General features: G+C 66.9%; 54 protein-coding genes (2 of these 54 running past the window's edge). 30 read left to right on the forward strand and 24 right to left on the reverse strand.

The features are described 5' to 3' along the window. Positions 1 to 572 carry the start of a carboxylesterase/lipase family protein gene (locus tag ABD017_RS04835; RefSeq protein WP_343880754.1) on the reverse strand. The gene continues 1033 nt to the left of window position 1, outside the view, so 572 of the gene's 1605 nt are visible here — the first part of the coding sequence; its start codon is at positions 570 to 572; its stop codon lies off the left edge, out of view. Continuing rightward, a complete protein-coding gene (locus tag ABD017_RS04840) occupies positions 569 to 1567 on the reverse strand; it encodes an alpha/beta hydrolase (protein WP_343880756.1) in 999 nt (332 codons plus the stop codon). Before ABD017_RS04840 ends, ABD017_RS04835 begins: the two co-directional genes overlap by 4 nt. 128 nt (positions 1568 to 1695) lie before the next feature. Between ABD017_RS04840 and ABD017_RS04845 the strand changes: the two genes are divergently transcribed. The 9 genes from ABD017_RS04845 (at position 1696) to ABD017_RS04885 (ending at position 11245) form a co-directional block, all read left to right on the forward strand. Then, the gene (locus ABD017_RS04845; protein WP_343880758.1) at positions 1696 to 2526 is read left to right on the forward strand and encodes a 2-keto-4-pentenoate hydratase; all 831 of its coding nucleotides are present in this window, start codon (positions 1696 to 1698) and stop codon (positions 2524 to 2526) included. Positions 2527 to 2554: 28 nt separating this feature from the next. Then, positions 2555 to 3574 carry a TRAP transporter substrate-binding protein gene (locus tag ABD017_RS04850; RefSeq protein WP_343880760.1) on the forward strand — a complete coding sequence of 340 codons (1020 nt, stop codon included), beginning with the start codon at positions 2555 to 2557 and terminating at the stop codon, positions 3572 to 3574. Positions 3575 to 3587: 13 nt separating this feature from the next. After that, positions 3588 to 4106, forward strand: coding sequence for a TRAP transporter small permease (locus tag ABD017_RS04855; protein ID WP_343880762.1), 519 nt, complete (start codon positions 3588 to 3590; stop codon positions 4104 to 4106). Positions 4107 to 4109: 3 nt separating this feature from the next. Beyond that, a complete protein-coding gene (locus ABD017_RS04860; protein WP_343880764.1) occupies positions 4110 to 5393 on the forward strand; it encodes a TRAP transporter large permease in 1284 nt (427 codons plus the stop codon). A 111-nt stretch (positions 5394 to 5504) separates the two neighbouring features. Then, positions 5505 to 7034, forward strand: coding sequence for a family 43 glycosylhydrolase (locus tag ABD017_RS04865; protein WP_425543692.1), 1530 nt, complete (start codon positions 5505 to 5507; stop codon positions 7032 to 7034). A gap of 47 nt (positions 7035 to 7081) precedes the next feature. Continuing rightward, positions 7082 to 8110 (forward strand): LacI family DNA-binding transcriptional regulator, encoded by a 1029-nt coding sequence (locus tag ABD017_RS04870; RefSeq protein WP_343880766.1) that lies wholly within the window; start codon positions 7082 to 7084, stop codon positions 8108 to 8110. A 412-nt stretch (positions 8111 to 8522) separates the two neighbouring features. Further along, positions 8523 to 9278, forward strand: coding sequence for a 2-dehydro-3-deoxy-D-gluconate 5-dehydrogenase KduD (gene kduD, locus ABD017_RS04875; protein WP_343880768.1), 756 nt, complete (start codon positions 8523 to 8525; stop codon positions 9276 to 9278). A gap of 199 nt (positions 9279 to 9477) precedes the next feature. Continuing rightward, positions 9478 to 10116: an RpiB/LacA/LacB family sugar-phosphate isomerase gene (locus tag ABD017_RS04880; RefSeq protein WP_343880769.1), complete on the forward strand. Its 639-nt coding sequence runs from the start codon at positions 9478 to 9480 to the stop codon at positions 10114 to 10116. A 109-nt stretch (positions 10117 to 10225) separates the two neighbouring features. Continuing rightward, a complete protein-coding gene (locus ABD017_RS04885; RefSeq protein ID WP_425543665.1) occupies positions 10226 to 11245 on the forward strand; it encodes a D-hexose-6-phosphate mutarotase in 1020 nt (339 codons plus the stop codon). 176 nt (positions 11246 to 11421) lie between these two features. Here the strand turns inward: ABD017_RS04885 and ABD017_RS04890 are convergent, their stop codons facing one another. Together ABD017_RS04890 and ABD017_RS04895 are read right to left on the reverse strand one after the other, a co-directional pair. Continuing rightward, positions 11422 to 15225 carry a LamG-like jellyroll fold domain-containing protein gene (locus tag ABD017_RS04890; protein WP_425543666.1) on the reverse strand — a complete coding sequence of 1268 codons (3804 nt, stop codon included), beginning with the start codon at positions 15223 to 15225 and terminating at the stop codon, positions 11422 to 11424. 128 nt (positions 15226 to 15353) lie between these two features. Beyond that, complete coding sequence (locus tag ABD017_RS04895; protein ID WP_343880770.1) at positions 15354 to 18164, reverse strand: TonB-dependent receptor; 2811 nt, start codon at positions 18162 to 18164, stop codon at positions 15354 to 15356. Between the two features lie 282 nt (positions 18165 to 18446). On the opposite strand from ABD017_RS04895, the gene ABD017_RS04900 reads away from it, so the two are divergent. Next, positions 18447 to 19466 carry a sugar kinase gene (locus ABD017_RS04900; RefSeq protein WP_343880771.1) on the forward strand — a complete coding sequence of 340 codons (1020 nt, stop codon included), beginning with the start codon at positions 18447 to 18449 and terminating at the stop codon, positions 19464 to 19466. A 22-nt stretch (positions 19467 to 19488) separates the two neighbouring features. Here ABD017_RS04900 and ABD017_RS04905 read toward each other — a convergent pair whose 3' ends face one another. Further along, positions 19489 to 19980, reverse strand: coding sequence for a GNAT family N-acetyltransferase (locus ABD017_RS04905; protein ID WP_343880773.1), 492 nt, complete (start codon positions 19978 to 19980; stop codon positions 19489 to 19491). 282 nt (positions 19981 to 20262) lie between these two features. On the opposite strand from ABD017_RS04905, the gene ABD017_RS04910 reads away from it, so the two are divergent. Continuing rightward, a complete protein-coding gene (locus tag ABD017_RS04910) occupies positions 20263 to 21747 on the forward strand; it encodes a RimK family protein (RefSeq protein WP_343880775.1) in 1485 nt (494 codons plus the stop codon). Here the strand turns inward: ABD017_RS04910 and ABD017_RS04915 are convergent, their stop codons facing one another. After that, positions 21748 to 21993 (reverse strand): hypothetical protein, encoded by a 246-nt coding sequence (locus ABD017_RS04915; protein ID WP_343880777.1) that lies wholly within the window; start codon positions 21991 to 21993, stop codon positions 21748 to 21750. Positions 21994 to 22240: 247 nt separating this feature from the next. Here ABD017_RS04915 and aroE point away from each other — a divergent pair, with 247 nt between their 5' ends. Then, positions 22241 to 23071, forward strand: a complete 831-nt coding sequence (gene aroE / locus ABD017_RS04920; protein ID WP_343880779.1) for a shikimate dehydrogenase — start codon at positions 22241 to 22243, stop codon at positions 23069 to 23071. Further along, the gene (locus ABD017_RS04925) at positions 23071 to 23349 is read left to right on the forward strand and encodes a YkgJ family cysteine cluster protein (RefSeq protein WP_425543667.1); all 279 of its coding nucleotides are present in this window, start codon (positions 23071 to 23073) and stop codon (positions 23347 to 23349) included. Before aroE ends, ABD017_RS04925 begins: the two co-directional genes overlap by 1 nt. Positions 23350 to 23455: 106 nt before the next feature. Here the strand turns inward: ABD017_RS04925 and ABD017_RS04930 are convergent, their stop codons facing one another. After that, the gene (locus ABD017_RS04930) at positions 23456 to 23989 is read right to left on the reverse strand and encodes a gamma carbonic anhydrase family protein (protein WP_343880781.1); all 534 of its coding nucleotides are present in this window, start codon (positions 23987 to 23989) and stop codon (positions 23456 to 23458) included. Positions 23990 to 24078: 89 nt separating this feature from the next. Here ABD017_RS04930 and ABD017_RS04935 point away from each other — a divergent pair, with 89 nt between their 5' ends. Continuing rightward, entirely contained in the window at positions 24079 to 26136 is a 2058-nt protein-coding gene (locus tag ABD017_RS04935) for a M3 family metallopeptidase (RefSeq protein ID WP_343880783.1), read from the forward strand. 47 nt (positions 26137 to 26183) lie between these two features. Here ABD017_RS04935 and ABD017_RS04940 read toward each other — a convergent pair whose 3' ends face one another. Beyond that, positions 26184 to 26807: an NAD(P)-dependent oxidoreductase gene (locus tag ABD017_RS04940; RefSeq protein WP_343880785.1), complete on the reverse strand. Its 624-nt coding sequence runs from the start codon at positions 26805 to 26807 to the stop codon at positions 26184 to 26186. 104 nt (positions 26808 to 26911) lie between these two features. On the opposite strand from ABD017_RS04940, the gene ABD017_RS04945 reads away from it, so the two are divergent. Then, positions 26912 to 27295 carry a winged helix-turn-helix transcriptional regulator gene (locus ABD017_RS04945; RefSeq protein WP_343880788.1) on the forward strand — a complete coding sequence of 128 codons (384 nt, stop codon included), beginning with the start codon at positions 26912 to 26914 and terminating at the stop codon, positions 27293 to 27295. 60 nt (positions 27296 to 27355) lie between these two features. On the opposite strand, the gene ABD017_RS04950 is transcribed toward ABD017_RS04945, so the two are convergent. Next, a complete protein-coding gene (locus ABD017_RS04950) occupies positions 27356 to 27565 on the reverse strand; it encodes a cold-shock protein (protein ID WP_007082376.1) in 210 nt (69 codons plus the stop codon). A 414-nt stretch (positions 27566 to 27979) separates the two neighbouring features. Here ABD017_RS04950 and xth point away from each other — a divergent pair, with 414 nt between their 5' ends. The 4 genes from xth (at position 27980) to ABD017_RS04970 (ending at position 31329) form a co-directional block, all read left to right on the forward strand. After that, positions 27980 to 28759 (forward strand): exodeoxyribonuclease III, encoded by a 780-nt coding sequence (gene xth, locus ABD017_RS04955; RefSeq protein WP_343880792.1) that lies wholly within the window; start codon positions 27980 to 27982, stop codon positions 28757 to 28759. Positions 28760 to 28870: 111 nt separating this feature from the next. Further along, positions 28871 to 29551: a YecA/YgfB family protein gene (locus ABD017_RS04960; protein ID WP_343880794.1), complete on the forward strand. Its 681-nt coding sequence runs from the start codon at positions 28871 to 28873 to the stop codon at positions 29549 to 29551. Positions 29552 to 29588: 37 nt separating this feature from the next. Beyond that, positions 29589 to 30335 carry a DUF4336 domain-containing protein gene (locus ABD017_RS04965; RefSeq protein WP_343880796.1) on the forward strand — a complete coding sequence of 249 codons (747 nt, stop codon included), beginning with the start codon at positions 29589 to 29591 and terminating at the stop codon, positions 30333 to 30335. Positions 30336 to 30495: 160 nt separating this feature from the next. Next, the gene (locus tag ABD017_RS04970; RefSeq protein ID WP_343880798.1) at positions 30496 to 31329 is read left to right on the forward strand and encodes a pirin family protein; all 834 of its coding nucleotides are present in this window, start codon (positions 30496 to 30498) and stop codon (positions 31327 to 31329) included. 35 nt (positions 31330 to 31364) lie between these two features. Here ABD017_RS04970 and ABD017_RS04975 read toward each other — a convergent pair whose 3' ends face one another. Further along, on the reverse strand, positions 31365 to 31919 hold the full coding sequence (locus tag ABD017_RS04975) for a gluconokinase (RefSeq protein ID WP_343880800.1): 555 nt from the start codon (positions 31917 to 31919) through the stop codon (positions 31365 to 31367). Positions 31920 to 32332: 413 nt separating this feature from the next. Between ABD017_RS04975 and ABD017_RS04980 the strand changes: the two genes are divergently transcribed. From ABD017_RS04980 to ABD017_RS04995, 4 genes are all read left to right on the forward strand, one after another. Further along, positions 32333 to 32779 carry an SPFH domain-containing protein gene (locus ABD017_RS04980; protein WP_343880802.1) on the forward strand — a complete coding sequence of 149 codons (447 nt, stop codon included), beginning with the start codon at positions 32333 to 32335 and terminating at the stop codon, positions 32777 to 32779. Positions 32780 to 32941: 162 nt separating this feature from the next. Continuing rightward, positions 32942 to 33616, forward strand: a complete 675-nt coding sequence (gene rsmG, locus ABD017_RS04985; RefSeq protein WP_343880804.1) for a 16S rRNA (guanine(527)-N(7))-methyltransferase RsmG — start codon at positions 32942 to 32944, stop codon at positions 33614 to 33616. A 28-nt stretch (positions 33617 to 33644) separates the two neighbouring features. Continuing rightward, complete coding sequence (locus ABD017_RS04990; protein ID WP_343880806.1) at positions 33645 to 34478, forward strand: ParA family protein; 834 nt, start codon at positions 33645 to 33647, stop codon at positions 34476 to 34478. A gap of 2 nt (positions 34479 to 34480) precedes the next feature. Next, positions 34481 to 35350, forward strand: coding sequence for a ParB/RepB/Spo0J family partition protein (locus tag ABD017_RS04995; protein ID WP_343880807.1), 870 nt, complete (start codon positions 34481 to 34483; stop codon positions 35348 to 35350). Between the two features lie 110 nt (positions 35351 to 35460). On the opposite strand, the gene ABD017_RS05000 is transcribed toward ABD017_RS04995, so the two are convergent. From ABD017_RS05000 to ABD017_RS05060, 13 genes are all read right to left on the reverse strand, one after another. After that, complete coding sequence (locus ABD017_RS05000) at positions 35461 to 36006, reverse strand: hypothetical protein (protein WP_343880808.1); 546 nt, start codon at positions 36004 to 36006, stop codon at positions 35461 to 35463. Positions 36007 to 36099: 93 nt separating this feature from the next. Beyond that, on the reverse strand, positions 36100 to 36525 hold the full coding sequence (locus ABD017_RS05005; protein WP_343880810.1) for a F0F1 ATP synthase subunit epsilon: 426 nt from the start codon (positions 36523 to 36525) through the stop codon (positions 36100 to 36102). A 122-nt stretch (positions 36526 to 36647) separates the two neighbouring features. Continuing rightward, positions 36648 to 38081: a F0F1 ATP synthase subunit beta gene (gene atpD / locus ABD017_RS05010; protein WP_343880812.1), complete on the reverse strand. Its 1434-nt coding sequence runs from the start codon at positions 38079 to 38081 to the stop codon at positions 36648 to 36650. A 78-nt stretch (positions 38082 to 38159) separates the two neighbouring features. Then, positions 38160 to 39077, reverse strand: a complete 918-nt coding sequence (gene atpG / locus ABD017_RS05015; protein WP_343880814.1) for a F0F1 ATP synthase subunit gamma — start codon at positions 39075 to 39077, stop codon at positions 38160 to 38162. Positions 39078 to 39194: 117 nt separating this feature from the next. Beyond that, the gene (gene atpA / locus ABD017_RS05020) at positions 39195 to 40745 is read right to left on the reverse strand and encodes a F0F1 ATP synthase subunit alpha (protein WP_343880816.1); all 1551 of its coding nucleotides are present in this window, start codon (positions 40743 to 40745) and stop codon (positions 39195 to 39197) included. Positions 40746 to 40895: 150 nt separating this feature from the next. Further along, positions 40896 to 41426: a F0F1 ATP synthase subunit delta gene (locus tag ABD017_RS05025; protein WP_343880818.1), complete on the reverse strand. Its 531-nt coding sequence runs from the start codon at positions 41424 to 41426 to the stop codon at positions 40896 to 40898. A gap of 2 nt (positions 41427 to 41428) precedes the next feature. After that, a complete protein-coding gene (locus tag ABD017_RS05030; RefSeq protein ID WP_343880820.1) occupies positions 41429 to 41899 on the reverse strand; it encodes a F0F1 ATP synthase subunit B in 471 nt (156 codons plus the stop codon). Positions 41900 to 42000: 101 nt separating this feature from the next. Then, the gene (atpE, locus tag ABD017_RS05035; RefSeq protein WP_007082359.1) at positions 42001 to 42294 is read right to left on the reverse strand and encodes a F0F1 ATP synthase subunit C; all 294 of its coding nucleotides are present in this window, start codon (positions 42292 to 42294) and stop codon (positions 42001 to 42003) included. Between the two features lie 66 nt (positions 42295 to 42360). After that, positions 42361 to 43176, reverse strand: coding sequence for a F0F1 ATP synthase subunit A (atpB, locus tag ABD017_RS05040; protein WP_343880823.1), 816 nt, complete (start codon positions 43174 to 43176; stop codon positions 42361 to 42363). A gap of 3 nt (positions 43177 to 43179) precedes the next feature. Further along, entirely contained in the window at positions 43180 to 43545 is a 366-nt protein-coding gene (locus tag ABD017_RS05045) for a hypothetical protein (protein WP_343880825.1), read from the reverse strand. Between the two features lie 243 nt (positions 43546 to 43788). Beyond that, positions 43789 to 44166, reverse strand: coding sequence for a phasin family protein (locus ABD017_RS05050; RefSeq protein WP_343880828.1), 378 nt, complete (start codon positions 44164 to 44166; stop codon positions 43789 to 43791). Between the two features lie 338 nt (positions 44167 to 44504). Continuing rightward, positions 44505 to 44873 (reverse strand): 6-carboxytetrahydropterin synthase QueD, encoded by a 369-nt coding sequence (gene queD, locus ABD017_RS05055; RefSeq protein ID WP_343880830.1) that lies wholly within the window; start codon positions 44871 to 44873, stop codon positions 44505 to 44507. Between the two features lie 237 nt (positions 44874 to 45110). Then, positions 45111 to 47960: a TonB-dependent receptor gene (locus ABD017_RS05060; protein ID WP_343880832.1), complete on the reverse strand. Its 2850-nt coding sequence runs from the start codon at positions 47958 to 47960 to the stop codon at positions 45111 to 45113. A 137-nt stretch (positions 47961 to 48097) separates the two neighbouring features. Between ABD017_RS05060 and ABD017_RS05065 the strand changes: the two genes are divergently transcribed. Next, complete coding sequence (locus ABD017_RS05065; RefSeq protein ID WP_343880834.1) at positions 48098 to 48877, forward strand: DeoR/GlpR family DNA-binding transcription regulator; 780 nt, start codon at positions 48098 to 48100, stop codon at positions 48875 to 48877. A 16-nt stretch (positions 48878 to 48893) separates the two neighbouring features. Here the strand turns inward: ABD017_RS05065 and ABD017_RS05070 are convergent, their stop codons facing one another. Beyond that, entirely contained in the window at positions 48894 to 50015 is a 1122-nt protein-coding gene (locus ABD017_RS05070; RefSeq protein WP_343880836.1) for an amidohydrolase family protein, read from the reverse strand. Positions 50016 to 50127: 112 nt separating this feature from the next. Between ABD017_RS05070 and ABD017_RS05075 the strand changes: the two genes are divergently transcribed. The 6 genes from ABD017_RS05075 to hutH all read left to right on the forward strand — a co-directional run. Further along, positions 50128 to 52236, forward strand: coding sequence for a glycoside hydrolase family 36 protein (locus tag ABD017_RS05075; RefSeq protein WP_343880838.1), 2109 nt, complete (start codon positions 50128 to 50130; stop codon positions 52234 to 52236). Further along, a complete protein-coding gene (locus tag ABD017_RS05080) occupies positions 52233 to 53159 on the forward strand; it encodes an EamA family transporter (RefSeq protein WP_343880841.1) in 927 nt (308 codons plus the stop codon). The genes ABD017_RS05075 and ABD017_RS05080 overlap by 4 nt, the downstream gene beginning before the upstream one ends. Positions 53160 to 53174: 15 nt before the next feature. Further along, the gene (locus ABD017_RS05085) at positions 53175 to 54461 is read left to right on the forward strand and encodes a D-tagatose-bisphosphate aldolase, class II, non-catalytic subunit (protein ID WP_343880843.1); all 1287 of its coding nucleotides are present in this window, start codon (positions 53175 to 53177) and stop codon (positions 54459 to 54461) included. Continuing rightward, complete coding sequence (locus tag ABD017_RS05090; protein WP_343880845.1) at positions 54436 to 55608, forward strand: SIS domain-containing protein; 1173 nt, start codon at positions 54436 to 54438, stop codon at positions 55606 to 55608. The genes ABD017_RS05085 and ABD017_RS05090 overlap by 26 nt, the downstream gene beginning before the upstream one ends. Further along, positions 55605 to 56549 carry an N-acetylglucosamine kinase gene (locus ABD017_RS05095; protein WP_343880847.1) on the forward strand — a complete coding sequence of 315 codons (945 nt, stop codon included), beginning with the start codon at positions 55605 to 55607 and terminating at the stop codon, positions 56547 to 56549. Before ABD017_RS05090 ends, ABD017_RS05095 begins: the two co-directional genes overlap by 4 nt. Positions 56550 to 56664: 115 nt before the next feature. Further along, positions 56665 to 56829 carry the beginning of a histidine ammonia-lyase gene (gene hutH, locus ABD017_RS05100; protein WP_343880849.1) on the forward strand. 1365 nt of this gene lie beyond the right edge of the window, so 165 of the gene's 1530 nt are visible here — the first part of the coding sequence; the start codon lies at positions 56665 to 56667; its stop codon lies beyond the right edge, outside the window.

A 56829-nucleotide genomic window follows, 5' to 3' on the forward strand; every position in this document is an offset into this window, starting at 1 on the left:
TGGCCCACGTTGCCGGAATCGGCGAACACCTCACCGCCGAGCTGGGCCAGGTACAGATAGCCGAACAGGTTGAGCCGGTGGTTGATGGTGATCACCACCACGTCGCCGCGCTGGCACAGGTGCGTGCCGTCGTACAGCGGATCGCTGCCGGAGCCGTTGCTGAAGGCGCCGCCGTGGATATACACCAGCACCGGGCGCTTGCCGCCATCGCGCAGGGCGGGCGTCCACACGTTGAGGTACAGGCAATCCTCGCTGCCCGGCCCTTCGGCGCTGGTTTGCGGCGCGGCGAGGCCGTAGTCGAGGGCGTCGCGCACGCCGCGCCATGGCAACTCCTGCACGGCGCGTTGGAACCGGCGCGGCGCGGTGTCGGCGCCATAGGGGATGCCGCGAAACACGTGGATGCCCTGCTCCCGTTGCCCCGCGACGCGGCCGCTGCGCAGGCGGGCGACCGGGCTGGATCTGCGGCTGCCCGAACCGGCCATGGCGAAGCTCGGCAAGGCGAGGGCCAGCGAGCCGAAGGCGCCGGCGCGCAAGAAGTGACGGCGTTGGGGGTCGATCGGCGCGGTGCTCATGGCGAAGCCTTCTGCGGTTGCGTGGCGATCCAGTCCAGCGCCAGCCGTGGCCAGGCGGCGGTGGTCAGGCCGTGCGTGCCGCGCACGCCGAAACCGTGGCCGCCGCGGGGAAACAGGTGCATTTCGGTGGGCACGCCCGCGCGCAACAGGGCGCGGTAGAACTGCAGCGCGTTGCCTACCGGCACGGCCGGGTCGTCCTGCGCGTGGACCAGGAAGGTGGGTGGTGTGTCGGGGCGCACCTGGTATTGCATCGAGTACTGGCGCAGCAGCTGCGCATCAGGATGCGGGCCCAGCAGCCGATCGCGCGAACCGCCGTGCGTGTCCGGCCCGGCCATGTCGATCACCGGGTAGATCAGCAGCTCGAAATCCGGCCGCGCGCTGACTTGGTCGATGGCATCGGTGGCCGGGTAGACGGCCTTGTCGAAACCGGTGCCCAGCCGCGCGGCCAGGTGGCCGCCGGCGGAAAAGCCCATCACCCCGATCCGGTGCGCATCGAGCTGCCATTGCGCCGCGCGGCTGCGGATCAGGCGCAGCGCACGCTGCGCATCGGCCAGCGCCGCTTCACGGTCGGCGCGGCCCTCGCCGGGCAGGCGGTAGCGCAGCACGAACAGGGTGACGCCGCCCTGCTCGACGAAGGCCGGCACCATCGCCGAGCCCTCCTTGTCCAGCACCACCCGCTGGTAGCCGCCGCCCGGCGTCACCAGCAGGCCGACGCCGTTCGGTCGGGTCGGTCGGTAGACGACCAGGTACGGCTTGCTGACGTGGGTGACGTAGCGGTCCGGCAGCGCCGGATTGGCGCTGCGCTCGACGAGCTGCAGCGGCCGGTCGAGCGCCTTGTCTCCCGGTGCCAATCCGCCCGGCCACAGGCCGATCCGATCGGCCGAACCGGGCGCCGGCTCGCCGTCGGCGGCGGCGGCCGCCAGCGGCGTGGATACGCCAAGAAACATCATGAATGCCAGGACAAACAGTCGCTTGTGCCAATGCGATGGGGACATGTGCGGCTCCGTGGTGGGCGGGGATGGGCCCGTTTTGTGCGCTGCCTATTGCCAGATGACACCGGTTGACCATATATAGCAATCACCGTATTGTCGATGGGCAGTGCAGCAACCATCAGGAGAGTCACTTGAGCAACGAGCAAGGTCACCGGAACGCGACCGTTTCCGCCTGGGAAGACATTGCCCACCGATTCGTGGAAGCGCGGCGCGCCGGTCGATCACTGCCGGATTTCCCCGGCGAGATCCCGCCGGATCTGGTCAGCGCCTACCAGGTGCAGGACCTGGCCATCGCCCAGTGGGACGACGCGGTAGTGGGATGGAAGATCGGCTACATCGCCGCCGATCGCCGCGATGTTTCCGGCGACGAGCGTCTGCTGGGCCCCATATTCCGTCGCAATCTCTGGAATGCCACCGGTGCCATCGTGGACATTCCGGTGTTTTCCGGCGCGGGTGGTTTTGCCGCGGTGGAAGCGGAATACGTGCTGCAGCTGGAAGCGGACGCCCCGGCCGACAAGCTGGACTGGACGCCCGAGGAAGCGGGGCTGCTGCCCACCCGGCTGCATGTCGGCGTGGAAGTGGCCAGCAGCCCGCTGGCCACGATCAACCAGCTGGGCCCGCGGGTGGTGGTGTCCGATTTCGGCAACAACAACGGCCTGGTGCTGGGGCCGGAAATCGATGACTGGACGACGTGTGACGAATCCAGGCTCACCGCGCGCACCGAGATCGACGGCGTGGTGGTGGGCACCGGCGGCGCAGCCAACCTGCCGGGCGGCTTGCGCGGGGCGTTCGCCTTCGCGCTGCGCCGCTCCGCGCTGCGCGGGCGGCCGCTGAAAAAAGGCGACCTGATCGCCACCGGCAACGCCACCGGCATCCATGACATCGCGGTGGGCCAGCTGGCGCTGATCGATTTCGGCAGTGCCAAGATTGTCTGTCGCGCCACGCCCAGCCCGGCGGGCTGAGCCACCAGACCATGCAGGGGAGGGGCACATGATCACACGCCGCGGTTTTCTCGGTGCCGGCCTGGGCACGCTGGCCGCCTCCGCCCTGGCCGCCTGTTCCAGCGGCGCCTCGGCCGGCATGGGTGGCAAGGACAGTGCCGGCGGCCAGCTGTTGACCGCGTCGGATGTGCATGTCGCCAACTACCCCACCGTGACCGCGGTGGACTGGATCGGCAGGGAGCTGCAGCGCCAGACCGACGGCCGCCTGCGCCTGCGCATGTACCACTCCGGCCAGCTCGGCCGCGAGTCGGAGGCGATCGACATGGCGCGCTTCGGCGCCATCGACATCACCCGCGTGTATTCGGGCGCCTTGAACAACGCCTTTCCGCTGACCCAGGCCCTGTGCCTGCCCTACGTTTTCGACTCGGTGGCGCACATGCGCCATGCGCTGGACGGCGGCGTCGCCGATGCCGTGCTGCGCGGTTTCGAGAGCCGCGACCTGGTGGGCCTGGCCATCTACGACTCGGGCACGCGCAACTTCTACAACACCAAGCACCCGATCGTGGAGCCGCGCGACCTGCACGGCCTGAAGCTGCGCGTGGCGCGCTCGGACATCTTCCTGGAGCTGATCCGCCTGTTCGGCGCCAACCCCACGCCGATGTCGCTGGGCGACACGTTCTCCGGGCTGGAGACGCACATGATCGATGGCGCCGAGAACAACATGCTCAGCTTCCAGTCCAGCCGCCACTACGAGTCGGCGCGCTACTGGTCGGAAACCGAGCACTCCTACGCGCCGGACATCCTGCTGATGTCGCGGCGCAACTTCGAGAAGCTGACGCCGTCCGATCGCGAGCTGCTGGTGGACCTGGGCCGCCGCTCGGTCGGCGTGATGCGCCAGCAGTGGGATGCCACCGAAGGCAAGGCACGGCAGACGGTGCTGGCGCACGGCGTGAAAGCCAACGCGGTGGACATGGCCGCGTTCCGCAAGGCGGCCGACCCGCTGCTGCAGGAGTACCTGCAACAGCCCGACGTTGCCGGGATCTACCGCCGCATCCGCGAATTCTCCTGAGGGGCTGGCACCCATGTCCGACACCGACGACCGCACGATCACGACCGGCCCGCAACGATGGCTGGATGTCCTGGCCAGCGTGGCCCTCCATCTCGCCGCGCTGGCCATGCTGGGCCTGGTGGCCGTGCAGGGCTGGCAGGTGTTTGCCCGCTACGTCATCAACGATTCGCCCGGCTGGACCGAGCCGCTGACGATCCTGCTGCTGAGCACGGCGATGAGCCTGGGCGCCGCCGCGGCCGTGCACGGCAACCGGCATTTCGGCTTCTTTCTGCTGGCCGGCGTGCTCGGCCCGCGGCTGAAGTGCGCGCTGGGCGTAGTGGTGGAGGTAGTGGTCGCCACCATCGGCGCGGTGCTGGCCTGGTGGGGCTGGATGCTGTGGATGGATGGCGTGCATATCAAGACGGCCGGCGCGGATTTCCCGCAGAGCATCAACTACCTGCCGCTCTGCATCGGCGGCGCGCTGATGCTGGTGTTTGCGATCAATCGCCTGCTGCTGGCCTTGCGCCCCACGACCATTGAAGGGGAGCACTGAGTCATGGGCATCGCGATGCTTTTCATCGTCTTCGGCGTGCTGCTGGTGCTGGGCGTGCCGGTGGCGTTCTCGCTGGCCGCGGCAGCGCTGGCCACGCTGTGGTACCTGGATCTGCCAGCGGTGGTGCTGGTGCAGCAGATCGGCGCCGGGATCGGCACGGCGTCGCTGGTGGCCATTCCGCTGTTCATTTTCGCGGGCGAGATCATGATGCGCGGCGGCATCTCCGAGCGCCTGATCGCGTTTGCCGCCTCGCTGGTGGGGCGCCTGCGCGGCGGCCTGGGGCAGGTGTCGATCCTGTCCTCGCTGTTTTTCGGCGGCGTCTCCGGCTCGGCCATCGCCGATGTGTCGGCGGTGGGCGGCACCATGATTCCGCAGATGGTCAAGCGCGGTTACGACCGGGATTTCGCGGTCAACGTCAGCATCACGGCGGCGCTGGTGGCGCTGGTGGTGCCGCCCTCGCACAACCTGATCCTGTTCTCGGCGGCCGCGGGCGGCAGCATTTCCATCACCGATCTGTTCGCCGCCGGCATCCTCCCCGCGCTGCTGATGACCGTCGTGCTGATGGTGACCGGCTACTGCGTGGCGCGCCGGCGCGGCTACGGCGTGGAAGCATTCCCCGGCTTTCGCAAGGTGGCGAAGCTGCTGATCGCGGCGCTGCCCGGGCTGGGCCTGGTGGCGTTGATCTTCATCGGCATCCGCGCCGGCATTTTCACCGCGGTGGAGTCGGCGGCAATCGCGGTGGTCTACGCGCTGTTCGTCACCGGCGTGCTGTATCGCAATTTCAGTTTCCGCGGCTTCCTGGACACCGTGGTGCACGCGGCGCAGGGCACCGGCGTGATCCTGTTCGTGATCGCCACGGCAGCGGTGTTCGGCTGGTTGCTGGCCTACCTGCAGGTGCCGGTGGCGATGGTGAACTTCCTGGGCATGATCGCCCACGACCAGACCACCGTGCTGCTGATGATCGTGGTGCTGCTGCTGATCCTGGGCACGTTCATGGATCTGGCGCCGATGATCCTGATCTGCACACCGATTTTTTTGCCGGTGGTGAAGGCCTACGGCATCGATCCGGTGCACTTCGCGATGGTGCTGGTGATCAGCGGCGGCATCGGCCTGGTGACGCCGCCGGTGGGCTCGGTGCTGTTCATCGGCACGGCCATCGGCAAGATCAGCATCGCCGAGTCGATGCGGACGATCTGGCCGTTCTGGCTGGCCGCCGTGGCCGGGCTGCTGGTGGTGACCTTCTTCCCGCAGCTGTCGCTGTGGCTGCCGGCGCTGATGCGGCACTGACGGTTCGAGTACGCCATGAATCCACGATCCGTCACCCGGTTACTCCCCAGCCACGGACGGCTTTTTGATACGACGTGCCGACGGCTGCTGATGCTGGCCGCCTGCATGATGATGGCCGGCCCCGCGCTGAGCGCCGACGCCGCGCAGCCCTCGAAGCGCGGCATCGAGCACCAGCGCATGGCCGACCTGGGCGATGGCCGCTTCCTCAACCCGGTGCTGTCCGGCGATCACCCCGATCCGTCCGTGCTCAAGGACGGCAAGGATTACTACCTCACGCTGTCCTCGTTCGACGCCTATCCGGGCCTGCCGATCTGGCATTCGCGCGACCTGGTGAACTGGCAGCCGCTGGGCCACGCCATCCGCACCGACGTGGGCGCGATCTGGGCGCCGGACCTGGTCAAGGTCAAGGGCCGCTACTACATCTACTTCGCCGCGCGCACCGCGGAAAAGCGCGGCAATTACGTGGTCTGGGCCGACGCCATCGACGGCCCGTGGAGCGAGCCGGTGAGCCTGGGCCTGCCCCGCCACATCGATCCCGGCCACGCGGTGGGCGAGGACGGCAAGCGCTACCTGTTCCTGTCCGGCGGCGACTACGTGCAACTGGCCGACGACGGCCTCAGCGTGGTCGGCACGCCGAAGCACGTCTACGACGGCTGGCACTACCCGGAAAGCTGGGACGTGGAGAGCTATTCGCAGGAAGGCCCGAAGATCAGCCGGCACGATGGCTGGTTCTACATGACCACCGCGGTGGGCGGCACCGCCGGCCCGCCGACCGGGCACATGGTGATCAGCGCGCGCTCGCGCTCCATCCACGGGCCCTGGCAGAACTCGCCGTACAACCCCATCGTGCGCACCGCCAGCCGCGACGAGCCGTGGTGGTCGCGCGGCCACGCCACCCTCGTCGAAGGCACCGACGGTCGCGACTGGATGGTCTACCACGGCTACGAAAACGGCTATTACACGCTGGGCCGGCAGATGTTGCTGGATCCGATCGCGTGGACGGCCGACGGCTGGTTCAAGGCCACGGGCGGCGATCTGGGCCAGCCGCTGGCCAAGCCGGCCGGCGAGACGCTACCGCATGGCATGGCGTTGTCGGACAAGTTCAACGGCGACCGGCTGGGCCCGCAATGGGCGTTCTTCAAGCCCGGCCCGGATGAGTACCGGCGCCTGTCCTTCAAGGACGGCGACCTGACCTTGCAGGGCAAGGGCCACTCCCCGCGCGACAGCGCGCCGCTGACGGTCATCGCCGGCGACCGCGCCTACGAGTTCGAAGTGGAGATGGAGATCGCCCCCGGCGCCACCGGCGGCGCGCTGCTGTTCTACAGCGACCGCCTGTATGCCGGCGTGGGCAGCAACGGCGAGCAGTTCGTCCTGCACCGCTACGGCCTGGACCGCCCCGCGTCGCTCCCGCCCAGCCGCAAGGGCGGAAAACTGTGGTTGCGGGTCACCAACAACCGCAACATCCTGACCGTACATACCTCGCAGGATGGCCAGCACTGGCAGAAGTATCCCGTGCAAATGGACGTCTCGGGTTACCATCACAACGTGGCCGGTGGCTTCCTGGCCCTGAAACCGGCGATCTACGCGGCCGGCAACGGGGCTGTGACCTTCCACCATTTCCGTTACCGCGCGCTGGACTGAAACCCCCAGGTTGAACGGCCCGCGCAGAAGGATTCCAAAGGATTCCCTTGAGCAAGAAGGCCGATTCCAAAACCGTGACGATCAACGACATCGCACGGCTGTCGGGCGTCTCCAAGAAAACCGTGTCGCGCATCATCAACAACTCGCCGCTGGTGCGCAAAGACACCCGCGACAAGGTCGAGGCGTTGATGCGCGAAGTCGGTTACGCGCCCGACCCGCTGGCGCGCGGGCTGGCGTTCCGGCGCTCGTTCCTGATCGGCATGGTCTACGACAACCCCACCGCGCAATACGTGGTGGACATGCAGTACGGCGCGCTCGACGCGTTGCGCGGGTCCAGCTTCGAGCTGGTGGTGCACCCCTGCGATTCGCGCAGCGCCGACTACATCGACGGCGTGCGCCGGTTCGCGCAACAGCACAAGCTGCACGGCGTGATCCTGGTGCCGCGCGCCTCCGAGGACCAGGCCCTGGTCGAGATGCTGAGGGACATCGACTGCCGCTACGTGCGCATCGCTGCCGTGCCGATGGACGACAGCTCGCAGATGGTGATCACCCACGATCGCGACGGCGCGGCGGAAGCGGCCGACTACCTGCTCTCGCTGGGCCACCGCGACGTGGCCCTGATCACCGGCCCCGTGGCCTACCGCTCCACGCTGGAGCGTACCGCCGGCTTCCTCGACGCCTTGCGCAAGCGCGGCATCAGCGTGCCGGACGAGCGCGTGGTCGAGGCAGGCTACACCTTCGAATCCGGCCTGGCGGCGGCCGAAAAACTGCTGCTGGGCGAGCACCGCCCCACCGCGATCTTCACCGGCAACGACGAAATGGCCGCGGGCGTCTACAAGGTCGCCTTGCGCGCCGGCATCGACATTCCGCGCGAGCTGTCGGTGATCGGCTACGACGACAGCTCGCTGGCCTCGCGCCTGTCGCCCTCGCTGACCTCGGTGCGCCGCAACACCCGCGACACCGGGCGTACCGCCGCCGCCATGCTGCTCCAGCCCGAAGGCCAGGGGCCATTGGCCTCCGCCAGCGTCAGGCCGCACGTGGTCGTTCGCGACTCCTGCCAGCCGCCGCAGCGCTGAGGTTCTGCACTTCCTTCCCCCGCCTGCGGGGGAAGGTGCCCGAAGGGCGGAAGGGGGCCATCCCCCTCGAGCGCGACCTATAGAGCGCGCTTTTCGTTTAGCGTGGAAAAGCCAGCAGCAGCGCGGCTTTGCCGCGCGCCCCCATCCGCCTTCGGCACCTTCCCCCGCAGGCGGGGGAAGGAAGTGGCTGGGCTGGATGGTCTATGGGCACCGGCTTTCCCGACTGACAAAGATCCGGACGACCTGCTTTTCTCAGGAAATGACACCGGTTACCAAAATGGGCATAATGATCCGCAGCCACCGCATGACGGGAGCCCAAACCGTCGCGTGCGCATCCGGCCACTCGACCACAAAAACTGGCGAATACGGCCGTCTTCCCAACCCCCGTACACCGTTCGGAGAGAAGAACACCATGACGAATCCATTCAGTCTCGAAGGCAAGGTCGCCTTGGTAACCGGTGCCAATACCGGGCTGGGCCAGGGGATCGCGGTGGCGCTGGCTGCCGCCGGCGCCGATATTGCCGGCGCCGGCATCGTGCCGGCCGAGGAGACCGGCGAGAAGGTGCGGGCGCTGGGGCGCCGGTTCGTCAACATCGACGCCAACCTGGTCAGCATCGAGCCGGTCGACCGCATCGTGGCCGAGGCCATCGAAGGGCTGGGGCGGCTGGACATCCTGGTCAACAACGCCGGCCTGATCCGCCGCGCCGATGCGGTGGACTTCAGCGAGAAGGACTGGGACGACGTGATGAACGTCAACATCAAGTCCGCCTTCTTCATGAGCCAGGCCGCGGGCAAGCACTTCATCGCGCAGGGCGGCGGCAAGATCATCAACATCGCCTCGATGCTGTCGTTCCAGGGCGGCGTGCGGGTGCCTTCCTATACCGCCTCCAAGAGCGGCATTGCCGGCATCACCCGGTTGCTGGCCAACGAGTGGGCCGACAAGGGCGTCAACATCAACGCCATCGCGCCGGGCTACATGGCCACCGACAACACCGCCCAGTTGCGCGCCGACGCGGACCGCAGCAAAGCCATCCTGGACCGCATCCCGGCCGGGCGCTGGGGCAAGCCGGAGGACCTGGGCGGCGCCGCCGTGTTCCTGGCCTCGCGCGCCGCCGACTACGTCAATGGCGCGGTGATCCCCGTCGATGGCGGGTGGCTGGCGCGCTGAGAAGGACCCAACCGCAGTCATCCCAGCGAATGCTGGAAGCGCTTTACAACAGCCGAAGGCTGGTCATCCAGCGCCTTGAGGGCTTTTGAACAAGCCAAAGACACTGGATTCCAGCGTTCGCTGGAATGACGGGAAAAAACCAGGATCGAAGACCGTTCCGCTTACCTCTGCATCCCCTTTCGAACCCAAGGAGTCACCCATGAAAATCGCCTTGATGATGGAGTTCAGCCAGGCCCCCAAGAACCCGATCGTGCTCGAGCAGCTGCAGGCAGTGGCCGCGGCGCAGGGCCACGAGGTGTTCAACGTGGGCATGGATGGCGAAAACGACCATCGCCTCACCTACATCCACCTGGGCATCTGCGGCGCGTTGATGCTCAATTCCGGCGCGGCCGATTTCGTGGTCAGCGGTTGCGGCACCGGCCAGGGCGCGATGATGTCGCTCAACGCCTGGCCGGGCGTGTACTGCGGCTACTGCATCGAGCCCACCGACGCGTTCCTGTTTGCCCAGGTCAACAATGGCAACGCACTGTCGCTGCCCTATGCCAAGGGCTTCGGCTGGGGCGGCGAGATCAACGTGCGCTACATCTTCGAGAAGGCGTTCGACGGCGAGCGCGGCCAGGGTTACCCGGCCTCGGGCCGTCAGTCGCAGCAGACCAATGCCGGCATCCTGGCGGCGGTGAAGCGTGGCGCGGCGAAGGACCTGGTCGAGGGCCTGAAGTCGATCGACCCGGAACTGGTGAAGCACGCGGTCAGCGGCGAGCGTTTCCAGAAGGCGTTCTTCGGCAACGCGACGGACGAGAAACTGCGCGCCTACGTCGGCAGCGTGCTGGGCAGGTAAGCGCGGACGGATTTTCTGCCGCAAGGAGCACAGCGGCTCTCACGTCCGGTCGGGTGTGGGAGCCGTTTTCTTTTCATCGCACGCTGACGCATCAGCGGAGGTGATTTGCATGAAAGCGCTTTATGTCTGGATCGCGCTGGGCTTGGCATTTGCCGCGCCCGCGATCGCCTTGCCGGCTGCCGAAACTCCCACCATACCGCTGACCGCGTTCCGCCTGCCCGATGATTACGCCCGACTGATCGACGCTCCGCTGCAGGCCAGCCTCGATCCAGGCATCCGGATTGCGGGCCTGAGCAGCGGGGAATTTCGCGGCTTTCCCGCATGGCTGGTGCAAACGCCCCACGCCACGGCGGCCATCAGCGTATTCGGCGGTCAGCTGCTTTCGTACGTACCCAAGGGTGGCCAGGACGTGTTGTGGCTGTCGCCGCTGACCGAACGCCAGCCGAATCCGATCCGTGGCGGTACGCCCGTGTGCTGGCCGTACTTCGCCAAGATGGGCCAGGCTGGCGACATGCCGTCGCACGGGTTGGTGCGCACCACGGCATGGCGCGTGCGCGAGGCCCGACGTGAGCGCGACGGCACCGTGGTACTGCAGCTGTCCCCTCCGGCGCTCGACGGACTGCCGTTGCGCCTGACCATGACGCTGCGCATCGGCCGCACGCTGTCGCAGACGCTGGTGACCGAAAACGTCGGCGACGAGCCGGCGGCATTCACCGAAGCCCTGCACAACTATTTTCGTGTCGGCGACGTGCGCAAGGTGGCCGTATCCGGCCTGGACGGGCTGACCTATCTGGACAAGAAGGATGCCGGCCGCGCCCACCGGCAACACGGCGACTGGCGGTTGCTGCCGCCCGGATACAGCGACCGCATCTACACCCGCGCCACCGGACCCTACGTGCTGCACGACCCGGGCCTTCGCCGCAGCATTCGCATCACCACCCGCGGCAGCCGCTCGGCCGTGGTGTGGAATGCCGGCGAACAAGCCGCGCGCGGGATCGACGATATCGGCGCCGGCTGGAACCATTACCTCGCCGTGGAAACCGCCAACGTGGCGCCCGACGCGGTCCTGCTTCAGCCGGGTGAGCGGCATGAGCTTCAACAGGTGATTGAGGTCGATGCCCTGAAGTAACTCGTGGACGACTTTGCTTTCACGCCCGTCATCCCAGCGAAAGCTGGGATCCAGTGCCTTGAGGGCTTTTGAACAAGCCAAGGCGCTGGATTCCAGCTTTCGCTGGAATGACGGTTGGAGAGTTCGAGGTCAACCGGAGCACCTAGGCGGCGGCCACTCGGCAGCTGCCTTCGCAATTACTCCAGCGGCAATTGGTTATTGAGTCGGGTGACTTCAGCGGCATCGCCCTGCTGCGACACCTGCACGCTGGCGCCGTCACGCTTGAAGCCCTGCGGCAGATTCAGTTCGACCTCGACGGTCTTGGGCAGCAGATCCAGCGGCGCCGGCAGGGCCGGGATGGCTACGCGCGCGACCTCGCGCCCGCTGGCATCCATGACCACCGCCTGGCCAGGCAGCGTCGCCACATGGCCGAGGCTGTGCACGGTGAGCTTCAACGTTTGGCCGTCCAGACGCAGATCACCGCGACCGATGCCGAGATCGGCGCGTGTGGCTACCGGCGTCCCAGCCTTGATGCGTTCGAACTCGAATACCTGGGTTTGCCGAGGCGGGAAGCGCAGCGTGGTGCTGGCGCTGGTTTCCAGTGGTACGTCGTGCTGCGCGGGCTTGCCGTCGATCCTGCCGTCGCCGTCGCGGTCGATGCCGCTGCGGATGCGCCAGGTGCCCGGATCGAGGTTCCAGCCGGTCATGCGCGCCTCCAGCGGCTGGTCGGCCAGGTTGTAGGCGGTGACCGTGAAACGGTCGCGCGAAGGCGCGTTGACCAGCAGCGCCACCTGCTCGGCGGCGTCGGGCCGGTCGAAGCGCCAGCTCACGGTGTTGCCGGGGTAGCTCTGGTTGCGCTTCAGCGCGATGCCGCCCAGGCGTACGCGCTGCAGCAGTTCGCTGGGCGCCTCGACGCGATCGCTCCACCAGTGGCCCTCGGTCATCATGTATTCGTGCTGGGCCTTGTCCTGGATGCCGGCGCCGAACAGCTGCTCCAGATATTGCTTGTCACCGGTGAGCTGCCACGCCACCACGCTGGGGAAGCCGACCTTGCCGGCCTTGGCTTCATCGACGAGCTGCTTGCCCCAGTCGCCCTGGCGGCCCAGCACGTCGATGAAGTTTTCGCCCAGGTTGGCGATCGCGTTCGGACCGCCGCGCACGACGCGATAGTCCAGCGCCTTGAGGTAGCTGGCGTCGCCGCTCCAGCGCCACGCCGCCCAGAACAGGTGCATCAGGTCGCCGGCGCCGGAGCCCTGGTTGAGCTCGCCACCGCGGGTCTTGTCGGTGGACCACTGGATCTCGTTGGGCAGCGCCCAGCGGCCCTTGTCGTCGGTATAGGCGTGCGCCAGGTAGCCGTCGGCCAGGCCGGTGACCAGTGCGCGGCCGGTGGGGTCGGCGTTGTACACGCCCAGCAGGAAGGCCGGATGCAGGATCGGGAACGAGTACGGTTTCTGCCACTGCCAGTTCGGGTCGCGGTAGATCTTGTTGCCGCCGAACCAGTCGGTGGAAAAGTGCAGATGGCCGGCAGGATTGCGCAGGATGATGCGCTCATGCAGCGCCTTCACCGTCGCCATGAGGCGTTCGACGGTGAGCGGATCGCCCCAGTTGAGGTAGAGCATTTCCGAGTCGGCGTTGATGCCCTCCTCGTAGGAGTGCAGCTCGTCGGTCTCGATGGTGCTGAGGCCGTTGGAGAACATGCCGTTCTTGTAGACGGCGTCGGACAGCGCGGTCAGCGAGGCGTTGATGCGGTCAGGCTGCACGCCCATCAACGCCAGCCCTGGCCATTGCTGGGTGAGGTCGGTGTCGTCGGAGATGCCGCCGCCGAAGTCGCCGTAGGCGATCTGGCGATTGTCGATCCACCAGTCGACGAAGCGGCGCACGTACTTCAGATCCTCCACCTGGCGGAACGCCCACAGCGGCACGCCGGCCGGCGGCTCGGGCTGCACGAACGGCGGCAGACCCTGGCTGTTGTAGCTGATGTCGTTCCAGTACATGCGGCCCTGCTGGTGCTCCGGGTCTACCCGCAGCAGGTCGCTGATGTCGGCGTAGAGGCGGTCGTACAGGCGCTGGCGGCGCGAGGTGGTGTGCTCCTCGACCATGAAACCCCAGTTGTCGCGCACCTGGTTGAAGCGGTCGGTCACGTGCTCCTTGATCGCCTGCTGGCGCTCCTTGAACACCAGGCGGATCTCGGCGCCGTTCAACGACGCGGCGTTGAAGCCGGGCGCGGCCGAGGCGATGGAAAGCCACAGGCTGTCGGCGGTGAGGATGCGGTCGCGCAGGTCCAGCCACAGCGTGCGCTTCTGCCCCGGCTTCACCGATACCGACACGTCGATCATGTCGCGGCCCGGCCAGATCGGGTCCTTGATGCGGATGTCGAGCGGGATCACCTTGCCGTCGGGGCCGGTGTGCGTGGATGGCAGGTCGAGCGCGGGCAGGTCGATGGCGATGCCGTCCAGCCCGTCGTGCATGTTTTCCCAGCTGTAAGCCCAGCTGCGGATCAGCGGCTGCGCGGCCGGCGCGCTGCCGATGCCCGAGGGAATCAGTACCTGCACGATCGGCAGCGGATGCGCCGGCAGGCTGTCGGTGCCGCGCGGACGCGAGCCCGCGCCCTTGGGCAGCGCGATCACCGTGCTGCGCTCGTCCGGCGCGAATCGGCCGTCGATGTATTCGCGCAGGCTTTCGAGATTGGTGTAGTCGGGCAACGCGTTGCTGTCGACGATGTAGCGCTGCTTGACCGTGCCCGCCGGCTCGGCCGCGTCGCTGACGTCGTAGCCCCAGATTTCCTGGATCGGGGTTTCCTGCGCCACGTTGGTGAAGCGCAGCGTGCCGCCGGTTTGCGTGGGGAACGTGTTGACGCTGCGCACCACGCCTTCGGGGCGAGTGAACAAGCTGCCGGCGCTGCCGGACAAGGTGCCGTAGGCGGCGCCGCGGATCTCGATGCGGTTGATCGCTTCGCCCGCGGGGATGGTCAGGTCCAGCGTCTTGCCGCCGTCGACGTAGGTGTTCCAGTCCGGCAGGGTGAAGTAGTCGTGGCGGCCGGGCAGGCGCGAGCGGTTGTAGACGCCGGGCCAGGTGGTTTCGGCGATGCCGTCGGTGCCCTTCCACATCCACTGCTTGTGGTCGCGCACGTCGGCGAATTCCACCTTGCGGATGCTCGTCACGGGCGCGGTCAACGCCGGCGGCGGCGCACCGTCCCAGCCGTAGCGATGCCACCAGGCGTGTTGCGACGTATGGGTTTCCGCGCCGGTTTTCGGCTCGCCATGACGCGCCAGCACAGCGACGTCCTTGGCGTCGAGCATGTGGTCGTACACGCGGATGTCGTCGACATCGCTGCCGCGCAGGAAGTTGTAGCGGCTCTGCACCTGGTAGGGCGCCATCACCCGGCCGGCCAGGCCGAGCTGGTCCAGTGCCGCGTCGTAGTCGCCCGTGGTTTCGGCGCGCGCCACCTGCTTGCCGTCGACGAACAGGGTTACGCCCTTGTCCTCATCCCAGCCAAAGGCCAGGTGCAGCCACTGTTTCGGGTCCGGGTTCTTGTCGAGCTTGAACGAGACCCGGGTGCGGGCCAGGTTGGCGTCGGTGACGAAGGCGTCGAAGCCGTGGCCGTTCCAGTCGATGCGCAGCCAGACCATGTCCCAACTGCTGTGGTCGGCATAGCCGACGCGGAAGATCACGAACGGCGCCTCGCCCACCGGGTAGCGCGAGCGCCAGAAGAAGGAAAGCGTGCCGCGCTCGGCGCGGATGTTGCCCGGCGCATTCCACGACAGCACGCCGTCGTCCTGCCACTGGATGGCCTGGCCGATGGCGCCGTCGGCGACCAGGCTGACCTTGTCCTTGAAGTTGGGAACGGCGTCGCCTTCGGCATGGTCGGCGGTGAAGCCGTGATCGGCCGAGACGTGGAACAGCAGCTGCGGCGAAGTGGGCTGCGCCGAGGCCGACAGGGCGGCGAATGCGCCCGCCAGCATCAGCAGGTAACGCGAGCAGCGGTTGAATCGTGGTGTCATCGTGCATCCCCGGCAACATGCGCGGAATGCCGTCTCGCACACGGTGAAAAGTGGGCGACACCTGCGACGGGCACAAGTGTCGCCCCTTGGGACAGCACCCGGCCTCGCGGCCGGGATTTCGAACAGCGTCAGAGCTTGTAGCGGAAGCCCACAAGATACACGCGGCCGGTCTTGCTGTAGTCCAGCGGCAGTTGCGAGCCGGCGCCGACCCAGGTCTGGGACGGCTCGTTGGTGAGGTTGGTCCCTTCCAGGCTCAGTTCCATCTGGTCGTTGAGCTTGTAGCGCAGCGAGGCGTCCACGAAGGTGCTGCCGCTCTGGCCATGGACGTCGTCGGTGAAGCCCTGCTCGGTACCCGGCACCTGGATCAGGTAGTCGTCGCGGTTGGTGGCCGAGACGCGGCCGGAGAAGCGGTCGCCCTGGTAGAACAACGTGGCGCTCCAGGAGTGTCGCGACAGGCCGGTCAGATCCGTCTTCAGCGAGTTGTCACCCTTGCTGGTCATGTACTGGATCTTCGAGTCGACGAAGGTGTAGTTCAGCTGCGCACCGAAGTTGCTGAACTTGCCGGGCAGGAAGGTGAACGTCTGCACGTAGTTCGCTTCGGCGCCCTTGAGTGCGCCTCCGGGCGTGTTGATCGGCACCTGGAACGAGAAGTCGTCGGTGGGGCTGGCGCCCAGGTCGATCGCCACACTGTCGGGCAGGCCGCTGGTGTTGAACGCGCGCCGCTCGTTGGTGTTCTGCGCGAAGCTGTCGATGTCCTTGTAGAACAGGCCGACGCTGAGCAGCGATGCTTCGTTGAAGTACCACTCGGCGGCAAAGTCGTAGGTCTTGGCGCGGATCGGGTCGAGGTTGGGGTTGCCGCCCTTGACCGTGCGCGCACCGCCGCTGACGCTGACGGTGACGCCCGGCGTGAGGCTGCCCAGGCCCGGTCGCGCCATCACCTTGGCGGCGCCGAAGCGCAGCAGGAAGTCCGGCGTCAGCTCGGCCACCAGGTTCAGCGAGGGCAGCGTGTCGGTGTAGTCGCGCTTGGCTTCGACCGGGGTGTTTTCGCCATTGAGGACGGCGACGCCGTGCGAGCTCTGGCTGGTCTTGACGTAACGCACGCCCAGGTTGCCCGACACCGGGATCGCGCCCACGTTGAAGGTGAATTCGCCCATCAGCCAGCCGCCGCGGTCCTTCTCGGTGACGCTGCGGTCGCTGGCCGCGTACGGGCTCAGCGCGAACGTGCCCTGGCCGCTGAAGATGTTGAAATGATCGGCGATGCCGCCAAAGTCCGGCACCACCCAGGTGCCCGGCGAGCCGGAGATACCCTTCAGGTTGACCTGGTCGATCAGGTCGGTGGGCACCACCGTGGTGCCGTCGGCGAAGGTGGGCACGATCGCCTCGTTGGCGGTGCGGCGCGCCTCCGTCGATTCGAAACTGTAGTTCTTGGCCAGCACGCCGCCGCGCAGCGTGAAGGCGTTCGACAGGCGCCAGTTGAAGTTGAGCTCGCCGCTATGGAAGTCGTTGTCGACGGTGGACTGGCGCATGCGGATGGTGGAGAGGTTCCAGCCGGTCGGATCGGTGGGGCTGATGCCGTAGTCGATCACCGGCGCCCACTTGTTGCCGCGGTAGTCGTAGCTGTAGTTGTCGACATTGCGCTTGTCCATCATCACCGTGGTCTGCACCGGGTTGTCGTGATTGGACGCGGAGGTGCCGACCTTGCCGTCGATCGAGAAGTCGTCGGAGAAGCTGTGCTTGCCGGTCAGGGAGAGCTGCTTGAACACCGTGGACCATTCGTCGTGGCGGTTTTCCGCGCGCACGTCCACGTTGTCGAAGTTGCCGTACAGCAGGCCGCCGGTGGCGGCGTCGACGTAGCCGTCGTTGACGATGGTCTCGGGCTTGCCGGTGAACGAGGTGCCGTCCGGCAGCTTGGTCACGTTGCGGCTGAACGAGATGGCTTCGATGTAGTGCTCGTCGCGCTCGGCGTCGATCTTGGAATACATCGCATCCAGGGTGAACAAGGTGTCGTCGCTGGGCTTCCACTGCAGCGAGCCGGTGACGCCCAGGCGCTTCTGGTCGTGCAGCATCTGCGTGTAGCGCGGGAAGCGCGGCGTGTAGACGTCGCTGCGCAGCGCGTCGGTGAAGGGCGAGCTCTCGTCGAACCCGCCATTGCTGGGGCCATTGGCCCAGCGACCGCTGCCGGTACCTTCTTCCAGCGTGTGCTTCTCGGAGTAAGCCACCGAGAGCAAGGCGCCAAAGCTGCCGTCGGCCCAGGTGTTGGCGATCAGGCCGGACACGCGGGGGTCGGTCTTGTTGGACATGCTGCCGTAGCTGGCCTCGGTATTGGCCGCCAGCGTGAAGCCGTCATAGTCGAACGGGTGCGCCGTGTTCAGATCGACCGTGGCGCCCAGCGAGCCCTCTTCCACATCGGCCGACGCGGTCTTGTGCACGATCATGCTGGAGAACAGGTCGGCGGCGAAGACGTTGAAATCGAAGCCGCGGCTGCGGTTGGTGCCGCCGCTCTGATCGCTGCTGCCGACGGTGGTCAGCGCCTCCATCCCGTTGATACGCACGCGGGTGAAATCCGGACCCAGGCCGCGCACCGTGATGTTGCGGCCCTCGCCGGCATCGCGGGTGATGACCACGCCAGGGATGCGCTGCAGCGACTCGGCCAGGTTCAGGTCCGGAAACTTGCCCACGTCCTCGGCCATGATCGCGTCGACCATGCCCAGCTCGCCGCGCTTGACGTCCAGCGCCTTGACGACGCTGGCGCGGTAGCCGGTAACGGTCACCGAGGTGAGCGAGGTCACGTCCTTGTCGGCGGCGGCGCTCGGCGCCGCGCTGTCCTGGCTGGACAAGGTGGTGTCCTGGGCCATGACCGCGCCCGCCTGCAAGGCCAGACCGATCGCCAACGCAAGCGCGGTAACCGGTGTCTTTTTCTGGCTGTCGAATAGATTCATGTGTTCCCCTCCCGAAGGTTGCCCCGTTATCTGGCCACGCGACCTGGCCGCGCGACATGTGAACCGCAAAATGACACCGCTAGTCATCCGGGAACGTAACAGCTCCCCCCGGGCATCGCATCTTGCATTGCAGCAGAGCGTGAAAATGCGCGATAAGCACATTCAACACAGCAGGTTACGCGCATCCGTGATGGTAGCGGTAACACCGCGGCGCGCAGATGACACCGGTGAACATCCGTCTGTGCCACCATGCTCCCATCATCCGTCAAAGGGGAGACCTCCATGAGTTCCAGTGTGCTGTGTTTCGGCGAACTGTTGCTGCGCCTGGGCGCGCCGGGCAGGCAACTGCTGCTGCAGACCCCGTCGCTCGACGTGCATGTCGGTGGCGCGGAAGCCAATGTCGGCGCGGCGCTGGCGCACTTCGGCCACGAGGTGGCGATGGCCAGCGTGGTGGCCGACAATCCGTTGGGCCATGCGGCCCTGGGCGAGTTGCGCCGCCACGGCGTGGACACCGGCCACGTGCGGTGCAGCGCGGGTCGCATGGGGCTGTACTTCATGACCGCCGGCGCCGGCCTGCGTCCGGGCGAGGTGGTGTACGACCGCGCCGACTCGGCGTTTGCCACGGCGCCCGCCGACAGCTACGACTGGCCGACGTTGTTGCAGGGCGTGCGGTGGCTGCACCTGTCCGGCATCAGTCCGGCGCTGGGCCCGCAGGCGGCGCAGGCGACCCTGGCCGCGGCGCGGGCCGCCTGCGGCATGGGCGTCAAGGTGTCGTTCGATGGCAATTTCCGCCCACGCCTGTGGCAGCGCTGGGGTGGCGACGCGGCGGCGATCCTGCGCGACCTGTTCGCCTGCGCGCATATCGTGTTTGCCGACCATCGCGACATCGGCGTGGTGCTCGGTGGCGAATTCGCCCAGGGCGATGCGCAGGCGCGCGTGGATGCGGCGGCGGCGATGGCGTTCGCGGCGTTTCCCCGCCTGCAATATATGGCCTGCACCCAGCGCACGGCGCACAACGCTGGCCGCTATTCGCTGGGCGCGATGCTGCTGGGCCGCGACGGCACCCGCGCGCTGGCACCCGTGCGCGAGCTGGACGGCATCGTCGACCGCATCGGCAGCGGCGACGCCTTCGCCGCCGGCGTGCTGCACGGCCTGATGGAAGGTTTCGACAGCGAGACCACGATCCGTTTCGGCCTGGCCGCCGGCTGCCTGAAACATGCGATTCCCGGCGACTTCTGCCCCGTCGGCGTGGCCGAGGTGATGATGCTGATGGATGAGGGAACGCTGGACGTGCGGCGCTGACACAAATTTCGGCCGCAACCGCTCACGCAGTTTCCGCCGCCGCGCTTGTCAGCGACCGCTCGTAGCGCCAGCCATCGGCACCGTCGTCGTAGTAGGCCGCCAGATGGCCGATACGGCGGTACCCCAGGTGCTCGTAGAGGTGGATCGCGGCGAGGTTGTCGGCACGCACCTCCAACCGCAGGACGCGGCAACCCCGGGCGCGGGCGGCCGCCTCGACCGCCGCCATCAATGCGGAGGCGACGCCCTTGCCGCGCGCCTCGGCGGCGGTGGCGAGGGAATACAGGCGCGCCACCGCGCTGCCCTTGCGGAAGAAGACCACGGCGGCTCCCGCCAGCGACGGGCGGGAACCGTCGACCACCAGCACCAGCGCCGAGGCGCTGGCCAGGTGCCGCCGGTATTGCCTACGGCTGAGCCGATCGCTGTCGAAGACGCCTTGTTCCAGCGCCACCAGGGCATCGAGATCGGCGGCTTCGGCACGGCGGACAGGGCGGTGGGAAGGTATGGAGGTTGGCACGTTACGGCGCGACGGTTGGGGAGGCCTGCAGTGTAGGGTAGAAGCAAAAGCGCCCTCTTCCGCCTTCGGCACCTTCTCCCGCAAGCGGGAGAAGGAAGCGGCCGGATCCCTCGAAACAACCAGCGGCGACAGGGCGTACGGCAACACTCCCGAACCCATTTACCCACCCTTCAGCGCCCGCCCTTGTACGCCATCGACGCTGTGCCAAACTGCGCGCTTTGCGCCAGCCGGCCGCCTGTCACCGGGCTCGCCGCCGAAGTCGAACATCGCCCGAGTGGTGCCATGGCCCGTTTGGTCATCGTTGTGGAAAAGGCCTCCGACTGGGGCTCGTACTACCCGTCCGTCGATGTCATGAGCGCGATGGATTACCTGCGCCAGCCGGTGGCCGCCGACGACGAGCGCACCCACGTCATCAACCTCTGCCGCAGCTACAAATACCTGGGCACCGGCTACTACGTGTCGCTGCTGGCCGAGGCGCGCGGGCACAAGGTGATGCCGTCGGTGCGCACGGTGAACGACCTGCGCCGACGCTCGCTGTACGGCCTGGACATGGTCGACCTCAACCAGAAGCTGACCCACTTCCTGCCCGCCGGCGGGCGCGACACCACCGACTTCGGCATCCTGGTCTACTTCGGCGAAACCGCTTATCCCACCTTGCAGGACCTGGCACGGCAGGTGTTCGAGATGTTCCCCTGCCCGCTGCTGCGGATCGAGTTCGAGCGCGATCGCGTGTGGCAGGTCAGCTCGATCAAGCCGGTGGGCCTGCACACGCTGGACGACGCGCAGGAGGATGCCTTCGCGCAGGAGCTGGACCGCTTCTCGCGAAAGCTTTGGCGCAAGCCGCGCGCGCGCAAGCTGTACCGCTACGACATCGCCATGCTGGTCGACCCGAAAGAGGCGATGCCGCCGTCGAACAAGCGCGCGCTGAAATCGTTCGTCGCCGCCGGGCGCGAGCTCGGCATCGAGGTCGACCCGATCGACAAGAACGACTACCAGCGCCTGGCCGAGTACGACGGCCTGTTCATCCGCGAAACCACCGCCTCGGACAACCACACCTACCGCTTCGCCCACCGCGCGGAAAGGGAAGGCATGGTGGTGATCGACGACCCCACCTCGATCCTCCGCTGCACCAACAAGATCTTCCTCAAGGACCTGATGGTGTCGCGCAAGCTGGCGGTGCCGCGCACCGAGATCCTCTACCGCGACGACGCCAAGGGCACCCACGAGGTGGTGGAGCGGCTGGGCTTTCCGCTGGTGCTGAAGATTCCCGATGGTTCGTTTTCGCGCGGCGTTGTGAAGGTGGAGAACGAGCAGGCGCTGGCCGAGGCGGCGGGGCGGCTGTTCCAGCACAGCGCGCTGGTGCTGGCGCAGGAATACGTCTACACCGAGTTCGACTGGCGCATCGGCGTGCTCAACCGCGAGCCGCTGTACGCCTGCAAATACTTCATGTCACGCGGCCACTGGCAGATCTACAACCACGGCGCCAAGGGCACGGCCAGAAGCGGCGGCTTCGAGACGATCGCGGTCGCCGACGCGCCGTCCGAGGTGGTCAAGCTGGCCCTGAAGGCCACCCACGCGATCGGCAACGGGCTTTACGGCGTCGACCTGAAACAGGTCGGCAGCAAGCCGGTGGTGATCGAGGTGAACGACAACCCGTCGATCGACGCCGGCGTGGAGGACGCGCACCTGGGCGATGAGCTGTACCTGCGGATCATGCGCGAATTCCTGCGCCGGATGGAGCACAAGCGCCAGGGCGGCAGCCGTTGATCAATGCCATGCCACGCCATGGTTGACACGGCGGCGACGGCGCACCACCCGTTGCAGCAACACCGGCTCCAGCCCCAGCAGCGCAACGACGGGCGCGCCGACCAGCCAGAACAACGGCGTCCAGCCCAGCAACGCGGTATGCGCCGGCACCAGCGTGGTCAGCAACAGCAACGCGCCGGCGAACAGCCAGAGCACGGCGACGGCGCACAGCCGCGGATGATGCGGGAAAGTTGAAGCATGGCGCATGGCGGACTCCGTTCGAGGATGGATGCCCGCAGCTTGCAGCCCGCCCATCTCAGGGACTGCGACGCCGCACAACGCGTTTCGCCCGTCATTCCAGCGCAAGCTGGAATCCAATGCCTTCATGCCGCTACCGAAGCCAAAGACCGAGGCGCCAGACGACGGCTTGGGCTTTTGCGATTCCCGATTCCCGATTCCCGATTCCCGATTCCCGGCCCAGTAGAATGCCCCCAGTCATCCTCAGGGAATCCGCATGCCAGCCGCCCAGTTCGCCGTGTTCGGCCACCCCATCAGCCACAGCCTGTCGCCGCAGATCCACCACGCCTTTGGCCAGCAGTTCGGCATCGAGCTGGAGTACCGCGCCATCGACGCCGCGCCCGAGACGTTTGCCGAAGCCGTGCGGCGGTTTTTCCTCGATGGCGGTCGCGGCGCCAACGTCACCCTGCCGCACAAGGCCGCCGCGTTTGCGCTGGCGAACGAGCGCAGCGCATCGGCGATCCGCGTGGGCAGCGCCAACGTGCTGACCCTGCAGCGCGACGGCACGCTGGCCGCGCACAACACCGATGGCGACGGCATGGTGCGCGACATCACCGAGCGCCACGGCACCGACCTGCGCGGTCACACCGCCCTGCTGCTGGGCGCCGGCGGCGCCGCCCGCGGCGTGGCCTGGCATCTGCTGGACGCGGGCGTGGCCACGCTGACCATTGTCAACCGCTCGCCGGAAGCGGCCGACGCGCTGGCCGACGCCATCGGCGATCCCGCGCGGGCGCACACCCGCTATTGGCACGACCTGGCCGACATCGGCAGCTTCGACCTGATCGTCAACGCCACCTCCGCCGGCGTGCTGGGCAGCGCGCTGCAACTGCCGTTTTCGCTGGTCGGCGCGCGGGCGCTGTGCTACGACCTGTCCTACGGTGCGGCGGCCGGCAGCTTTCTGGCCTGGGCGAAAACCGCCGGCGCCCGCTACGCCTTCGACGGCCTGGGCATGCTGGTGGAAACGGCCGCCGACGCGTTCGAGCTGTGGCACGGCAAGCGGCCGGATACCGACCCGGTCTACCACGCGCTGCGCCAGCAGTTCGGCTGATGGACGCGCTGGCCTGCCGCAGCGGCTGCGGCGCCTGCTGCATCGCCCCGTCGATCAGCTCGCCGATCCCCGGCATGCCGCAGGGCAAACCCGCCGGCGTGCGCTGCGTGCAATTGACCGCCGACAACCGCTGCGCGATTTTCGGCCGCGCCGAGCGTCCCGCGGTGTGCGCCCGCCTGCGCGCGGAACCTGAAATGTGCGGCCATGATCGCCGCCACGCGCTGGCCTGGCTGACGCAACTGGAAGCGGTGACCGCAGGCCCGTACGCAGGCCCGTAGGACGGGGCGGCAGACAGACTGGGGGAGCGGCTTCAGCCGCGATGCTTTTGGTTGGGAGGCTGAGGCGAAGGGCAGCGCGGCTGAAGCCGCTCCCACAGAGAGCCCGTCAGCCGGCGGCGAGGTATTCGTCCTTCAGCCGTACGTAGTGATCAGCCGAATAGTGCAGTTGTTCGATCTGCTGATCGCTGAGCAGCCGCACGAACTTGGCCGGGTTGCCCAGCCACAACTCGCGCTCGCCCACCACCTTGCCCGGCGGCACCAGCGCGCCGGCGCCCACGAAGCCGTATCTCTTCACCACGGCGCCATCCATCACGCTGGCGTGCATGCCGATCAGGCAGTAGTCGCCGATGGTGCAGGCGTGCACCACCGCGGCGTGGCCGATGGTGACGCCTTCGCCGATCAGGCACGGAAAACCCGGGCCGTACGGGCCGGCGTGGGCAACGTGCACGATGCTGCCGTCCTGGATGCTGGTGCGCGCGCCCACGCGGATGTGGTTGACGTCGCCGCGCAGCACCGCGCCGGGCCAGATCGACACGTCGTCGCCCAGCACCACGTCGCCGATCACGCTGGCGGCGGGGTCGACATAGACACGTTGGCCGAGGGTGGGCGCGATGCCCTTGAAGCGGCGCAGGGAGTTCATCGGGCCATTCTAGCGGCCCCGCCGTCACGTCGCCGCGCTTGATTTCGCCCCCCGCGGTCGCCACGCTGGGTGCCTGAAAAGGAGCGTTCATGAGCCACGACAACCCCCTGCTTGCCGACGACACCTTGCCGGCGTTCTCGCAGATTCGACCCGAACATGTGGAGCCGGCGATCGACGCGATCCTGGCCGATTACCGCGCCGGCATCGACGCCCTGGTGGCAGCCGACGCGCCGCGCGATTTCGACACCGTGATGCTGACCCAGGAGCGGCTGGAACAGCGTCTGTCCCGCGCCTGGGCGCCGGTCTCCCACCTGCATTCGGTGGCCGACAGTGAAGCCTTGCGCGAGGTGTACGGGCCCGCCGAGGAAAAGCTCACCGAACACGCGATGGAGCTGGGCCAGAACCGCCAGCTGTTTGCCGCGGTGCAGGCGCTGGCTGACGCGCCGGATTTTGCGGCGCTGCCGCGGCCGCAACGCGCCCTGGTGGAACACGCGCTGCGCGACTTCCGGCTTTCCGGCGTGGCGCTGGATGAGCCGGCGCGCTCGCGCTTTCGCGAGATCGGCGTGGAGCTGAGCAAGCTGTCCACTGAATTCTCCAACGCGGTACTCGATGCCACCGAGGCATGGCACGAGCAGATCACCGACGAGCGCGACCTGGCCGGCATCCCCGAATCCGGCCGCGCGGTGTTGCGCCAGTACGCCCAGGACCAGGATCTGGACGGCTATCTGGTGACGCTGAAACAACCCAGCGTGCAGGCCGTGCTGAGCTACGCCGACAACCGCGCGCTGCGCGAACGGGTGTACTGGGCCTACCAGACCCGCGCCTCCGACCAGGGCCCCAACGCGGGCAAGTTCGACAATAGCGCGCGCATCGAGAAGATCATGGCGCTGCGCCACGAAGCGGCGCAGTTGCTGGGCTACGCCAACGCGGCGGAGGAATCGCTGGCGACCAAGATGGCCGGCTCGCCCACCGAGGTGATGGAATTCCTGCACGACTTGGCCAGCCGCGCCAAGCCGGTGGCCCAGCAGGAGCTGGCCACGCTGCGCGCGTTCGCCCGCGACGAGCTGCATCTGGACAACCTCGAACCGTGGGACGTGGGCTACGCCTCCGAGAAACTGCGCCAGCGCCGCTACGCGCTGGACGAGGAACAGCTGAAGCCGTACTTCCCGCTGCCGGCCGTCATCGAGGGCCTGTTCGCGCTCACCGGCAAGCTCTATGGCATCACGCTGGCGCGCCGCGATGGCGTCGACGTGTGGCATTCCGATGTGCGCTATTACGACGTGCGCGATGCGGACGGACGCATTTTCGCCGGCGCCTACGTCGACCTGTACGCGCGCAACGGCAAGCGCGGCGGCGCCTGGATGGACGTGTGCCGCGCCCGTTTCGACGACGGCGAGCACGGCCAGTTGCCGGTGGCCTTCCTCACCTGCAACTTCGCCCCGCCCACCGGCGACAAGCCGGCGCTGCTCACCCACGACGACGTGCTGACCCTGTTCCACGAATTCGGCCACGGTCTTCACCACCTGCTGACCGAGATCACGCTGCCTTCCATCGGCGGCATCGACGGCGTGGAGTGGGACGCGGTCGAGCTGCCCAGCCAGTTCATGGAGAACTTCGGCTGGAACCGTCAGGCGCTGGATCTGTTCGCGAAGCATTACCAGACCGGCGAAAAACTGCCGGACGAACTGTTCGACCGCATGCTGGCGGCTCGCCATTTCCACGCCGGCCTGTTCCTGGTGCGACAGTTGGAATTCGCGCTGTTCGATTTCCTGCTGCACCTGGAATACGACCCGGCCGCGGGCGCCCGGCCGCTGGCCGTGCTGGAGCAGGTGCGCAAGGAGGTGGCCGTGCTGCATCCGCCGGCGTGGCAGCGGTTCCCGCACGGCTTCAGCCACATCTTTGCCGGCGGCTACGCGGCCGGTTACTACAGCTACCTGTGGGCGGAGCTGTTGAGCGCCGACGCCTTCGGCGAATTCGAGGAACGCGCGGGCAAGGGCGGCGAGGTCATCGACCGGGCTACCGGCGAGCGTTTTCGCAAGGAGTTCCTGGCGGTCGGCGCCAGCCGCCCGGCGCTGGAAAGCTTCATCGCGTTCCGCGGCCGCAAGCCCGAACCCGAGGCCTTGCTGCGCAGTCACGGGCTGGCCTGAGCCCTAGCCCCGTCGCCCGGGCCGCAGCTGCCCGGGCGAAGGGGCGCTCAGTAACCCACCGTGAAGCGTTGGCGCGAGTGCGAGGGTTTTTCCAGTTCGTCCACCAGGGCGACCGCGTAGTCCTCGAAGGAAATGGTGCTGCCGCTTTCGTTCGACAGCAGCAGATCGGTGCCGAGGCGAAACCTGCCTGTCCGCTCACCGGGGACGAACATCGCCGAGGGTGACAGGAACGTCCAGTCCAGCTGCTTTTCCGCGCGCAGCCGGTCGAGGAAAACGCATCCTGCCGCCGCTTCCTGACGGTAGGCCTGCGGAAAGTTGGGCGCGTCGATCAGTTTCAATCCCAGCGGGAAGTCGCCCAGGGCCACCTCCAGGCTGCCCGCCCCGCCCACGACCAGATAGCGCGGCACGCCCGCGGCCCGCACGGCGGCGATCAGACCGGCGGCATCGGTCGTGGCAAACGGCACGGCGCTGACGATCGCGTCGTGGTTGGCCAGTAGTGCCGCCAGCGCTTTCCCATCGGCAACATCACCAGCCCTGGCCTCCACGCCGGACAGCGCGGGCACCCGCGCGGGGTCACGCACGATGGCCGTGACGGTGTGCCCGCGCTGGACGAGCTCGGCGAGGATGCGCGACCCGACATTCCCGGTGGCGCCGATGAGTGCGACATGCATGATGATGATTCCCTTGATGGTTTCCTGAAGTAATTAGGCGCCATACCCTATACTGGTGTAAACAAGGAACCTGCACCTTACCTGGTTACCCCAAGGAAACCGCCATGAACGTCGGCAACCCGTATTCGTCCAACTGTCCCACGCGCAAGGTGCTGGACCGCGTTGCGGACAAATGGGCGGTACTGGTGCTCGGGCTTCTGGTCGAAGGCCCGATCCGCTTCAACCGGTTGCGCCGGGCAGTCGAAGGCATCTCGCAGAAGATGCTCTCGCAGACCCTCAAGAGCCTCGAACGCGATGGCCTGGTGAGCCGCAAGGCCTTCGCCACCGTGCCGGTCACGGTCGAGTACGCCATCACGCCGCTGGGCCGGACGCTCGCCACCGCCCTGGACGCCCTGCGCGTCTGGGCCGAAACCCACATGGAGGAAGTGGTCGCCAATCAGCAGAAATACGATGCCGACGCCGGCGACGGGCAGCGCGCGGCCGGGTGACAGGCACAAAAAAAGCCCGCCGAAGCGGGCTTTTCAAAGATCGCTCAAGTCCGGCTGGACTCAGGCAACCTGGACTTCCTCAGCCTGCAGGCCCTTCTGGCCCTTGGTGACGATGAACGTGACGCGCTGGCCTTCCTGCAGGGACTTGAAGCCCGTGCCCTGGATCGCGCGGAAATGCACGAACAGGTCGTCACCGCTTTCCGGGGTGATGAAGCCAAAACCCTTGGCGTCGTTGAACCACTTGACTGTACCGCTCTGACGATCCGACATGAAACATTACCTTTGAAACATTGATGGTTTGCGGTCTGGCGCGAATGCGCTGGCCGCAATAGAAGCAGGCACTCCGGGATAGTCCCAAACGCTGCCTCGGCAGCATACACTGGAATGCTGGCCATGGGGTGAATATCGTTTCCCAAGGTTTTGCGCCTGCTGCGGCCATTGAAACGTATCGCCCGATCATTCCGCCTAAGAAAGGTCTGAACAAGTCGTCATCCCAGCGAAAGCTGGGACCCAGAGCCTCGGCAACCGCTTGAAGGCACTGGATTCCAGCTTTCGCTGGAATGACGAGCAAGGACTTGATCAGAGCATCCCTAATCGCCGACCGCGCTTTCTGCCGGGTTTCACCCGCCCCGCACGCCAGCGCCGCGCCGTCGGGCGCGTCCGCGCATCCCCTACAATGGCGGGATGAAAATTGCCTCGTGGAACGTCAATTCGCTGAAAGTGCGGCTGCCGCATCTGACCCAGTGGTTGGCCGACGCCAAACCCGACGTGATGGCGTTGCAGGAAACCAAACTGGAAGACGCGAAGTTTCCGGTCGACGAATTGGCCGCCGCCGGTTATCAGGCGGTTTTTTCCGGCCAGAAAACCTATAACGGCGTGGCCATCCTGGCCCGTGACGAACCGCGCGACGTCGTCACCGACATCCCCGGCCTGGACGATCCGCAGCGGCGCATCCTGGCCGCCAGCGTCGGCGGGCTGCGCGTGGTGAACCTCTACGTCGTCAACGGCAAGGCCGTGGACGATCCGAAATACGCCTACAAGCTGGACTGGCTGGCCCGCGTGCGCGATTTCCTGGCCGACGAACTGGTCCGCCATCCCCGACTGGTGGTGCTGGGCGATTTCAATATCTGTCCGGACGACCGCGACGTCTACGATGCGGCCGCGTGGGGCGAGGCCATCTTGTGCTCGCCGGCGGAGCGGGCGGGACTCAAGGCGATCACCGACCTGGGCCTGCACGACAGCTTTCGCCTGTTCGAATCCGAGGCGGGGCATTACAGCTGGTGGGATTACCGCCAGGCCGCGTTCCGCCGCAACATGGGCTTGCGCATCGACCTGATCCTGATTGGCGAAGCGCTGCGATCCGCCGCCCGTGCCGCCGCGATCGACCGCGAACCGCGGCGCTGGGAGCGGCCCTCCGACCACACGCCGGTACTGCTCGAACTCGATCTGGAGACCGGCCAGTGAAACCGACCGGTGCGTGGCCGTCATCCGTCGATCATCCCGCACCGACGTACACTCTCCCTGCCGCCCAGCCGCTCGCGGCGGTGGCGCTGCGACCATGAAACAGGTTTCGAGATGACTGGAAAAAGCGAATGGCCCAGCTCGCTGGACGACAGCGAGCTGGATGAACTGGACCGCTACCTGCGCGCGCACACGGGCGAGGACGACCTCCTGCTCGATGGCGTGCACGGCCTGCTCAGCGCACTGGCGGTCGGCCCCCTGCTGGTGCTGCCGTCGGAATGGCTGCCCGAAGTGCTGCACGAGCCTTTTGCCGACGAGAACGAGGGCAACCGCGTGCTGGAGTTGCTGGCCAAGCTCAACGACTCGATCAGCGCCGAGCTCGACGTGGATGCCTACGAGCCGATCCTGGGCGAGGTCGAGCTGGAAGACGGCGTGATGCTGTCCGCCGCCGGCTGGTGCGAGGGCTTCAGCCGCGGCATCGACCTGCGCGCCGGCGTGTGGGAAAGCCGCCTCAGCGAGGACCCGCAGCTGATGGAACTGCTTGGCCCGGTGATGGCGCTGGCGGTGGACGAGGGCGTGCTCAGCGCCGATGCCGAGTTCGAGAAGCTCAGCGACGAGGAGTACGACAGCTGCCTGGCGCAGGTGTCGGCCGTGCTGGTGTCGGTCAACCAGTACTGGCAGGCCAAGCCGGTCACCGAGGCCGAAGTCGAAGCGATGGCGTTGCAGCTGCCCAGCGACACCAACAAGGACAACAGCAACCCGCCGCGCCAGCGCAGCGGCCACTGGGTGCACTGAGACGCCGCCTGCGCCAAGCTGATCAACGGAGCCCGCGATGCCGACGACCGGCCTGTACACACCGCTCAATGTGCTCAAGCCGGTGGCGCCGGAGATCTGGATCGTCGATGGCCCGATCGAGCGCATGGCGGTCGCGGGCGGCAGCATGCCGTTTTCCACCCGCATGACGCTGGTGCGGCTGCCCGATGGCGCGCTGTGGTGCCACTCGCCGATCGCGCCCGACGCCGCGCTCCTGGCCGCGATCGATGCACTGGGTCCGGTCGCGCACCTGGTCTCGCCGAACCTGCTGCATTACGCCCATATCGCCGCCTGGAAAAAACATTATCCCCAGGCGCTGGCCTGGGCCTCGCCCGGCGTGCGCGAACGGGCGGCAAGCCAGCATATCGAGACCGCTTTCGACGCCGACCTCGACGAAAGCCCGTCGCCCGCGTGGAGCGCGGCGATCGACCAGCTGTGCTTTCGCGGCAGCCGGGTCATGCCGGAGTTCGTCTTTCTGCATCGGCCCAGCGCCACCCTGATCCTGGCCGACCTGATCGAGAATTTCGAAGCGGAGAAGCTGTCCCGCACGATGCGCTGGATGGCGCGGCTCGGCGGTGTGCTGCACCCCGACGGCAAGGCGCCGCTGGACATGCGCCTGACCTATGTCGGCCGCAAACGCCAGGCTCGCGCCAGCCTGGCGCGAATGCTGGCGTGGCAGCCGCGACGGGTCATCCTCGCCCATGGCCGTTGTTACCTGAGCGATGCCCAAGCCGAGCTGGCCCGGGCATTCCGTTGGCTGGATTGAGCCGGCGCGCTGCGCGGACCGACCGATACGTCGTAACGCACGGGAAACAATCCGTTCGCACGCCGCCGCTTGGCTGCGGACCGCGAGAGGACCATCTTGACGGCCATCACCGGTGACCGGGCACGTCCGGCATCACCCTCATCGCCTACGGGAGCACGTCATGACAGACCGCCACATCACCCGCCGTATCCGCGGCACGGATACCTCCGACGGCGCCGGCGTGAAATTGAAGCGCGTGATCGGCCAGCCCGGGCTGGACATGCTCGATCCCTTCCTGCTGCTGGACGAATTCCGCTCCGACAGCGCGGGCGACTACATCGCCGGCTTTCCCGAGCACCCGCACCGCGGCTTCGAAACCGTCACCTACATGCTGGCCGGCCACATGCAGCACCAGGACAACCACGGCAACCGCGGCGATCTCACGCCCGGCAGCGTGCAGTGGATGACCGCCGGTCGCGGCATCCTGCATTCGGAGATGCCGCAGCAGGAGAACGGCCTGATGTGGGGTTTCCAGCTGTGGGTGAACCTGCCGGCCAGCGACAAGATGACCACCCCGCGCTACCAGGACATCGGCCCCGAGCGGATTCCGCTGGTGCGGCCGGCCGCGGGCGTCGAGGTCAAGGTCATCGCCGGCGAACTGGCCGGCGCGACCGGCCCGGTGGAAGGCATCGTCACCGCACCGGTCTATCTCGACATCAGCCTGCAACCCGCTGCGCGGCTGACGCTGGACCTGCCTGCCAGCCACCACGGCTTTGCCTATGTGTTCGGTGGCGAAACCGCCCTGGTGGGCGGCGAACGGCTGCAACGCAGCGAGCTGGGCGTGCTGTCCGACGGTGACAGCCTGCAGCTGGAAGGCGGTGAGCGGCCGTCACGCCTGCTGGTGGTCGCCGGCAAGCCGCTGAACGAGAGCGTGGCGCGCTACGGGCCGTTCGTGATGAACACGCCCGAGCAGATCCACGAGGCCATTGCCGACTTCCGCGCCGGCAAGTTCTGAGCCGCATCGGCCGGCACGGACGCCGACCGGGCCGTTCATGGGCCCACCGATTCCCTGGCGGCGGCCGGGCGGCAGGCCCAGTCGACGATGGCCGCCAGGGTGCTTTCCACGCCGTGCTCTTCGGTGACCCGCAGCGCATCCTCGTCAGCGCCGGGCTCTTCCAGCGTGGCCAGCTGGCTGTCCAGCAGCGATGGCGGCATGAAATGGTCGCGGCTTCGCATGCGGCGGGCCAGTTCGTCATGCGGCACGTGCAGGTAGGCGAAGCGCACGCCCGGGCCAGCCTGGCGCAGGTAGTCGCGATAGATGCGGCGCAAGGCCGAACACGCCACCACGGCGCTCTCGCCGCGCTGCAACCGCTGCGACATCCAGTGGACGATCGCGTCCAGCCATGGCCAGCGATCGTCGTCGTTCAACGGCGTGCCGGCACTCATCTTGGCCACGTTGGCGGGCGGATGCACGCTGTCGCCCTCCAGGAATGCCCAGCCCAGCCTGTGCGCCAGCTCCTGCGCCACGGTGGTCTTGCCCGAACCGGATACGCCCATGACCACCACGATCGTGGCCTGATCCCCCTGCTGCCTCTCGCTTGTCACGTGTTCGCTGCCTCTGTAGCGCGGGCCGTTACCTTACTTCACCTTGCGCCGGGCCGCGCGGCGGGCACCGTTCTTGCTTCGGACGGATGAGGGCGTTGCAGCGCAGCGGCGTGGGGCGAAATCCGATCCACCGTTGACGCCTGTTGGCACAAACGATCGCCGGGCGTCAAGCAAGGGGCTAAAGATCCGCAGCGGGCGGCCGAAGCGTTAACTAAGCGTTTCTACGGAAGAGGGGCCGGACAGGGGATGAAATGGGGCGCCGTTGGCTGCAGGCCTGGGTTCGGCCTGGCCCTCGGGTTAAATGCCCGTTAATATTTCACACCGGGTCCGCCTGTACCCTTGAGTTGTTGTACTGGACGAGGAAATAACAGCCAAGTGGCTGTTTTCAAAAGATGAACACTCTCATTTCAGTCATGGTTGTGGGGTCCGCACTGGCGCTGCTCGCCAGCGCGATCAAGCGTGTGCCCGCCGGACAGGTCTACAGCCTGCATCGGCTCGGCAAGCCGGCCCGGCTGCTGCAGCCAGGCGTGCACATGGTGATGCCGCTGCTGGAGCGCGTGGCGCACAAGATCAACCTCGCCGGCCAGGTGCTGCGGCTGGAGGAGTCGCTCGCCGACAACGCCCGCGATGTCCGCGGCACCGTGTATTGGCAGGTGCTTGAGCCCGAGCGCGCCGACGCGGTGATCGACCAGGTCGACCAGCTGATCCGCCGCGGCGCCATCGCCGCCATGCACGAGGAGCCGCTGACCGGCGAAGCCACCGACCGGCGCGCCGTGGGCACGCGGATGAAGCAGGCGCTGAACAGCGCCCTGCGCGAACGCGGCATGATGGTCACACGGGTCGATCTCGACCTGGCCTGAAGAACCGCGACAAGGCACGTCACCGACCCGCCGCCCGGCGGGTTTTTGTTGGGCAATCCGCTGGCATCCGCGCGATTCGGACGGGATACTGCGCGGCACCCGGCAACCTCGACCGCACCAGCATGCCTGGTTGCTTCTCCCACCGACGTTTCAGGAACCACCATGGCAGCGCGCGACGCCTTGCAGGCACGACTCGAACAGGGCATCGATCAACTGGGTCTGCGTCTGCCGGCCGGTGCCGTTTCGCGACTGCTGGACTACCAGGGCCTGCTGGAGCGCTGGAACGCCACCTACAACCTCACCGCCGTGCGCGATCCGGCGGAGATGATCACCCGCCACCTGCTCGATTCGCTGGCGATCCTGCCCTACGTCCACGGCGCCAGCCTGGCCGACCTGGGCACCGGCCCGGGGCTGCCCGGAATCGTGCTGGCGATCGCCGCGCCGGGGCGCGAGATCCTGCTGGTGGACTCCAACGGCAAGAAGGTGCGCTTCCTGCGCGAGGCGATCCGCTCGCTCAAGCTCGAAGGGGTACGTGCGCTGCAATCGCGGGTGGAGGACGTCGAAGGCCAGTACGACTGCGTGACCGCGCGCGCGTTCGCCAGCCTCGCCGACATGCTGGGCTGGGGCGGCCAGCTGCTGGCGCCGGACGGCCTCTGGCTGGCGATGAAGGGCAAACGGCCGGACGACGAACTGCCAGGCGTGCCGCCGGGCTTCACCGTTCGTGGCACACATGCGCTGAGCGTCCCCGGCCTGCCGGCCGAACGCCACCTGCTCGTGATCGGGCGCACATCCGCCGGCTCGCTGGACGGCGCGGCCCCGGGCGACGCATTACACTAGGGGTTCCCGCGCACGGTAGCTACCAACCATGGCCCGCATCATCGCTGTCGCCAACCAGAAGGGCGGCGTCGGCAAGACCACCACGGCAGTCAACCTCGCTGCGGCACTGGCCGCGGCGAAACGCAAGGTATTGCTGGTGGACCTGGACCCGCAGGGCAACGCCACGATGGCGTCGGGCATCAGCAAGCGCGACCACCGCCCCAACGGCTGCGACGTCCTGCTGGAAGAGGCGACCGTGGCCGAGGCCATCGTCACCACCGACGCGCATTACGACCTGCTGCCGGGCAACGGCGACCTCACCGCCGCCGAACTGAAGCTGATGGATGCCCTGGCGCGCGAGCACCGGCTGAAGGAACAGCTGGCCAAGGTTGCCGGCGACTACGACACCATCCTGATCGACTGCCCGCCGTCGCTGAACCTGCTGACCCTGAACGCGCTGACCGCGGCCGACGGCGTGCTGATACCGGTGCAATGCGAGTATTTCGCGCTGGAAGGTCTTTCCAGCCTGCTCGAGACCATCAAGGCGGTGCGCCAGCGGCTGAACCCCGCACTGGAAGTGGAAGGCCTGCTGCGCACCATGTACGACGTGCGCAACAACCTGGGCAATGAGGTTTCCGCCCAGCTCACCCAGCATTTCGGCGACAAGGTGCTGCGCTCGATCATCCCGCGCAACGTGCGCCTGGCCGAGGCGCCCAGCCACGGCCAGCCGATCCATCTGTACGACCGCAGCTCGCGCGGCGCGATCGCCTACGTGGGGTTGGCCGGGGAAATGATCCGGCGCGAACGCAACCAGGCGGCAAGCGCCGGGGCGGACGATCACGACCAGCCGGCGCGCACCGTCGCCGCCCTTCACCAGGAATAAGCATGGCCGCAGCAAAGAAACGTGGGCTTGGCCGCGGGCTCGACGCCCTGCTCGGAGGCGACGGCCCGGACACGCCGCCGCTGACCGACCAGGAGGGCGAGCTGCGCGTGCTGCCGATCCAGCAGATCCAGCCAGGCCAGTACCAGCCGCGCCGGCACTGGAGCGACGAGGCGCTGGAGGAACTGGCCGCGTCGATCAAGGCGCAGGGCCTGATCCAGCCGGTGGTGGTGCGCGCGCTGGGCAAGAACAGCTACGAGCTGATCGCCGGCGAACGGCGCTGGCGTGCGGCCCAGCGCGCCCAGCTGGCCGAGCTGCCCGCATTGGTGAAACGCGTGCCGGAAGAATCCGTGCCCGCGATGGCGCTGATCGAGAACATCCAGCGCGAGGATCTCACCCCGCTGGAAGAGGCCGACGCACTGAAACGGCTGATCGACGATTTCGACCTGACCCATCAGCAGGCCGCCGACGCCGTGGGCCGCTCGCGCGCGGCGGTCTCCAACCTGCTGCGGCTCACCGAACTGCCCGCCTCGATCAAGAAGCTGCTGGACGAGGGCAAGCTGGACATGGGCCACGCCCGCTGCCTGTTGACCCTGCCCGAGCGCGACGCCGAAGCGCTGGCGCTGGAAGCCTCGCGCCACGGCTGGACCGTGCGCGAACTGGAAGACGCCGCCCGCCGCGCGCAGACCGAACCGAAGGGCAAGGCCAAGAACAGCCCCACCCGCGACCCCAACATCGCCGATCTGGAACGCGAGCTGGGCGAGCGCCTGGCCGCGCGCGTGGAGCTGGCGCAGGGCCGGGGCGGCCGCGGCAAGCTGGTGATCCACTACCACAGCAACGACGAGCTGGAAGGCATCCTGGGCAAGATCCGCTGACACGCGGGTGCGGATTTTGCAGGAGCGCACCCTGTGCGCGATGCTCTCCATTACGCCTGCCAAGAGCATCGCGCACAGGGTGCGCAGCTAAATGCTCCAGCGGGGCAAGCTCAATGTTCGACGCTGTTGCGCGATGCCCCGGACCACACCGCCGCCTTGCCCGCATGGCACTCGAAGCGAAACACATAGTTGAGGCTGAACGGCTTCGTCTCGCTGTCCACCACATGGCTGTCGCCGTGGCCGTCGGCAGCCCAGTGATTGATCGTCAGTGGATTGAACTCCCATTGCATCGCCGCAGTGCGCACCGCAGCGATGAACGCACGGCGGCTGGCATCGGCCTTGGCCTCGTCCGCCACGCGCACCTCGTTCACCGTACCTTCGTCGCCCACGATCAGCAACGCCTGCACTTCCTGCGGCGGCGGACAGGCGGCCAGCAGTCCGGCCGGATAGGTCGGGGCGACACGCTTGAACGGCGTGCCGCCGCTGGACACATCACCCATTGCCAGTTGGTAGCGCACGGTGCCGGGCGCGGCCACCTGACGCCAGGACGCGTCGCCGCTTGGCGGGGGTGGCGGCACTGGCCTGACCGTCGTGCAAGCGGTCAGCAGAACCAGCAAACCGCAAGCCGCGACGCGCATCAGGGTGGCTCGCTTCATTTGGCGCCTCCTTTGGCCAGAGGCGCATCTTGCCGACGCGAAAACGCCGGCACAAGGCCGGCGTTTTCCTTGGTTACCGATGGGGCGAAGAACTCAATGCTTGAGGTTCTTGCGCAGGCGCTCGAGGGCCTGCAGCTGGGCCATCGCCTCGGCCAGCTTCATCTGCGCCTCGGCCACCTCCAGCGCCTCGGTGCGATTGGCCAGCGCGGCCTCGGCCTCCTGCTTGGCGCGCAGCGCGGCCGCCTCATCCAGGTCGCTGGCGCGCGCGGCCGTATCGGCCAGCACGGTAACCACCTGCGGCTGCACTTCCAGCATGCCGCCGGACACATAGAACTGCTGCCGCTCGCCACCGGCCAGCAGCACATCGACATGACCGGGCTTGAGGCGGGTGATCAGCGGCGCGTGACGCGGCGTGATGCCCAGCTCGCCCAGCTCGCCGGTGGCCACGACCATCGTCGCGTCGCCGGAGAAGATCTCGGCTTCGGCACTGACGATGTCGACGCGAATGGTTTGGGTCATTTCTTTTCTCGCTGCGCTCGAAGGGAATGGGGAACGGGTAGGGGAATGGTCAGGAGCGGAGCGAACCGGCGCTGTTGCTTTACCGATTCCCTATTCTCCATTCCCTATTCCCCGAAGGCGGCTTACGCCGCCTTCTTGGCCCCCATTTCCTCGGCTTTCCTGATCGCGTCGTCGATGCCGCCGACCATGTAGAACGCCTGCTCGGGGATGTGGTCGACGTCGCCATCGACGATCATCTTGAAGCCGCGGATGGTTTCGGCCAGCGACACGTACTTGCCCGGCGAGCCGGTGAACACCTCGGCCACGTGGAACGGCTGCGAGAAGAAGCGCTCGCACTTGCGCGCGCGCGACACGGCCTGCTTGTCTTCCTCGGAGAGTTCGTCCATGCCGAGGATCGCGATGATGTCCTTCAGCTCCTTGTAGCGCTGCAGCGTGCCCTGCACACGGCGGGCGACGTCGTAGTGTTCCTGGCCGATCACCAGCGGATCGAGCTGGCGGCTGGTCGAGGCCAGCGGGTCCACCGCCGGGTAGATGCCCAGGCTGGCGATGTCGCGCGACAGCGCCACGGTCGAGTCCAGATGCGCGAACGTGGTGGCCGGCGACGGATCGGTATAGTCATCCGCGGGCACGTACACGGCCTGGATTGAGGTGATCGAGCCGGTCTTGGTGGAGGTGATGCGCTCCTGCAACACGCCCATCTCGTCGGCTAGGGTCGGCTGGTAACCCACCGCGGACGGCATGCGGCCCAGCAACGCGGACACCTCGGTACCGGCCAGCGTGTAGCGGTAGATGTTGTCCACGAAGAACAGCACGTCCTTGCCCTTGCCGTTCTCGTCCTTCTCGTCGCGGAAGTACTCGGCCATGGTCAGGCCGGTCAGCGCCACGCGCAGGCGGTTGCCCGGCGGCTCGTTCATCTGGCCGTAGACCATCGCCACTTTCGACTCGGGCAGGTTGTCGATCTTCACCACGCCCGCTTCCTGCATCTCGTGATAGAAGTCGTTGCCTTCGCGGGTGCGCTCGCCCACGCCGGCGAACACCGACAGGCCGGCGTGCTGGGTGGCGATGTTGTTGATCAGCTCCAGCATGTTCACGGTCTTGCCGACGCCGGCGCCGCCGAACAGGCCGACTTTGCCGCCCTTGGCGAACGGGCAGACCAGGTCGATCACCTTGATGCCGGTTTCCAGCACGTCGCTGGTGGCGGCCTGCTCGTCGTAGCTGGGCGCTTCGCGGTGGATGACCCACTGATCCTTGGCTTCGATCGGGCCGACTTCGTCGATCGGATTGCCGAGCACGTCCATGATGCGGCCCAGAGTGGCCTTGCCGACCGGCACCTTGATGCCTTCGCCGGTGTTGCGCGCCTGCAGGCCGCGCTTCAGACCTTCGGTGGAGCCCAGCGCGATGGAGCGCACGACGCCGTCGCCGAGCTGCTGCTGCACTTCCAGCGTGATGTCGGTGCCGTCGATTTTCAGTGCGTCGTACACCTGCGGCACCTGGTCACGCGGAAATTCCACGTCGACGACCGCGCCGATGATCTGAACAACTTTGCCCTGGCTCATGCTGATAGCTCCGGATGTAACTCTTGAGGTTTGTTGCGGCGCCGCTTTGCGTCGCCATGGTTTTTGGGACAGCCGCGGTTACACCGCGGCTGCGCCGCCGACGATTTCCGAGATTTCCTGCGTGATCGCGGCCTGGCGCGCCTTGTTGTAGACCAGCGTCAGTTCGTCGATCACCTTGTTCGCGTTGTCCGACGCGGCCTTCATGGCCACCATGCGCGCGGCGTGCTCGCTGGCCAGGTTCTCCAGCGCCGCCTGGTAGACTACCGATTCGATGTAGCGGCCCAGCACGTGCTCCAGCACGGTCTGCGCGTCGGGCTCGTACAGGTAATCCCAGTCGTTGGTCGCTTCCAGCTTTACGCCGGCATAGGCCGATTCGCCGGCTGCCTGGTGCGCTTCCATCTCCGCGGCCACCAGCGGCAGCGGCAGCAGCGCGTCGACCGTCGGCTTCTGCACCATCGTGTTGACGAAGTCGTTGTAGGCGAGGAACACGCGATCCAGCCCGTTGGCCTGGTACGCGTCCATCATCACCTTGATCACGCCCACCAGCTGCTCCAGCTTGGGCTTCTCGCCCAGGTGGGTCACGCTGCCGACCAGGTTGACGCCCTTGAGCCGACGGAAGAACGCCACCGCCTTCTGCCCGACCGCCACCACGTCGACCTGCACGCCCTGCTTCTGCCATTCGGCGATCGCCGGCAGCAGGCGGCGGAACAGGTTGGAGTTGAGGCCGCCGCACAGGCCGCGATCGGTCGACACCACGATGTAGCCGACCCGCGCCACGTTGCCGCGCTCGGTCAGGAACGGATGGCTGAAATCCGTGCTGGCCTGGGCCACGTGCGCGATCACCTTGCGCATGGCGCGCGCATACGGGCGCGAGGCCTTCATCAGATCCTGCGCACGGCGGATCTTGGCAGCCGAGACCATTTCGAGCGCGCGCGTCACCTTGCGCATGTTCTGCGTGCTCTTGATCTTGGTTTTGATTTCGCGTCCGCTGGCCATGGGTTCTCGCTCGCTGTGCTCACTCGTGGGATTGGGGATTGGGGATCAGGGATTCGTGGAAGCCACGAACTTGTGCTTTACCGAATCTCCAATCCCGTATCCCGAATCCCGGCTATCTCACCAACTACCGGTTTTCTTGTATTCGTCCAGCGAGGCCTTGAAGGTGGCTTCGATGTCCTTGTCCCAATTGCCGGTGGCGACGATGGTCTTCATCAGGTCGGCATGGTTCTGGTGCATGAAGGCATGCAGGCCCTTCTCGAACGGCAGCACCTTGTTCACCGGCAGATCGTCCAGGTAGCCCTTTTCGGCCGCGTACACCGACAGCGCCAGCTCGGCGATCGACAGCGGTGCGTACTGGCCCTGCTTCATCAGCTCGACCACGCGCTGGCCGCGATCCAGCTGGGCGCGGGTGGCCGGATCCAGATCCGAGGCGAACTGCGCGAACGCGGCCAGCTCGCGGTACTGCGCCAGCGCCAGCTTCACGCCGCCGGACAGCTTCTTCACGATCTTGGTCTGCGCGGCACCGCCGACGCGGGACACCGAGATACCGGCGTTCACGGCCGGACGGATACCGGCATTGAACAGGTCGGTTTCCAGGAAGATCTGGCCGTCCGTAATGGAAATCACGTTGGTCGGCACGAACGCGGACACGTCACCACCCTGGGTTTCGATGATCGGCAGCGCGGTCAGCGAGCCGGTCTTGCCCTTCACTTCGCCGTTGGTGAACTTCTCGACGTAGTCCTCCGACACGCGCGAAGCGCGCTCCAGCAGGCGCGAGTGGAGATAGAACACGTCGCCCGGATAGGCCTCGCGACCCGGCGGGCGCTTCAGCAGCAGCGAGATCTGGCGATACGCCACCGCCTGCTTGGACAGATCGTCGTACACGATCAGCGCATCCTGGCCGCGATCGCGGAAGTACTCGCCCATCGCGCAGCCGGCATACGGCGCCACGTACTGCAGCGCGGCCGACTCGGACGCCGAGGCCACCACCACGATGGTGTGCGCCAGCGCGCCGTGGGCTTCCAGCTTGCGCACCACGTTGGCCACCGACGAACGCTTCTGGCCGATCGCCACGTAGATGCACTTAACGCCCGAATCCTTCTGCGCAATGATCGCGTCGATCGCCAGCGCGGTCTTGCCGGTCTGGCGGTCACCGATGATCAGCTCGCGCTGGCCGCGGCCCACCGGGATCATCGCGTCGACCGACTTGTAGCCGGTCTGCAGCGGCTGGTCGACCGATTTGCGCCAGATCACGCCGGGCGCCACCTTTTCCACCGCCGCGTTGAGCTTGGCGTTGATCGGGCCCTTGCCGTCGATCGGGTTGCCCAGCGCATCGACGACGCGGCCGAGCAGCTCCGGACCCACCGGCACCTCGAGGATGCGGCCGGTGGTCTTGGCGGTGTCGCCTTCGCGCAGGTGCTGGTATTCACCCAGCACCACGGCGCCCACCGAGTCGCGCTCCAGGTTCAGCGCCAGCGCGAACGCGTTGCCCGGCAGCTCGATCATTTCGCCCTGCATCGCGTCGGCCAGGCCGTGGATGCGCACGATGCCGTCGGACACGCTGATGATCGTGCCCTCGTTGCGCGCTTCCGCGCCAAGCTTGAACTGCTCGATGCGGCTCTTGATCAGTTCGCTGATCTCGGACGGATTCAGTGTAGTGCTGGACATGGTTGCCTATCCCGAAATTGAATGCCTTTTTGAAGAGTCCGGCCGTGGATGGCCGGGTTTTGCTCTTCGCGAAACGGACTTCGCTTGAAACCAGATTCTTCGGCCATGAACGGCCGGGTTTTGCGTTTGCGAAACGGATTTCGCGTCAAATCAAGCCAGGGCGCCGGCCAGCTGCGCCAGGCGCCCGCGTGCCGAGCCGTCGATCACTTCCGTGCCGGTGTCGATGATCGCGCCGGCCAGCAGTGCGGCATCCACCGAGGTTTCCAGTTCGATCTCGCGATGGAAGCGGCGCTTCAGCGAGGCCTTGAGCTGCTCGGCCTGTGCCGCGTCCAGCGCCATCGCGCTGGTCACCTTGACCAGCAGCTGCGACTCGGACTCGCGCTTGAGCGTCTCGAACAGCTCGGCCACCTCGGGCAGCAACGCCAGACGACGCTGCTCGGCCATCTCGGCCAGGAACTGGCCGAACGGCCCGTCGGCAGCCACGCCGGCCGGCAGATGCAGCGCCACCAGTTGCGCGGGTAATACCCGCGGATCGTTGCCGAGGCCGGCCACGCGCGCATCGCCCGCCACCGCCGCGGCAAAAGCCAGGGATTGCGACCATGCGTCCAGCGAACCGGCCGCGCGCGCCACTTCGAAAGCGGCACGCGCGTAGGGGCGGGCGAGAGTGACGGACTGCGCCATGGTCAGATCTCGGCCGCGAGCTGGTCGAGCAGCGCCTTGTGCGTCGAGGCGTCAACCTCGCGCTGCACGATCTTGCTGGCGCCGGCCAGCGCCAGTGCGCCGACCTGCTCGCGCAGCTGGTCGCGGGCGCGCTGCGCCATCGAGGCGATGTCGTCCTGCGCGGTCGCCTTCAGCCGGTTGATCTCGGCCACCGCATCGCTGCGGGCCTTGTCGATGATCTGGTTGGCCTGCTGCTGGGCCTTGTCGATGATCTCGGAAGCCTGCTGACGCGCCACCTTGATCTCGGCCTGCACTTTCACGTCGGCGCTTTTCAGCTCCGCGTGCGCACGCTCGGCCGCACTCAGACCTTCGGCGATCTTTACCTGCCGCTCTTCAATGGCCTTGGTGATGTGCGGCCAGATGAAGTGGACGCAGAACCAGATCAGGATGGCGAACGAGAGCATTTCGCCAATCAAGGTCGCGTTGAAATCCATCGCTGCGTTACCTGTAAATACGGAATGGAACGGACCCGGGCATCATGCCGCCCAGGCCGGAAACACGGTGGCGCCGCAACGGCGCCACCGGGGAACGCGACTTACTGGCCTGCGCCGGCAGCCGACAGCACCGAACCCAGCAGCGGGTTGGCCACCGCGAAGTACATTGCCAGCGCCACGCCGATCAGGAACGCCGCGTCGATCAGGCCGGCCAGCAGGAACATGCGGCCCTGCAGCAGCGGCACCAGCTCAGGCTGACGGGCGGCCGCCTCGAGGAACTTCGAACCCATGATGCCGATACCGATACAGGCACCGAGCGCACCGAAGCCGATGATCAGGCCGAGCGCGATAGCGGTGAAGCCCTGGATTTGTGCAAACTGAACGAGATGTTCCACGGTGATCTCCTGAGAAATACAAGCTGAAGTCAAAACGGATGAAGCGAAGAATTCGAGGTGCGCGGATCAGTGATGATCGTGTGCCATCGAGATGTAGACGATCGTCAGCACCATGAAGATGAATGCCTGAATCGAGATGATCAGGATGTGGAAGATGCCCCACACCGTGTAGCCGATGATGCCGGCGCCGTACAGGGCCCAGCCCGCCAGGCCGGCGCCCGCGCTGAACAGGCCGGCGATCAGCATGAACACCAGCTCGCCCGCATACATGTTGCCGAACAGTCGCATCGCCAGGCTGACCGGCTTGGACGCCAGCTCCACCAGGTTCAGCGCGAAGTTGGGCAACCACAGCAGCGGATGCTTGCCGAACGGCGCGGTGAACAGCTCATGCACGTAGCCGCCGACGCCCTTGGCCTTGAAGCTGTAGAAGATGATCAGCACGAACACCGTCAGTGACATCGCGAAGGTCATGTTGATGTCGGCGGTGGGCACGGCGCGGAAGTGGCCCACGCCGAATTTTTCGGTGATCCAAGGCAGCAGGTCCACCGGCAGCAGGTCCATCGCATTCATCAGGAAGACCCAGACGAACACGGTCAGCGCCAGCGGGCCCAGGAAACGACGGTCGCCGTGGAACACGTCCTTGACCTGGCCGTCGACGAATTCCAGCACGATCTCCACGAACGCCTGGCCCTTGCCCGGCACGCCGGCGGTGGCCTTGCGCGCCTTCAGCCAGAACCACAGGCAGAACAGCACGCCCAGCACCAGCGACACGGTGACCGAATCGAGATGCACCGCCCAGAAGCCTTCCTTGCTCGCGTGCGGAACAAGATGCTGCAGGTGGTGCTGGATGTATTCGGTAAGCCCGCCCGACTCGCTTGCCATGCTTCAACCCTTGAATCTGAACGCCAGCAGATAAACCGCGAAGGCAGCCACCAGCCCCGCAATGGCGGCCGGTGGCGGCAACTTGAATTGGAACAGGATCACGATCAGCCCCCCGACGATCACGATCCACTTCAGGAGCATGCCCGTCAGCAAGCGGCTCAACGCCATGCGCGCCCCGTTCATGCCACTGAAAAACCGCACCGACAACAGCGCGGTACCCAGCGCCACCATCGTTGCAGCTGCCGCGGCCGCTATCGCCTCGCGCGGCCCCTGCAGCAGAAACGCTGCTCCGGCCAAAACTGCCACAGCAAGCTGCAGCAGCGAGGTACGCAACGCGAGACGACGGCCGGTGGCAAGACTGTTGAGCACGCAAGGCCTCCGCGCGGTTTACACCAGGCGGCACCGATAGCTACGGGCCACGATCCGAATCCGACGAAGTATATCAGCGCGCGCGTTGCAGCGACAAGCCGCCAGGGTGCGACATTTTGTTCCCCGACCCTGCCGCGCAGCGCTCGGCGAGCCGCAAAAACCTCAGGATCGGCGACAAAGAAAAGGCCGGACAGCGGGGAACTGTCCGACCCAAGACTCGCACACGGGGGGAGTTGTTGCGGATTACTTGGCGGCAGCCTTGCGACCGACCGGCGCCGCGGCGTCGTTCGCCGCCTGGCGCTGTTCCTGCACCAGGGCGCTCAGCGACTGGGCGGTCTTCTGCGAGATGGCGATCACTTCCTGCGACACGGCGACCGCCTGCTCGGCGTTCTCGCGGCTCACGCTGACGCCCTTCTCCCACAGGCTGCGCAGGCCGTCGATGTCGCGCGTCTCCTGCGCGGCGGCGACGAAATCGGCGGTGGCACCGGCCTGCCGCTGCAGCTCGTTGAACTGGAGTTCGGCGACCGTCTGCAGGCCCTTCAGGGCGAGCGTCTGTGCCTTGAAGGCGTTGTCGGAGAACTGTTTGGCGTAGTCGAAAAACTGGTTGATCTGCTGCGTCATGACAAAAGTCCTCGTTGAGGATGGGGTAGTGAGGCAAAGATTAGCCCGAACCTTTGTGCAATGCAACATATTTCTTCGGCCGGCCGGCGTCTCTTTGGCAAATGTTCATTTAACGCCTGTACTTATGTGAAAGGACTGCGTTTTTCGCATCGCGTCAGAAGCCGCGCCGACGGCGCGGTCGACGATGGCGAGCGAGAGCAGGCAGGTCGGGCAGTGCGCCTCAACCCGGGCGCTGCGGATCGGCTCCCGGGCGGTCGGTGGCGAACGAAAGGGCAAAGCTCGCGGCGGGCAGACGCGCCGTCGCTATCGAGCTGTGCCTGCTGGCTGACGCGAGCGCATCAGCGATCGGCCGACGGCCCCCGGTAGCGGCACCCGGAGGTGCAGGTTTCGTGCACCACGACTTCGGACAGCAGCGGCAAGGCGGGCTTGAGGCGATGCCATATCCACACCGCCAGGCGCTCGCTGGTGGGATTGTCCAGCCCCTCGATATCGTTGAGGTAATGGTGGTCGAGCTGGTCGTGGACGGGTGCGAAGGCGGCCTTGACGTCGGCGAAGTCCATCACCCAGCCGGTATCGGCGCCCGGTTCGCCACTGACGTGGATTTCCACCCGGAACGAGTGGCCATGCAGACGCGAGCATTTGTGGCCGGCCGGAACGTTCGGCAAACGGTGCGCGGCTTCGATGTTGAAGACTTTGAAAATATCCATGCCGCATTGTAGCGCCGGCCCACGTCCCGCCGACCCGACCCCGGAAGCGAACCTTGCGTTCGCTTGCCGTGATCCATGAGGCCAAAACACCTTCCCCTGCCCTGCTGCCGGCCGGGGGAGGGGGGCGGCCAGCAGCGGGGCAAGGGAAAGATCGGGTGGATCAGGGAAGGTCCGATCAATCAACTTTTTGCCCGTCATCGCCTGCACACAGGAATGACGGGCAAAACCAAAGCCTCTCTAGAACCGGAAGCTCACACCCAGGGTGTAGGAGCGGCCGTAGCGGTAGTAGCTCTGCAGCAGCAGCGGATTGCCGTTGATGCTGGAGGTCTGCGCCTTGTCCAGCAGGTTCGCGCCGTCGAGGGTGACGCTGAACATGTCGTTGATGTCGTACGACACGTGCGCGGTCAGCCAGGTGAACGGATCGGCCTGCTCGTTGTAGCCGGTGCCCAGCACGTTGATGGCGGTGACGAAGCCGTCGGTGCGGTCGGCATTGACGCCCAGCGACCACTTGCCCTTTTCGTACATCACGCCCAGCGAGTACGTCGCCGGGGCGATGCCTTCGAGCGGACGCTTCTCGCCATCGACCCAGCTGCTCGACAGGTTGCGGGTGTACTGGCCACGCACGCCAAAACCGTTGCTCCAGAAGTGCTGCAGGCCAAGCTCCAGGCCCTTGACCTTGGCGTAGTCGCCGTTGATCGGACGCATCACGTTGAACAGGTAGCCCGGCACGCCGATGTCCTGGCCCGGCTCCCAGCTGGTGGTGATCTGGTTCTTGATGCGCTTGTAGAACACCGCCACGTTGGCGATGGAGTGCTCGGCGAAATACCACTCCAGCGACAGGTCGCCCTGGGTTGCCGTGTACGGCTTCAGGTCCACGTTGCCGCCATAGACCTGGGTGAACTCGCCCCAGGAAACGCTTTCGGTGGTGTTGGTGGGCGCCAGCGTATCGACCGAGGGCCGCGCCATGGTCTTGGCCACGCCCGCGCGCAGCTGCAGGTCGTCGGTGAAGTGCCAGGTGAAGTTCGCCGAGGGCAGCAGGTAGGTGTAATCGGCGTTCTCGCTGATCGGCGTGGGCGCGCCGTATTTTGCCGTGTAGTTGAACGCGCCGTTCTCGGTGATGCTGAGGATCTTGGCGTCCCAGGCCTGCGCGGTGGTGCTGGTCTTGACCAGTCGCGCGCCGATGTCGCCGTCCCAGTGATCGCCGGACATGTCCGCCTCCACGAAGAAGGCGTTGGTCTTTTCGCTGACGCGGTAGCTCTGCAGCGGGTTCCATGCCGGCGCCGCGTTGGCGAACTCGTAGGTGCCGCCGCCCGGACGCGGGTGGCCATCATAGGCGCGCAGTTGCGCCAGGTAGTTGGGCACGTCGAAAGCCAGGAAGCTGCGCGGGAAATTGCTGTGCACGCCCTGCATGAAATGCGGAAGGCTGAACGTGTGCGAGATGACGTTGCCGCCCAGATCGCCCACGTTGATGGCGTAATCGTCGGCGTAGTAGTCGGCGCCGCCGTTGAGCGTGTTGTTGACCAGGTCGCGCGATTTCTCGCGCTCTGTGCGGGTCACGCCGAACTTCAGCTGGTCCACGCCCCACTTGCCGATGAACAGCTTGCCGGAGACGGTGCCGCCGGTGATCTTGTCGTCGATGTTGTCGCCGCTCAGCTCCATGTAGTGGGTGTTGAGGTCGGACTCGCCGAACTGGCCGTTGGCCAGGCCACTGGCCAGCTCGCGGCCGTCGTCGAACTGCACGTCGACGTTGGGTACCGCATGCGGCGCCAGACTGATGTGCGCGGTGTTGGGCTGGTTCATGCGCAGCACCACGTAGGTGTCCTGGCCACCCGAGTGACGCTTCGAGGTGGAGCGGTAGACGTCGCCGGTCAGGCTGAGGTCGGGGGTCACCTGCCATTCGCCGTTGAGGCCGTACAGCTCGGTGTCGACGACGCGATACTGGGTCTGGTTCAACAACTCCGGGTTGAGACGCTGGTCCGGGTCGGGGTTGTCCATGGTGAAGCTGGTGACGATGCCGTTCTGGGCGGTGATGTTTGACCAGCGACCGGGCGCGAACAGCGGGTAGAACGACTCCTGATAGGACACCTGCGGCGAATCCAGCCGCGTCTTCAGGCCGTCCACCACGATGCGCACGGTGTCGCTGGGATGCCATTCGAACTTGCCCGAGTAGGCACTGCGCTTCTTGTCCTCCATGATCGAACCGACCCGGAACTGGCCCGGCGAGATCAGGCCGTAGTCTTCCGGGTCCAGCTCGCCGTTGCCGTTGAGGTCGACGTCGCCGCCCCAGGCGGTGCTCGACCAGTCCGGGTCGTTGGGATCGGTGTTGCGCGACCAGCCGCCGTCGTTGCCGGCGACGTCGGTGCGGTCCTTGCGCTTGGCTTCGACCACGCCCAGCAGCACGCCCATGGTGTCGTTGGCGAAGGTGGTGCTGAAGGTGGCCGAGAGCTTGCGGCCGTTGAGTTCGGACATCTGGTTGCGATCGCCCTCCAGCCGCACGATGCCGTGCGTGCCCTTCTGGTCGAAGGGGCTGGCCGAACGCAGGTTGACCAGGCCGCCGATCGCGCCTTCGGTCAACGAGGCCTGGGCGCCCTTGATCACGTCGGCGCCGCTGATCACGTCGGCCGGCAGCACGTCGAACGCGAAATCGCGGCCGGCGCCGTCGGTGGCGAGGATGCGGTTGTTGAAGGTGGTCAGCGTGTACTCCGGCCCCAGGCCACGCACGCTTACCCGTTGTCCCTCACCGCCGGCGGTGCGCGTGATGGCCACGCCGGTGATGTGGCTCAGCGAGTCGGCCACGTTGTTGTCGGGAAACTTGCCCAGCTCCAGCGCACTGATGGAGTCCTGCACCGTGCCCGCATAGCGCTTGAGTTCGGCCGAGCGCGCCAGGCTGGCCTGCACCCCCGTCACCGTGACCGCGCCCAGGGCGACGGCATCGTCGCCGGCCTCTTTCGACGCGGCCTGCGTCTGCGCATCCGGCGCCCCGTTTGTGTTGCCCGGCGCGGTCTGGGATAGAGCCACCGTCGGCGCCAACAGGGCAAGCGCTACGGCATGAAACAACAGGTTCTGGCGGAAGGATGCGGCATTCACGGGGCTCTCTCCTCGGAAGCGATTGTCTGGGCGTAACATCTAAACAACGAAATCGAGCCTAAAGCATGTTTCGTTTTGTATCAATAGCGAAATACATCGAAATGCGGCATACTTCCCGCCACCCGTCGGAACACTCCATGGCCGCGACCCGCGACACCAGTCAACGACGCCTCCAGATCAGCGAACTCGTCCGCCAGCAGGGAAGCGTCCAGGTCTCCACCCTCGTCGATCGTTTCGGCGTGAGTGCGCAGACCGTGCGCAAGGATCTGCGTTATCTGGCCGAACGCGGGGTGATGTCGCGCGCCTACGGAGGCGCGATCGACAACGGCGTGATCAACGGCGCGCTGGCCGAGCCCAACTACGAAGCGAAAAGCACCACCCACCTGGACGAAAAGCGCCGCATCGGCGTTTGCGCCGCGACCCTGGTGAAGGTGGGCGATACCATCGCGATCGACTCGGGCACCACCGCCATCGAGCTGGCCAAGGCGCTTCCTGATGCGGACATCACCGTGGTCACCAACGACTACGGCGTGCTGACGGCGCTGGCGCCCAAGCACAACATCAACATCGTGATGCTGGGTGGCGAACTGCGCCGCCGCAACATGGCGTTCTACGGCGGGCTGACGATCGAGGCGCTGGACGCGCTGCACGTGGACAAGCTCTTCCTGGGCGTGGACGGCTTCGACCTGGAGCGCGGCATCACCACGCATTACGAGCCCGAGGCGCTGCTCAACCGCAAGATGGTGGAAGCCGCCGGCCTGGTGGTTTCGATCACCGACAGCTCGAAGTTCGGGCGGGTCTGCCTGCATCGCATCGTCCCCGTCACCGCGCTGGACATGCTGATCACCGATACGGCCGCGCCCGAGGAAATCGTCCAGGCCAGCCATCAGCTCGGCTTCAAGCTGCAGCTGGCGTAGGCAGCAGCCGGCGCGTTCAATCGGCCGGCCGGGACACGGCAAAAACCCGCGTGGCATTGGCGTAGTAGATCTTGTCGATCACCGCCCGCGGCAGCGCCAGGCCCGCCACGTCGGCATGGATCATCCCGATTCGCTGGGTTTCGCCGGTGGCCAGGTAGCGCCAGTCGGACGTCCATGCGTTGTGCGCTTCGCGCTTGAACTCCTCCGCGCTGGCGTCGGGCGCGAAGGTGAGGTCGGTGCCGTACAGCAAGCGGTCCTGGTAGCGGATGAAGAAGTTGCGCACCTTCTCGCGGTCGCGCACCGACTGGTATTGCACCTGGCTCATGCGCGCGGCCAGGTCCACCGTGGCATTGGGGAAACGGTCGAGGAACGCGCCGAGCCGATCCACGTCGTATTCCAGGCTGGCCATGTGCGCGCCGACGAAACGCAGCTTCGGATTGGCGGCCACGAAACGGTCGCGCGCCGCCATCAGGTCCTCGTAGCCTGGCATCTCCGGATGCAGGTACATGTAGTAGTCGGGATGGTTGCTGAAGTATTCGCGATCGTTGTCGGTCGTCATCTGGTCGAGCGGCAACCAGCAGTTGCGCGGCTCGCCCTGATGGTCGATCAGCGGCACACCCAGCGCACGCACCTGCTCGACGACCGGCACCAGGCCCGGATCGTCCAGCATGATCAGCTGGCCGGCGGCGTTGCGCTCCACCAGGCCCACGTTCTTCCAGATCTTCACCGCGCGCGCGCCATCGGCCACGTCCCTGGCGAGCTTCGCATCCACCTTGCCGGCCCAGCCGGGCGTGCCGAAACCCTTCATCGAGAACGTGGTGGCCCAATGGAAATGCGCAGGATCCTTCGCCGCCAGCGCCAGCGCGATTTCGTGCTGCCGCGCGATGCTGGGGAAATCCGGGTAGTCGACGTTGATCGACAACACCTGGAAACCGTCTTCGCGCAACAATTCCAGCAACGCCACGTCGGGATTGTTGGCGTGGAAATGGGCGTCGTACTTGCGCGCCTGCGCGAAGTCGGCCATCGAGTAATGGCCGGAAAGATCGCCCTCCGCCGCCTGCGCCGGTGCCGCCGCGACCGAAAGAGGAACGGCTGCCGCAAGCATGCCGGCGATCAGATAGCAGAAAACTCGGTTCATCATATCCACACGCTACATAACGAAACATATTTGCACCATACCGAAACGAAACGCTTGCATCAACACCGATCACTGACGCAGAATCGGTGCAACGCCTTTGCAGGATTTCGCCATGGAACCGATGGGACGACGCACTGTATTGAAACTTCTGTCCGGCAGCGTCGCTGGCGGTGTGGCCTGGGCGCTGTTGCCCAAGGCGGTGGCCGGTCCTTGGCTCGGCGCCGGCGAGGCTGGCGGCAGCGGGGCGGTGGCGCAGGATGCGGTGCTGGCGATCGCGTTCGACGGCAAGCTGCACAGCCGGCTGCTGTCCAGCGGCAAGCCGCTCACGTCCTACCAGCCCAGCGAAAGCCTGCTGCTGGCCAATGGCGCGATCGAGGATTTCGCGATGACCGGCCAGCAGCAGCAGGCGATCACCGACCCGCGCCATGGCGCCGGCCATCAGCTCACCGTCACCGGGCGCTCGGCCCGCGGCATCGAGAAACAGGTGGCGGTGACGTTCTTCGACAGCCTGCCGGGTTTCGCCGTGTTGCAGACACGCTACCGCAACAGCGGCAGCGCGCCGCTCAAGATTGCCGGCTGGCGCAACGCGGCACATGAGCTGGCCGATGCGCCGGGCGGTTTCTGGAGTTTCTCCGGCACCACCCACACCGACCGCCGCGACTGGGTGCAGCCGATGCGCGCCGGTTTCGACCAGCGCAACAACCTGTCCATGGATTCGTCCGACTACGGCGGCGGCACGCCGGTGGCCAACATCTGGCGGCGCGACGTCGGCATCGCCGTCGGCCACGTGGAGCCGGTGGTGCGACCGCTGGACCTGCCGGTGAAAAAGACCGCCGCCGGCGCGCATATCGCGGTCGAGTCGATGCGGGAATCCACGCTGGCGCCCGGCGAAACACTGGTCACCGAACGCACCCTGCTCGCCACGCACACAGGCGATCACTACGCGCCACTGCAGCAGTACAAGACCTACATGCAGGCCGAGGGCCTGGTGGCACCGCAAGCGCCCGCGTCCGCGTTCGCGCCGATCTGGTGTGCCTGGGGCTACGGTCGCGACTTCACCCTCAAGCAGATCCTGGACACCCTCCCCAAGGCCCGCGAGCTGGGTTTCGAATGGGTGGTGATGGACGACGGCTGGCAGACCAATGAGGGCGACTGGCGCATCGACAAGCGCAAGTTCCCACGCGGCGACGCCGACATGCGCGCGTTCACCGCCGAAGTGCGTCGCCAGGGCATGCGACCACGCCTGTGGGTGGCTCCGCTGGCTGCCGACCCGGGCAGCGATGTGTTGCACGACCACACCGACATGCTGTTGCTGGACGAAGGCGGCGCGTTCCAGACCGTGACCTGGTGGAACGCGCTGACCCAATGCCCCGCCTACCAACCCACCGTCGATTACTACGTGGCGCTGGTGAAGAAGATCATCGGCGACTGGGGTTTCGAGGGCATCAAATTCGACGGCCAGCACCTCAACGCCGTGGCGCCCTGCTACAACCCCGCGCACAAGCATGCGCATCCCAGCGATTCGGTCGAGGGGCTGGCCACGTTCTGGAAGGCCATCTACGACGCCATCCACGAAGCCAACCCGCAGGCGGTGGTGGAGCTGTGCCCCTGCGGCACCGCGTTCGACTTCCACAACCTGCCGGCCACCGACCAGTACCCCGCGTCCGACCCCACCTCCTCGTGGCAGGTGCGCAGCAAGGGCAAGTCGATGAAGGCGCTGATGGGCTCGCGCAGCAGCTACGCGGGCGACCACGTGGAGCTGTCCGATCACGGCGACGACTTTGCCTCCAGCGTGGGCCTTGGCGCGGTGGTCTCGACCAAGTTCACCTGGCCGAAGGACACCGACCATCCCTCCGAGCCGCTGCCGCCGGGCGGGCTGGTGCTCAACCCCGAACGCGAGGCGCTGTGGCGCAAGTGGGTGGCGCTGTACAAGCAGCACATGCTGCCCAGGGGCGAGTACCGCGGCGAGCTGTACGACATCGGCTTCGACCGGCCCGAGGCGCACGCCATCGCCAAGGACGGGGCGATGTACTACACGTTCTACGCCGACGAGTTCAGCGGCGCGGTGGAACTGCGCGGGCTGGCCGCGGGCCGCTACCGCGTGCGCGACCTGTTCAACGAAGTCGACCTGGGCGAAGTGGACGGCAACGGCGCCAAGCTGCGCGTGGCGTTCAAGCGTTTCGTATTGCTGCAGGCCACGCCGGTGGAGGCGCGCGCATGAGCGTGCCGGCCATGGCGATCACCGCCACCACACCGCGCCGGCCGTGGCTGGGTTTCGCGCTGGCCACCGTGGCGCTGTGGGGCGTGTGGGGCGCGCTGTCGCCGCTGTCCGCCGAACACGGCTTCCCCGACACGCTGGTGTATGCCGTGTGGGCGCTGACGATGATTCCGCCCGCGCTGTACATCCTGTGGCGCCGCGGCTGGCAGCTCGAGCGCTCGCCGCGCGCGATCGCCTTCGGCATGACCATCGGGCTGCTGGGCGCCGGCGGCCAGATGCTGCTGTTCCACACCTTGACGATCGGGCCGGCGTATTTCGTGTTCCCGATCATCTCGCTGTCGCCGGTGGTCACCATCGCGCTGTCGTTCCTTTTCCTGCGCGAGCGCACCGGCTGGATGGGCACGGCCGGCATCGTGCTGGCACTGGTGGCCTTGCCGATGCTGGATCTTTCGTTCGGGCGCGGCACCGGCAGCGGCCTGGGCTGGTTCCTGCAATCGCTGCTGATCATGCTGGCGTGGGGCCTGCAGGCGTATTTCATGCGCCTGGCCAACGACACCGTTCACGCCGAAAGCATTTTTTTCTACATGACCGTGGGTGCGCTGCTGCTGGTGCCGGTGGCATTGCACATGACCGACTGGAGCCAGCCGGTGAACACGGGCCTGGACGGCCCGTGGATGACCGCCGGCATCCAGGTGCTCAATGCCGTCGGCGCGCTGACCCTCGTGTATGCGTTCCGCCACGGCAAGGCGATCGTGGTGGCGCCGCTGACCAATGCCGGCGCGCCGCTGGTGACGGCGGTGCTGTCGCTGATCTTCGCCAGCGTAGTGCCGGGGCCGCTGAAGATGGTGGGCCTGGTGCTGGCGCTGATCGCCTCGCTGCTGCTGGTGCTCGAACCCGAACGCGATCCACCCGCTCCCCTTCCCTGACCGGAGCCCGTCCCCATGCAAGTCCTGCTCGACCTCATCGCCCGACACAAACAGGGGCACGCCAGCGGCGTGACCTCGATCTGTTCGGCCCATCCCATCGTCATCGAGGCCAGCCTGCGCCAGGCGCAGCGCACCGGTCAGGCGTTCGTGCTGTTCGAGGCCACCTGCAACCAGGTCAACCAGGATGGCGGCTACACCGGCATGCGGCCGGCCGATTTCGTAGCCTTCGTGCACGGCATTGCCGATCGCGTCGGTTTCGATCGCGCCCGAATCGCGCTGGGCGGCGATCACCTGGGTCCCAACCCGTGGACCGCGCTGGACGCGGAAGCGGCGATGGACAAGGCCGAGGTGATGGTGGGCGCCTATGTGGCCGCCGGCTTCCGCAAGATCCATCTGGACTGCTCGATGGCTTGCGCCGGTGACCCCGAGCCGCTGCCCGAGGCGGAGATCGTGCGCCGCGCGGTGCGCCTGTGTCGCGCCGCCGAAACCGCGTACGCCAGCGCCGGCGGCGAGGCGCCGGTGTACGTGATCGGCACCGAGGTGCCGGTGCCCGGCGGCGCCACCGAAGCGATCGAGGGGCTGGCCGTCACCACGCCGCAAGCGGCGCTGGCGACGATCGAAGCGCACCGCGAGGCATTCGTCGACGCCGGCCTGGAAGCCGCCTGGCATCGCGTGATCGCCTCGGTGGTGCAGCCCGGCGTGGAGTTCGACCATCACGACGTGGTCGATTACCAGCCGCAGAAAGCCCGCGAGCTGAGCCACGCCATCACCACCGTGCCCGGCATGGTGTTCGAGGCGCACTCCACCGACTACCAGACCCGTGACGGCCTGGCCGCGCTGGTGCGCGACCACTTCGCCATCCTGAAAGTCGGCCCCGGCCTCACCTTCGCTTTGCGCGAGGCGCTGTGGGCGCTGGACGCGATCGAGCGCGAATGGATCGACGAGGCGTACCGCGCCAGCCTGCGCGACGTGGCGGTACGGCGCATGCGCGCCGAGCCGTCCCACTGGCAGCGTTATTACCACGGCGAAGGCGACGCGCTGACCATCGACCTGCAATACAGCCTCAGCGACCGCATCCGCTACTACTGGCCGGACCCGGTGATCGAGCAGGCCCGCCAGCGCCTGTTCGACAACCTGCGCGAGAACCCGCCGCCGCTGCCGCTGATCAGCCAACACCTCCCCCACGCACTGCATGCACTGCGCAACGGAGCCGCCTCGCGCGATCCGCTGTCGCTGGCCATGGCCCACATCAGTGCCACCCTCGACGACTACCACCATGCCTGCCACCACCATGACCACTGATTACCTGGGCCTCACCGAATCCGAGTTGACCGCCTCCGGCGCGATCGCCACCGCGCGCGAGATCTCGCAGCAACCGCGCATGCTGGAGCAGACCCACGCGCTGGTCGCCGACCTGCATGAACGCCTCCAGGTTTTCGCCGGCGGACTGACCGGCAATCCCGCCGCGCGGGTGATCCTCACCGGCGCGGGCAGCTCGGCCTACATCGGCCAATGCGTGGCGCCGCTGCTGGATCGCCAATTGGCCGCCCGCGTGGATGCGGTGCCGACCACCGACATCGTCTGCGCGCCGCATCTGTACCTGGACCCGCAGCAACCGCTGCTGCTGGTGTCGTTCGGCCGCTCCGGCAACAGTCCGGAAAGCCTGGCCGCGGTGAAGCTGGCCGAATCGCTGGTGCATGAGGTGCGCCACCTGGTGGTGCTGTGCAATGCCGAGGGCGAGCTGGGCAAGCTGGACGTGGCCCACGCGATGACCCTGCTGCTGCCGCCGGAAACGCACGACACCAGCTTCGCCATGACCTCCAGCTTCAGCTGCATGATGTACGCCGTGGTGGCGGCGCTGCTGCCGACCGGCACGATGGACGGCCGCATCGCGGCCATTGCCCGCGCCACCGGCCGCAGCATCCACGACGCGCTGCCGGTGCTGGACGCGCTGGCGCTGGAGCAGCACCAGCGCGTGGCCTACCTGGGCAGCGGCGTGCTGCAGGGCCTGGCGCGCGAAGCGGCGCTGAAACTGGGCGAGCTGACCAACGGCGCCGTCGCTACGTGCTTCGATTCGCCGCTGGGTTTCCGCCACGGCCCCAAGACCTTCGTCAACGCGCGCACGCTGGTGATGGTGTTCGTCTCCAACGACCCGCTCACCCGCCGCTACGATCTGGACCTGATCGACGAACTGCGCCGCGACGGCTGCGCCGGCCGCATCATCGAGATCACCGCGCAACCGCGCACCGAAGCCGGAAGCGAAAGCATGACCGTACCCGACATGAGCCGCGCCGCCGACCTCGACCTGCTGTGGCCGTACATTGCCATCGCCCAGACTTATGCGTTCTTCACCTCGCGCGCGATGGGCGTGACGCCCGACAACCCCAACCCCGCCGGCATCGTCAACCGCGTCGTGCAGGGCGTGCGCCTGCACGCGCTGAGCGCATGAGCGCAGCGGTCTACCTCGGCGTCGACGGCGGCGGCACCAAGACGCGCTTTGCCCTGATCGACGGCGACGGACGCCTGCTGGCCGAAGCGCAACGCGGCACCACCTACCACCCGCACGTAGGCCTGGAGGGCGTGCGCGCCATCCTCACCGACGGCGTGGCCGACGTGCTGCACCAAACGCATCGGACCACCGCCGACATCGCCCACGCCTTCTTCGGCCTGCCCGCCTACGGCGAAGACAGCCACGCCACCGCGCTGCTGCAAACCTTTCCCGAAGCGATCCTGGGCCACCGCCGCTACACCTGCGACAACGACATGGTCTGCGGCTGGGCCGGCTCGCTGGCCTGCGCCGACGGGATCAACATCGTCGCCGGCACCGGCTCCATCGGCTACGGCCAGCGCCACGGCGCCGCCGCCCGCGCCGGCGGCTGGGGCGAAGCCTTCTCCGACGAAGGCTCCGCCTACTGGATCGCCATCCGCGGCCTCAACGCCTATTCCCGCATGAGCGACGGCCGCCTGCCCAGGGGGCCGCTGCACGCCATCCTCAACGCGCATTTCCAGCTCGACAACGACCTCGACATCTGCGCCCACATCTATGGCGAAAAAGCCTCCCCACGCAGCGACCTGGCCCAGCTGTCGCGCCAGGTGGCCGAAGCCGCGGGCGCCGGCGATGCGGCGGCAATCGCCATCTTCCACGATGCCGGCCGCGAGCTGGCGCAGATCTGCGACGCACTGCGGCTGGCGCTGCATTTCGACGCGGGCGAGCCGGTACCCGTGTCGTATTCCGGTGGCGCCTTCAACGCCGGCGACCTGCTGCTGGCACCGTTCCGCGACGCACTTCGCGCGGCAAGCGCCGCGTTCGAGATCCGGCTTCCCCTGCACGCACCGGATTACGGCGCGGCGCTCTACGCGGCCAGACTGGGGCAGGGCGGCGCACGATAGCGCCGGTGGGCGAGGGCTTGGCGGCCTTTCCACCCAGCCGGCAGCAAAGTACCGTTTCGTCGACAACTTCCACGTCGGCGACTCGCCGCATGCCTGACCACCGGACAGCCCCGCCATGCAAACCCTGAATCCCGGACACCTGTCCCTGGCCCAGTTGCGCGACATCGCCGCGACGTTCGAGCCCATTCGACTGGATGACGCCTGCACGGCCGACATCCACGCGGCGGCGCAAACCGTGCAGGGCATCGTGGCCGCCGGCCAGCCCGCCTATGGCATCAAC

The organism is Rhodanobacter caeni (genome assembly GCF_039523575.1).
GTDB lineage: Bacteria > Pseudomonadota > Gammaproteobacteria > Xanthomonadales > Rhodanobacteraceae > Rhodanobacter > Rhodanobacter caeni.

Coding starts and splice junctions, on each gene's coding strand:
- ABD017_RS04840 (WP_343880756.1), bottom strand. CDS start 1,567: ATGTCCCCATCGCATTGGCACAAGCGACTGTTTGTCCTGGCATTCATG.
- aroE (WP_343880779.1), top strand. CDS start 22,241: ATGCCAGCCGCCCAGTTCGCCGTGTTCGGCCACCCCATCAGCCACAGC.
- kduD (WP_343880768.1), top strand. CDS start 8,523: ATGACGAATCCATTCAGTCTCGAAGGCAAGGTCGCCTTGGTAACCGGT.
- atpA (WP_343880816.1), bottom strand. CDS start 40,745: ATGTCCAGCACTACACTGAATCCGTCCGAGATCAGCGAACTGATCAAG.
- atpB (WP_343880823.1), bottom strand. CDS start 43,176: ATGGCAAGCGAGTCGGGCGGGCTTACCGAATACATCCAGCACCACCTG.
- ABD017_RS04890 (WP_425543666.1), bottom strand. CDS start 15,225: ATGACACCACGATTCAACCGCTGCTCGCGTTACCTGCTGATGCTGGCG.
- ABD017_RS05075 (WP_343880838.1), top strand. CDS start 50,128: ATGGAACCGATGGGACGACGCACTGTATTGAAACTTCTGTCCGGCAGC.
- ABD017_RS04860 (WP_343880764.1), top strand. CDS start 4,110: ATGGGCATCGCGATGCTTTTCATCGTCTTCGGCGTGCTGCTGGTGCTG.
- rsmG (WP_343880804.1), top strand. CDS start 32,942: ATGGCAGCGCGCGACGCCTTGCAGGCACGACTCGAACAGGGCATCGAT.
- ABD017_RS04880 (WP_343880769.1), top strand. CDS start 9,478: ATGAAAATCGCCTTGATGATGGAGTTCAGCCAGGCCCCCAAGAACCCG.
- ABD017_RS04950 (WP_007082376.1), bottom strand. CDS start 27,565: ATGTCGGATCGTCAGAGCGGTACAGTCAAGTGGTTCAACGACGCCAAG.
- atpD (WP_343880812.1), bottom strand. CDS start 38,081: ATGAGCCAGGGCAAAGTTGTTCAGATCATCGGCGCGGTCGTCGACGTG.
- ABD017_RS04940 (WP_343880785.1), bottom strand. CDS start 26,807: ATGCATGTCGCACTCATCGGCGCCACCGGGAATGTCGGGTCGCGCATC.
- ABD017_RS05070 (WP_343880836.1), bottom strand. CDS start 50,015: ATGAACCGAGTTTTCTGCTATCTGATCGCCGGCATGCTTGCGGCAGCC.
- ABD017_RS04970 (WP_343880798.1), top strand. CDS start 30,496: ATGACAGACCGCCACATCACCCGCCGTATCCGCGGCACGGATACCTCC.
- ABD017_RS04960 (WP_343880794.1), top strand. CDS start 28,871: ATGACTGGAAAAAGCGAATGGCCCAGCTCGCTGGACGACAGCGAGCTG.
- xth (WP_343880792.1), top strand. CDS start 27,980: ATGAAAATTGCCTCGTGGAACGTCAATTCGCTGAAAGTGCGGCTGCCG.
- ABD017_RS04915 (WP_343880777.1), bottom strand. CDS start 21,993: ATGCGCCATGCTTCAACTTTCCCGCATCATCCGCGGCTGTGCGCCGTC.
- ABD017_RS05030 (WP_343880820.1), bottom strand. CDS start 41,899: ATGGATTTCAACGCGACCTTGATTGGCGAAATGCTCTCGTTCGCCATC.
- ABD017_RS05080 (WP_343880841.1), top strand. CDS start 52,233: ATGAGCGTGCCGGCCATGGCGATCACCGCCACCACACCGCGCCGGCCG.
- ABD017_RS04935 (WP_343880783.1), top strand. CDS start 24,079: ATGAGCCACGACAACCCCCTGCTTGCCGACGACACCTTGCCGGCGTTC.
- ABD017_RS05000 (WP_343880808.1), bottom strand. CDS start 36,006: ATGAAGCGAGCCACCCTGATGCGCGTCGCGGCTTGCGGTTTGCTGGTT.
- ABD017_RS04930 (WP_343880781.1), bottom strand. CDS start 23,989: ATGAACTCCCTGCGCCGCTTCAAGGGCATCGCGCCCACCCTCGGCCAA.
- ABD017_RS05005 (WP_343880810.1), bottom strand. CDS start 36,525: ATGACCCAAACCATTCGCGTCGACATCGTCAGTGCCGAAGCCGAGATC.
- ABD017_RS04995 (WP_343880807.1), top strand. CDS start 34,481: ATGGCCGCAGCAAAGAAACGTGGGCTTGGCCGCGGGCTCGACGCCCTG.
- ABD017_RS05085 (WP_343880843.1), top strand. CDS start 53,175: ATGCAAGTCCTGCTCGACCTCATCGCCCGACACAAACAGGGGCACGCC.
- ABD017_RS04980 (WP_343880802.1), top strand. CDS start 32,333: ATGGTTGTGGGGTCCGCACTGGCGCTGCTCGCCAGCGCGATCAAGCGT.
- ABD017_RS05095 (WP_343880847.1), top strand. CDS start 55,605: ATGAGCGCAGCGGTCTACCTCGGCGTCGACGGCGGCGGCACCAAGACG.
- ABD017_RS04945 (WP_343880788.1), top strand. CDS start 26,912: ATGAACGTCGGCAACCCGTATTCGTCCAACTGTCCCACGCGCAAGGTG.
- ABD017_RS04895 (WP_343880770.1), bottom strand. CDS start 18,164: ATGAATCTATTCGACAGCCAGAAAAAGACACCGGTTACCGCGCTTGCG.
- ABD017_RS04865 (WP_425543692.1), top strand. CDS start 5,505: ATGGCCGGCCCCGCGCTGAGCGCCGACGCCGCGCAGCCCTCGAAGCGC.
- ABD017_RS04850 (WP_343880760.1), top strand. CDS start 2,555: ATGATCACACGCCGCGGTTTTCTCGGTGCCGGCCTGGGCACGCTGGCC.
- ABD017_RS04910 (WP_343880775.1), top strand. CDS start 20,263: ATGGCCCGTTTGGTCATCGTTGTGGAAAAGGCCTCCGACTGGGGCTCG.
- atpG (WP_343880814.1), bottom strand. CDS start 39,077: ATGGCCAGCGGACGCGAAATCAAAACCAAGATCAAGAGCACGCAGAAC.
- ABD017_RS05050 (WP_343880828.1), bottom strand. CDS start 44,166: ATGACGCAGCAGATCAACCAGTTTTTCGACTACGCCAAACAGTTCTCC.
- ABD017_RS05090 (WP_343880845.1), top strand. CDS start 54,436: ATGCCTGCCACCACCATGACCACTGATTACCTGGGCCTCACCGAATCC.
- ABD017_RS04900 (WP_343880771.1), top strand. CDS start 18,447: ATGAGTTCCAGTGTGCTGTGTTTCGGCGAACTGTTGCTGCGCCTGGGC.
- ABD017_RS04925 (WP_425543667.1), top strand. CDS start 23,071: ATGGACGCGCTGGCCTGCCGCAGCGGCTGCGGCGCCTGCTGCATCGCC.
- ABD017_RS05025 (WP_343880818.1), bottom strand. CDS start 41,426: ATGGCGCAGTCCGTCACTCTCGCCCGCCCCTACGCGCGTGCCGCTTTC.
- ABD017_RS04965 (WP_343880796.1), top strand. CDS start 29,589: ATGCCGACGACCGGCCTGTACACACCGCTCAATGTGCTCAAGCCGGTG.
- ABD017_RS04885 (WP_425543665.1), top strand. CDS start 10,226: ATGAAAGCGCTTTATGTCTGGATCGCGCTGGGCTTGGCATTTGCCGCG.
- ABD017_RS04855 (WP_343880762.1), top strand. CDS start 3,588: ATGTCCGACACCGACGACCGCACGATCACGACCGGCCCGCAACGATGG.
- ABD017_RS05065 (WP_343880834.1), top strand. CDS start 48,098: ATGGCCGCGACCCGCGACACCAGTCAACGACGCCTCCAGATCAGCGAA.
- queD (WP_343880830.1), bottom strand. CDS start 44,873: ATGGATATTTTCAAAGTCTTCAACATCGAAGCCGCGCACCGTTTGCCG.
- ABD017_RS04990 (WP_343880806.1), top strand. CDS start 33,645: ATGGCCCGCATCATCGCTGTCGCCAACCAGAAGGGCGGCGTCGGCAAG.